Genomic DNA, 54550 nt, shown 5'->3' on the forward strand with positions numbered 1-54550 from the left:
GCGGCGCAGAACCCGTCGACGAGGCGGTCGGCGATCGGGATGCGCAGCGCAATGCCGAGCACGCCGAGCACGAGGAGCGGGCCCGTGACCAGTACGCCTGTCAAGGGCGACGGCGGGGGGCTGGGATGGAAGCTCCGGGTCACGCGCGTGACCCTAGTGGATCACCGCGCCCCCTCCGCCGCTATCCGGCCAGCCCGCTGCGCGGCGCAGCCGGGCCGCTGGTCAGCGGCGTATGACGCCGGCGTCCTCGCCGTATTCGCCCAGGACGATGACGCTCACCGCCGCCGCCGCGAAGACCTTCGCGGCGCGCAGGGCGTTGCCCACCACATGGCGGGGAGGGGAGTCGGAGGTGGCGGTGGCGCCGCTAGGGCGGCCGCCCCGGATCGAGGTGAAGGTTGCGGTGCTCATGTATCCATGGTGCGCTTCCGCCCCGGTTGTCACATCGCCCTGGGGGCGGAACCGCAGGCCCTCCCGCCTACTCCTCCGGGCTCATGCCACCCCCTAGTGGCCCTGCCCAAGGTCTGACACTCCCAGGTATGACACCCGTACGGACGTCCCGCCCCGGAGGGACGTCCGCTCCGGTATTCCGTTCGCGCCCCGCCTGCACGGTGACTACAATCTCCGCTCTTGCCGCCTCCCACCGCCGTTTCGGGGAGAGCCGCCCGCCGGCCGGAAACCGGCGGGCATCGTTCCGTACCCGATCAGCAGCTGGAGGCATTTCCGTGTCCGCGCACGCCCCCGAGACCGGCATCGACAACGACGGCGACAGCGACTCCGCCGCCCACCCCCTCGCCCACCCCCTCGCCCGCGAGCAGGCCCACCTCACCGCCTCCCGCGCCGCGCTCCGCGCCATGCGCGAGGACGTCGAGGCCCTCGACATCCGCGACGTCACAGCGAACTGGGTCAACGCGATCGTCCTCCAGGCCCAGATCGACGACCGGATCAAGGCCCTGGCCGACCTCGCCCACACCCCGCTCTTCTTCGGCCGCCTCAACTACCTGCACGCACCCGGCGCCGAGCTCGCCGAAGGCGCGGAGGGCGAGCAGTTCTACATCGGCCGCCGCCACGTCCACGACGCCGGCGGCGACCCCATGGTCATCGACTGGCGCGCGCCCGTCTCCCAGCCGTTCTACCGGGCCTCCAAGAACGACCCGCAGGACATCGCGCTGCGCCGCCGCTTCGGGTACACGGGCGGCGAGCTCACCGCGTACGAGGACGAGCACCTCTCCGACCCCGCCGAGGCGGCGGCCGTCAGCAAGCTGCTCCAGCAGGAGATCGAGCGCCCGCGCGTCGGCCCCATGCGGGACATCGTCGCGACGATCCAGCCCGAGCAGGACGAGATCGTCCGCTCCGGCCTGTCCGGCTCCGTCTGCGTGCAGGGCGGCCCCGGCACCGGCAAGACGGCGGTCGGCCTGCACCGCGTCGCGTACCTGCTGTACGCCCACCGCGAGCGGCTCGCCCGTACCGGCACGCTCGTCATCGGCCCGAACCGTTCCTTCCTGCACTACATCGAGCAGGTCCTCCCGGCCCTGGGCGAGCTCGAGGTCAAGCAGGCCACCGTCGAGGACCTGGTGGCCCGCGACGGCCTGGAGATCCGCGGCGCCGACGCCGCCGCGACCGCCGTCGTCAAGGGCGACGCCCGGATGGCGGAGGTGCTGCGCCGCGCCGTCCGCTCGCACGTCGCCGCGCCCGCCGAGCCGCTGATGGTGGTGCGCGGTTCGCGCCGCTGGCGGGTGCCGGCGTACGAGCTCAAGGAGATCGTGGCGGAGCTCCTCGACCGGGACATCCGCTACGGCGCCGCCCGCGACGCGCTGCCGCAGCGGATCGCGCACACCGTGCTCGTCCGGATGGAGCAGGCGGGCGAGGCGCCCGACGACCGCGTCCAGGACTCGGTGGCCCGGGGCGCCGCCGTGAAGGCGGCGGTCAAGGCGGTGTGGCCGGCGGTGGAACCGGCGAAGCTGGTGCTGCGGCTGCTGTCGGACCCGGAGTTCCTGGCGGAGCACGCGGCGGGCGTCCTCTCGGACGAAGAGCAGCAGCTCCTGCTGTGGCCCAAGCCGTTCCGGAGCGTGAAGTCGGCGAAGTGGTCGGCGGCGGACCTGGTCCTGATCGACGAGGCGGCGGACCTGGTGGAGCGCACGCACTCGCTGGGCCATGTCGTCCTCGACGAGGCGCAGGACCTGTCGCCGATGCAGTACCGGGCGGTGGGCCGGCGCTGCACGACGGGCTCGGCGACGGTCCTGGGCGACCTCGCGCAGGGCACGACCCCGTGGGCGACGCGCAGCTGGGACGAGGCCCTGGCGCACCTGGGCAAGCCGGGGGCGGCGCTGGAGGAGCTGACGGCGGGCTTCCGTGTGCCGCGCGAGGTGATCGCGTACGCCTCGCGGCTGCTGCCGTCGATCTCCCCGGGGCTGGCCGCGGTCTCCTCGGTCCGTGAGACGCCGGGCTCGCTGGTCGTCTCACGGGTGGTCTCGCCGGTGACGGAAAGGCCGGACGGGCAGGACGGGCTGACCGAGCAGGCCGGGCCGGACGGGCAGGCCGGGCCGACGGCTTCGGTGGTCGAGGCCTGCCGCGCTGCGCTGGCCCACGAGGGCTCGATCGGCCTGATCGCGGCCGACGCCCGGATCCCGGAGCTGGCCGAGGCGCTGCGCGCGGCGGAACTGCCGTATCTGGCACCGGGCGAGGAGACGACGGTGGAGGCCCGGCTGACGCTGGTGCCGGCGTCGCTGGCGAAGGGTCTCGAGTACGACTACGTGGTCCTCGACGAGCCCGCCGCGATCGTCTCCGGCGAACCCGACGAACGCACCGGCCTGCGCCGCCTCTACGTGTGCCTCACCCGTGCCGTCTCGGGTCTGCACGTCCTGCACGCCGCCGCGTTGCCGGCGGCCCTCGGACCTGCCCTTCCGTAGCTCCGGTGGACACGGCCGGTCGGCGGCAGGACGATGGACGTGTTCACACCTCCCCGGGCCCGGTTCTTCCATGTTCCATCCGAGGGAAGGACGAACGATGAAGCCCCGTATTCGACTGGCCGTGCTGGCGCCTGTGCTCGTGTCCTCGCTGGCACTCGGGTCGGCACCGCTCCTGGCGGCTTCCGCGCAGGCAGCAGCGGTGCCTTCCCTGACGTGCAGCGTGAAGCAGACCCCCAACGCCGCCGGGAAGTACGACGTCACGGCCACAGGAGCGCAGCCGGGAACGACCGTGACCTTCCGCGGCGGTACCGCGAACAAGTTCAGCGCCGAAGTCACCGTCAACGACGGCGGGACGGCCACCACCAGCGGATTCATCCCGGTCGGCAAGGTGACGGCCTCGAACCAGGACGAAAAGGTCAGCTGCGGCACCGTCAAGGAGGCCGAACAGCAGGACGCCCAGGCCCAGTACTCCAAGGGCTTCAGGAAGGGCCTCGCCGAAACGCAGGAAGGCTGCAAGAAGAAGCCCCAGAACCAGAACCTCGCGCAACTGGACCCGAACTACGAGAAGGGCTACAACGCGGGCGCGGCGGCCGCGCTCAACAGCAAGGCCTGCCAGGAAGGCTGAGCACCCGTCACCGAAGCGGCTGTGAAAGAGCCGTACGCCACTCGGCGACCGCCGACGCCGAGACCGGGGCGTCCCACCCCTCCGGCCGGGCCGCACCGCCGATGTGGAAGGCGTCGATGCCCGCGGCCCGCAGCCGCGGCACGTGCGCCAGGGTGAGGCCACCGCCGACCAGGATCCGCGCCGTGTACCCCGGCTCGCCCCGCCGCGCCGCCTCGGAGAGCAGCATGGGAAGGCCCGCGTCGACCCCGTCGGCGGAGCCCGCCGTCAGGTAGGCGTCGAGCCCCGGCAGGTCGGCGAGGGCCTTGCGCGCATGGTCGCGGTCCGCCGCCCGGTCCAGCGCCCGGTGGAAGGTCCAGCGGCAGCCCTCCAGCTCCGCCAGGACGGCCTCCACGGCGGCCAGGTCGGGGCTGCCGTCCGGGGTCAGGAACCCGAGGACGAACTCCTGCGCCCCCTCCGCCCGCAGCGCCCGCGCCTGCTCCACCAGCAGGTCGACCGGCCCGGCGGCGAACCCGTCCGTCCGGCGGATCATCACGCGCAGCGGGATGTCGACCGCCGCGCGGATCGCCGCGAAGGTCTCGCGCGGCGGGGTGAGCCCGTCGGCGGCCATGTCGGTGACCAGCTCCAGCCGGTCAGCCCCGCCGGCCTGGGCCGCGATCGCGTCTCGGGCATCGAGGGCGATCACCTCCAGCAGCGCTTGGTTGCTCATTCGATGCCATCCTTCGGATACGGAAAATAGGTCTAGTCCAATATGAAGGGTACGGGCCCGCGCCCGCGCATCACCAGCACAAACACGCCACCCCCACAATGTGCCCATGACCTCCGACCTCCGCGACCGCTGGCACGCCACCACCGCCGCCGCAGGCGCCGCCCCCGACCGCGACCCCGGCCCCTACGCCGACCGGCTCCTGGCCGCCTGGGCGGAGCCGCAGCGCCGGTACCACACCACCGCGCACCTGGCCGACGTACTCGCGCGGATCGACGTACTCGCCCCGCACGCCGCCGACCCCGCCGCCGTCGAGCTCGCCGCCTGGTTCCACGACGCCGTCTACCGCCCCGACCGCTCCGAGAACGAGGAGCGCAGCGCCGCCCTCGCCGAGCGCGCCCTGCCCGAGCTCGGCATCGGCGCCGCCCGCACCGCCGAGGTGGCCCGCCTGGTCCGGCTCACCGTCACCCACGACCCCGCCCCCGGTGACACCAACGGCGAGGCGCTCTGCGATGCGGACCTGGCCGTCCTGGCGGGCGGCCCGGACGCGTACGCCGCGTACGTAGCCGCCGTCCGCGCCGAGTACGGGTTCGTCCCCGAGGACGCCTTCCGCGCCGGCCGGGCCGCCGTACTGCGCCAGCTGCTCGCGCTGCCGCGCCTCTTCCGCACCCCGTACGGCAGCACGCACTGGGAGGCCCCGGCCCGCCGCAACCTGGCCGCCGAGCTCGCCGTCCTGAGCGCCGGGGAATGAGATCCGCGACGCGCAGGTTCGTACGGAACGTGCCCCCAGCCCCAGCCCCAGCCCGCATGCCCGTCGCCGTCTACGTACTCGGCCTCGCCGTCTTCGCGCTCGGGACCAGCGAGTTCATGCTCTCGGGGCTGCTGCCGCCCATCGCGGAGGACATGGACGTCACCATCCCGCAGGCGGGCCTGCTGATATCGGCCTTCGCGATCGGCATGGTCCTCGGGGCGCCGCTGCTGGCGGTGGCCACGCTGCGCCTCCCGCGCCGCACCACCCTCATCGCGCTCATCAGCCTCTTCGGCCTCGGGCAGGTGGCAGGTGCGCTGGCCCCCTCGTACGAGCTCCTCTTCGCCTCCCGCATCCTCGCCGCGCTCGCCTGCGCCGGCTTCTGGGCGGTCGGCGCGGCCGTCGCCATCGCGATGGTGGAGAAGGACCAGCGGGCCCGCGCCATGGCCGTCATGATCGGCGGCCTGTCCATCGCCAACGTCCTCGGCGTCCCCGCCGGCGCCTTCCTCGGGGAGCACCTGGGCTGGCGTTCCGCGTTCTGGTCGGTCGGCGCGGCCTCGGCGGTCGCCCTCGTCGGCATCCTGGCGCTGATTCCGGACATCCCGCTGCCCGCCGTACGGCCCACCCTGGCGCGGGAGCTGCGCATCTACCGCGACCGGCAGGTGTGGCTGTCCATCGGCGTCACAGCCCTGGCCGCGGGCGGGGTCTTCTGCGCGTTCAGCTACCTGTCGCCGCTGCTGACGGAGGTCGCCGGGCTGGATGCGGGCCGGGTGCCGTGGGTACTGGCGCTGTTCGGGGCCGGCGCGCTCGTCGGCACGACGATCGGCGGGCGGGTCGCGGATGCGCACCTGTTCGGGGTGATGCTGTGGGGCATCGCCGCGTCCACGGTCTTCCTCGTCGCACTGGCCCTGCTGGCGTCGGCCGCGGCGGCGGCGGTGGGGCTGTCGTTCCTGCTCGGCGTCTCGACGTTCTTCACGGCGCCGGCGCTCAACGCCCGCATGTTCAACGTCGCGGGCGCGGCCCCGACCCTGGCCGGAGCCACCACGACGGCGGCGTTCAACCTGGGCAACACGGGCGGCCCCTGGCTCGGCGGCACGGTGATCGACGCCGGCCACGGCTTCGCCGCCACCGCCTGGGCAGGCGCCGCGATGACCCTGACGGCGATGGCCCTGACCGCGATCGCCCTCCGCCTCCACCACCGCACCCCACCCGCCCCGACCCGGGTGATCGCCTCGTCGGCGGCGACCGCACCGACCGCACCGGCCGCAGCCGGACAACCCGCCGCGCACTGACCCCGGCCGACGCCGGCCCCGCCGGGCTCCGCTACGCCGGGCGGCCCTTCGGGCGGCGGAGGCCTGCGGACGTCAGGCGGCGGACCAGTTCCTTGCTGCCCACCTCCACCGCGCCCGCCCCCACCGCATCCGCGTAGCGGTGCGACGGTACGTCGTAGTGGTCGCGCTCGAAAGCCCTCAGCGGGCAGCCGATCGACGCCGCGAACGCGTGCAGCTCCTCGTACGAGACGTCGCTGACCAGGTGCGACCACATGCGGCCATGGCCCGGCCACGTCGGCGGGTCGATGTAGAGCGTCACCGGCGGCTCACCGGCCGGCGCCGAAGACGGGCGCGAGGCCGCCGACCGCGGCGACCTTCACTCCTGCCTTGGCGCACACCCAGTGCGGGTCGGGTCCCAACTCCGGCTCCACGTCCAGCGCGTGCGGATCGCCGTGCGAGCAGACCGGGCACAGCGGCCAGCGCCCGTACTTCTCGAGCAGCGCGTCCTGTACGTCCTGGGCGACGAGTCCGGGAAGGTAGTCGACCCCCTCCGGCCACTGCTCCACCCACCACCGGCGGTGCGTGACCGAGTCCTCGACGAGGGAGACGACATCGGCATCGGCGACCTCGCCCGCGGCGAGATCGGCGAGAACAAGTGCACGGGCGACGTGCAGCGCCTGTTCCATGGGGGTCGCGTGGTCCATGCGCCCATTGTGGACCCGTACGGCCCAGCTGACGAAGATCCATTCGTCACGGGGGCGAATGGCGCCTTGACGGCCCCCACGGCCGAAAATAGCTTTCAGGTGTGAGCGGAGACGCGAAGGAAACTTCCAGACCCCCGGCCCCGGCCGCTCCGGCCGGCCCGAAGGGCCGGGTCGCCCCAACCAGGTCCGGCACGAGCCCGCGCAGCAGCCCCGCCGAAGACCACGCGGCGGACCCTGCCGGTCCCGGCGCACCGGGTCCCGCCCGGGCCACGGGCCCGGCAGCCCCTGCGCCCGCCCCCGCCCCCGGCGCCCTGCAGGCGCGGATCCGGGCGCTCGGCCCCTCCATGACCCGCTCCGTCCAGGCCGTCGCCGAGACCGTCGCCGCCGACCCCGCCGGCTGCTCCCGCCTCACCGTCAGCGCGCTCGCCGCGCGCACCGGCACCAGCGAGGCCACCGTCGTCCGCACCGCCCGCCTCCTCGGCTACCCCGGCTACCGCGACCTGCGCCTCGCCCTCGCCGCGCTCGCCGCGCAGCAGGAGTCCGGGGCGGCCCCCGCCGTCACCGCCGGCATAGCCGTCGACGACCCGATCGCCGACGTCGTCGCCAAACTGGCCCACGAGGAGGCCCAGACCCTCGCCGACACCGCCGCCGGACTCGACCTCGCCGCGCTCGCCGCCGCCGTCACCGCGCTCGCGACCGCCCGCCGCATCGACATCTACGGCGTCGGCGCCTCCGCCCTCGTCGGCCAGGACCTGGCCCAGAAGCTGCTGCGCATCGGCCTCGTCGCCCACGCCCACAGCGACCCCCACCTGGCCGTCACGGGCGCCGTGCAGCTGCGCCCCGGCGACGCGGCCGTCGCGATCACCCACTCCGGCGCCACGGGCGACGTGATCGACCCCCTCCGTACGGCCTTCGAGCGCGGCGCCACCACCATCGCGCTCACCAGCCGCCCGAACGCCCCCGTCGCCCACTACGCCGACCTCGTACTGGCCACCTCCGCCGCCCGCGAGACCCGGCTGCGCCCGGCCGCCATGTCCAGCCGGACCAGCCAGCTCCTCGTCGTCGACTGCCTGTTCGTCGCCGTCGCGCAGCAGACGTACGAGACCGCCGCGCCCGCGCTCGCCGCCTCGTACGAGGCACTCGCCCCCCGCCGAACCGCCAGGAGCCCCCGCCCATGACCGCGTCGTACGCCGCACTGCGCGCCCAGCTCGACACGCTGACCACCGAGGCCTTCCGGCCCGAACTGGCCGGGATCGACCGGCTGTCCACCCTCGAGATCGCCCGCACCATGAACGCCGAGGACGCCGGCGTCGCGGCCGCCGTCGCCACGCAGCTGCCGCACATCGCCGCCGCGATCGACGCGATCGCGCTGCGGATGGCCCGGGGCGGGCGGCTGGTCTACGCGGGCGCCGGCACCGCCGGCCGGATGGGCGTCCTGGACGCCAGCGAGTGCCCGCCCACCTTCAACACCGATCCGGCCCAGGTGGTCGGCCTGATCGCGGGCGGCCCCTCCGCCATGGTCGAAGCCGTCGAAGGCGCCGAGGACTCCGCCGAACTGGCCGCCGCGGACCTGGCCGCCCTGGAGCTGACCGCCGACGACACCGTCATCGGCATCTCCGCCTCCGGCCGCACCCCGTACGCGATCGGCGCCGTCGCCTTCGCCCGTACGCGCGGCGCGCTCACCGTCGGCCTGTCCTGCAACGCCGGCTCGGCGCTCGCCGCGGCCGCCGAGCACGGCATCGAGGTCGTCGTCGGGCCCGAGCTGCTGACCGGGTCCACCCGGCTGAAGGCCGGTACCGCGCAGAAGCTCGTCCTGAACCTCGTCTCGACGATCACGATGATCCGGCTCGGGAAGACGTACGGGAACCTGATGGTCGACCTGCGCGCCTCCAACGAGAAGCTGCGCGCCCGCTCCCGCCGGATCCTGGCGCTGGCCACCGGCGCACCGGACGAGGAGATCGAGGCCGCGCTCGACGCCACCGGCGGCGAGGTCAAGCAGGCCGTACTCGTGCTCCTCGCGGGCGTGGACGGCCCGACCGCGGCGGGGCTGCTCACCGCCTCGGACGGCCACCTCCGCGAGGCCCTCGCCCGTACGGCAGCCGCCACCGAGTGATGCCACCGACCTGCTGACCTGCTGACTGCCCCGTTCCCCCGACGCAAGGCGATCACCACATGTCCACTGACAAGAACCGCGCCACAGCCGCCGCGATCCTCCCCCTGGTCGGCGGCCCGGACAACATCAGCTCGATCGCGCACTGCATGACCCGCCTGCGCATCGCGCTGCACGACCGCTCGCTGGTCGACGACGCGGCCCTCAGGGCGCTGCCCGCGGTGCTGGGCGTCGTCGAGGACGACGACACGTACCAGATCGTGCTGGGGCCGGGGACCGTCGCCCGGGTGACCCCGGAGTTCGAGGCGCTGGTCGAGCAGGGCCGCTCGGCCGGGCACCCACCGCGTACGGCCGTCACGCCGGCCTCAGCGGTCACCGCCGAGGAACTCGCAGCTCAGGGCGCCGCGTTGAAGCAGGCGCAGAAGGCCCGGAACAGCACCCCGGTGAAGCTGTTCCTGCGCCGGATCGCGAACATCTTCGTCCCGCTGATCCCGGCGCTCATCGGCTGCGGCATCATCGCCGGCCTGAACGGCGTACTGCTGAACACCGGTTGGCTGCCCGCCGTCGTCCCGGCGCTCGCCGCGATCGCCTCGGGGTTCATGTCGCTCATCGCGGTGTTCGTCGGCTACAACACGGCCAAGGAGTTCGGCGGCACCCCGATCCTCGGCGGCGCCGTCGCCGCGATCATCGTCTTCCCGGGCGTCGCGAAGATCGACGCTTTCGGCCAGCACCTGTCCCCCGGCCAGGGCGGCGTACTCGGGGCCCTGGCGGCCGCGTTCCTCGCCGTCCGGGTGGAGAAGCTGTGCCGCAGGTGGGTCCCCGAGTCGGTGGGCGCGCTGGTCACCCCCACCGTCACCGTCCTGGTCTCCGGGCTGGTGACGATTTTCGGCCTGATGTTCCTCGCCGGCGAGGTATCCACCGCCATCGGCTCCTTCGCCACCTGGCTGCTCGCCACCGGCGGTGCCTTCGCCGGGCTGGTCCTGGGCGGCCTGTTCCTGCCGCTCGTGATGCTGGGCCTGCACCAGGCCCTGATCCCGATCCACACCACCCTCATCGAGCAGACCGGCCACACCGCCCTCCTGCCGGTCCTCGCCATGGCGGGCGCGGGCCAGGTCGGCGCCGCGCTCGCGGTCTACTGCCGGCTGCCGCGCAACCGGTCCCTGCGGACGACCATCAGGTCCGCGCTCCCGGCGGGCTTCCTGGGCGTCGGCGAACCGCTGATCTACGGGGTCTCGCTCCCGCTGGGCCGCCCCTTCGTCACCGCCTGCGCGGGCGGCGCGGCGGGCGGAGCGTTCGTCGGCCTCTGCAACCAGCTGGGGGTCGCGTTCGGCGCGACGGCCATCGGCCCGTCGGGGTGGGCGCTGTTCCCGCTGCTGGACGGCCCGTCGGGGATGGGCCTGAACCTCGCGATCTACGCGGGCGGCCTGCTGGTCGGCTACCTGGTGGGCTTCGCCGCCACGTACTTCTTCGGATTCACGCGGCAGATGCTGACCGAGCTCAACGCCGACGAGGAGCCGATTCCGGCCACCGCCCCACCGGCCACGGAGCCCGCTATGGCGTAACTAGAGGTCGGCCGGGGAGACTGCGCAAATGCAGCTCCCCGCCGAAGCCGTTGCCGCCACCGCTGTCGTCGAGGTCGTACGCCTCTCCGCGCGCCCCGAGCGCTACGGCGACCCCATGACCGGCCCGGTCGTCTCCCGCTGGACGGGCCGAGAGGCCGCCGACTCGCTCGCGCTGATCTCGTCGATGGCGCCGGGTGAGCCGCGCATCTGCTTCGCGCCGGGCTGGGGCCTGCGGGCGTACGACGCCGTGGACGAGCCCCTGTTCGAGCTGATCTTCTGCTTCAGCTGTCACCACACCTGGCTGTGGGGGCAGGCCGTCCCGCCCGGCACGGGCTTCGACACCATCTCGGGCAGCACCGCCGACGCCGAGGCCCTGCTGGCCCACTTCCGGGACGCGGCATGACCCTCGCCCCGGTGGTCCCGCCGGGCCGGATGACAGCCCTCCCCCAGCCGGTGCTCGACCTCCCGGGCACGCTCCACCTGCGCCCGTGGACCCCGTACGACGCCCCCGCGCTGGTCGAGTCCTGCCACGACCCGGAGATCCGCCACTGGAACCGCCCGGCCCTGCTGTCCCCGGCGGAGGCCGTGGCCCGCATCGCCCGCTGGCAGGAGCGCTGGCACGCCGAGGAGGCCGCGATCTGGGCGGTGGCCCCCGTCTCCGGCGGCCTGCCCGTCGGCCTGATCGGCCTGGCCGACCTCGACCTGGCGGGCGGGAGCGGCGAGTTCCTGTACTGGCTGCTGCCCGCGGGCCGCGGCGGCGGTGTCATGGTCGAAGCCACGGCCCGGGTCAGCCGCTGGGCCTTCGAGGATCTCGGTCTGCACCGCCTGCGCATCACCCACTCCGTGGCCAACCCGGCCTCCTGCCGCATCGCGGAGAAGGCCGGTTTCCCCCTGGAGGGCACCATGCGCGGCGCCCTCCTCCACGCGGACGGCTGGCACGACGAACACCTCCACGCCCGCCTCCGCACCGACCGGGACTGACCCCGCCCGCCCCAGCCGGGCCGGTGGTCAAGGCCGCGGCCGCTGTGATCCGGCCGCCGCTCTCAGGAAGGCCACCAGGTCATCGGTGCCGCAGCCCAGCGGACTACGCGGCCTGACTCACCAGCCGATCGTCGGGGTCACGTCGAAGATCGGCGGGAGGCGGCCGTCGTCGTCGAGGTTGACGAACGTCCTGCCGTAGAGGGCGAACGACTCGCCCAGCGGAAGGCCTCGCAGGACCGTCGACTCGCCGCGCGGCTTCCCGGTGCCCGGGTCGAGGTGCCAGAGGTGGGTGTACCCGCCCTCCGTGACCACGGCGATCCGGCCGGTCCGGTCGGCGGCCAGGCCGCGGATCCGCCAGTCGTCTTCGAAGGCGCGGGTCCACAGGTGGCGGCCGTCCTTCAGCGAGAACGCCGCCAGGACCTCGCGCTTCTCCCGTTCCGGGACCGCCGCGTACAGCACGTCGCCGGCGACCAGCCACGCCGCGGCGCCCGTGGTCGGGACGTACGGTGCCTGCGACCCGGCGCGCGGGCGGCCGGCGTCGTCGAACGCCAGCAGGCGCCCGGCACCGACGGCGGCGGCCGGGGATGCCGACACGATGCGCGGGGACTCGGACCCGACCGGCATCGCGAACCGCCAGGCGACGGCGCCGGTGCGGGCGCCGAGCGCGTACAGCTCGACATCCTTGTCGGTCCGGGCCAGGAGCAGGACCCGGTCGGGGCCGGCGGCGACCTCCATGGCGACGGCGCCCGCGGGCAGCGGGGAGCGCCACAGCTCGGCACCGGTGACCAGGTCGTGTGCGAGTACGGCGTCCGCGGTCGCGGTCACGGCCAGGGAGCCTCCCGCGGACGGCTTGCCCACGAGTTTCGGAATGTCCTTGGTCCAGAGCTGCTTGCCGGACGTGACGTCCACCGCCACCAGGCGGTTGCCGCAGGTGCTCTCCGCGGTGGTCAAGGTGAGCAGGCCGGTGCCGGAGGGGGTGTCCCCGCTCATCGCGCACACCGCGCCGCCCGCCGGGGCGGGTAGGCCCCAGCCGTGGCGGCCCTCCCCGTTGTAGCCGGTCACGCCGTCCGCGCGGGCCCGGATCACGAACCCCGTGTCCGGGTGCCCCGCCCAGGAGCCGAGCGGTTTGTCCGCGCCCGGGCCGTCCGGGACCTGGTACGAGAAGAGGTCCATGTGCGGGCCGCGCAGCCACGAGAAGCCGAGCCAGCCGGGCCACAGGGCGACGAGCCCGACGGTGACGGCCACGAGCCAGCCGATGGCGGAGCGGTACCCGCGGCCCTTCACGGCCGACCACCACAGACCGCCCGCGAGTAGCCCGGCGACCAGCGCCCACAGCGCCAGCGGACCCAGCCCGCGCGGGCAGCCGCCGGAGCCGCACACGACGTCGGAGGACATGTCCACGTCGGTCAACTTCAAGCACAGGACGGTGTACAGCACCGCGACGGTGCTGAACGCGCAGGCCGCGGCCAGCCGTACGTGGTCCCGGAGCCGCTTCACGAGCGGCGGTGGCGTGTCCATGATCCCTCCGGCCCGCAGCCTATCCGGGACGGGCGACGCATGCCTCGGCCCGTGCGCGGTCCTCCGCGCACGGGCCGGTGCCGGGTTCGTCAGAGCCCTCGGCATCCTCCTCGACCGACTTCACCCCGAGGCTCACCCGGACGATCTGCAGCTGGAGCGGGGTCAGCGGGACCGCGAAGCCGTTCATCGCCGACGTGTAGACGAACGACGGCTTCAGGCCCAGCTTCATCAGGGAGCGCACGGCCGGTGCGCCCCCGGTGCCCCCGCCACCCCCGCGGACGTCGTTGACCTGCGGCGTTGTACGTGATGGCCTCGCCCCATGCGCACCCGTCTGAGCCGGGCCCTGCCCGCAGCCGTCGCCGCACTGGCCGTCTTCTCCGCCCTGCCCGTGTCGGCGGCCACGGCCGCCGTGCGCGAACCGGTGCCGTACGCGTCCCCCGTCGACCACCCCTCGTACATCGTCACCGTACGGCGGGACCTCGACCCGGCCGACGTGGCGCGGCTGGTCGGCGTCACCCCGGTCCACGTCTTCGACACCGCCCTGCACGGCTTCGCCGCCCGGCTCAACCCCGCCCAGGTCGCGGCCCTCGCCGCACTGCCGGGCGTCGAGACCATCGAGGAGGACGGCACCGCCTCGGCGGGCTGACGGGCGCCCGGCCGTTTCGCCTCCCTGCCCGCCACCTAGGGTGAAGCCGATCAACTCATCGGTTGATCGGGGGAGTCGGGGGGAGACCGATGAACAGCGCGACCGAGGTGTTCCAGCCCCTGCGGGAGGACGATCCGCAGACCGTTGCCGGCTACCGCCTCGCGGCCCGGCTCGGCGCGGGCGGCATGGGCCGGGTCTACCTGTCGCACACCCGGGGCGGCCGCCCTGTGGCGATCAAGGTGGTGCGGCCGGAACTGGCCGAGGACCCGGCGTTCCGGCGGCGGTTCCGCCGGGAGGTGGAGGCGGCCCGGCGGGTCCGGGGTGCGTACACCGCCGAGCTGATCGACGCCGACGTGGACGGAACGCCGCCCTGGCTGGCCACCGTGTACGTGCCGGGGCCCTCGCTGTCGGAGGCCGTGGCCCGGCGCGGACCGCTGCCGGTGCCCGCGGTGCTGTGGCTGATGGCCGGGGTGGCCGAGGCCCTGGAGGTCATCCACGGTGCGGGGATCGTGCACCGCGATCTGAAGCCGTCGAACGTACTGCTGGCCGCCGACGGGCCCCGGGTCATCGATTTCGGCATCTCGCTGGCGTCCGGTACCACCTCGCCCACCGCCACGGGCAGCGCCATCGGCACGCCCCAGTACATGGCCCCCGAGCAGGCACTGGCAGGCGAGACCACGGCGGCCACCGATGTCTTCGCACTGGGGCAGACGGCGGCGTTCGCCGCGCTGGGCGAGCCGTTGTACGGAGACGGCCCCTCCGTGAGCGTGCTGTTCCGGATCGTGCACTCCGACCCCGACCTGTCCCGGCTGCCGGAGTCGCTGCGCCCGCTGATCGCCCGGTGTCTGGCAGCCGATCCGGAGGATCGTGCCACCCCGGCGGAGATCGTGGCGTGGTGCAGGCAGCGGCTGGGCAAAGGCGCCGACGCGGGCGGTGGTCCGGCCGTCTGGCGGGAGGTGGCGGGGCCGGAGCCGGTGGTCCCGGCTCCGGTACCGCACCCCACCTCGGTCCACACACGGGCCCAGGATCCGCAGCCGCCGCTGCCGTCGCCGATGGCCTGGCAGCCGCCGATGACGACGCCCCTCACGCCGGACGAGCAGCGCAAGCGCAGGCGGCGTACCGCTCTGATCGTCACCGCGGCGGTGACGGCGTCGGCAGCCCTGCTGACCGGTCTGGCCTGGACGGTCATGGACGCGGCGGAGCGGGTACGCGAACGGAACGCGGCCGCGGCCATGTCCCCCGGCCCGGCGAGCGGCGGCAAGGCCACCGGAGCCGGTGGAGCCGGTGGATCGATCGGGTCCGGCGGGTCCGGCGGATCCGCGACGAGTACGCCCAAGGCCTCCAAGCCGCCCGCGCCCGTCCCCTTCCCCCAGGTACGGCTGGACGAGAGGAACTCGATCGGTATCAAGGACCCGGTCAGGCGGGAGGACCGTACGGGGGACATCCGTCTGGACTGCGAGAAGAACAGCTGTGCGCTGGCGAGCGACGCGAGCGTGCTCGTCCAGCTGTACGCCGATCCCGGCACCGGCAACCTCGACACGTGCGGCCTCCTCACGAAGGCCGCCACGCAGCACGAGCTGCCGCTGGCCGCATCGGCGCCCGGCACCGAGATCTGCGTCCGGCACCCCTCGGGAGACATCGCGCTGCTCGTGATCCAGACCAAGCCGGTCGTGCGGCTGCCGGACCTGCCCGGCTGGATCAGCGCGGACATGACGGTGTGGCGCGCTTCCTGACGGCGGCGCGGCGGGGTCAGCCGCGGGCGGCCTCGATGAAGGCCCGGATCAGGTCAGGGGACTTCACGCCGCGCGTGCTCTCCACCCCGCTGGAGACGTCCACGCCCCAGGCGCCGGTGGTCTCCACGGCCTCCCGGACGTTCCCCGGGGTCAGCCCGCCGGCCAGCAGCCAGTGGCCGCCGGGCGCGGTGAACTCCTCGGAGCCCCAGTTCCACGGCTTGCCGGAGCCGGGGTCGGGCGCATCGAGCAGCAGCAGGTCCTCCCCGTACTCCCCGCAGCGCTTCACGTGCTCGGCGGTGGCCCGCAGCAGGGTCCGGCCCTCGGCGCGCAGCGCCTCGTAGTACTCCGGGCCCTCGTCCCCGTGCAGTTGGACTCCCCGTACGCCGCTCTCCTCGGCCAGCCGCCGGACCTCCTCGACCGGCTGCCCGCGGAAGACCCCGACGGTCAGCACCCCGGCCGGCACCCGCGCCGCGAGCTCCCGCGCCGCGGCGGCGTCGATCGTGCGGGGACTCCCGGCGGCGAAGACGAACCCGACGGCATCGGCCCCGGCCGCCACGGCCACGTCGACGTCGGGCCCGGTCTTCAGCCCGCAGATCTTCACGAACAGCTCGCTCATACCCCCAGTGAACCAAAGCCCCCCGTCAACGGTGAAGGAGCGTCTCATCCGAAGGGGTCAGGTGCCCGCACGGCGCGACGAGCTGCGGCCCACGCTGGACGGTCACCTGCTTCCGGGACCCCTCCCCGCACGGATACCGCTCCCGTACGACGGTGTCCTTCGGGGAGCCCTTGCAGGTCCCGGAGCCGTTCGGCTTCGCGATCGACACCACCGGCTTCCAGGGCGGCCGGAAACGCCCGAGGGCGGCACCCCCGTACGGGAGTGCCGCCCTCGTTCGAGAACAGCCGATCAGCCAGGGGCCGATCAGAAGTCCATGTCACCGCCCGGCATGCCGCCGCCGGCCGGGGCGCCGGCCTTCTCGGGCTTGTCGGCGATGACGGCCTCGGTCGTCAGGAACAGCGCGGCGATGGACGCGGCGTTCTGCAGGGCAGAGCGCGTGACCTTCGCCGGGTCGATGATGCCCTCGGCGATCATGTCCACGTACTCGCCGGTCGCGGCGTTCAGGCCCCAGCCGACGGTCAGGTTGCGGACCTTCTCCACGACGACGCCACCCTCGAGACCACCGTTGACGGCGATCTGCTTGAGCGGGGCCTCCAGGGCGAGCTTCACGGCGTTGGCGCCGGTCGCCTCGTCACCCGACAGGTCGAGCTTCTCGAAGACCGCGGAGGCCTGGAGCAGGGCCACGCCACCACCGGCGACGATGCCCTCCTCGACGGCCGCCTTCGCGTTGCGAACGGCGTCCTCGATGCGGTGCTTGCGCTCCTTGAGCTCCACCTCGGTCGCGGCGCCGGCCTTGATGACGGCCACGCCGCCGGCCAGCTTCGCGAGGCGCTCCTGGAGCTTCTCGCGGTCGTAGTCCGAGTCGGAGTTCTCGATCTCGGCGCGGATCTGGTTGACGCGACCCTGGACCTGGTCGCTGTCACCGGAGCCGTCGACGATCGTGGTCTCGTCCTTGGAGATGACGACCTTGCGGGCGCGGCCGAGCAGGTCGAGGCCCGCGTTCTCGAGCTTGAGGCCGACCTCCTCGGAGATGACCGTGCCGCCCGTGAGGATGGCGATGTCGCCGAGCATGGCCTTGCGGCGGTCGCCGAAGCCCGGAGCCTTGACGGCGACGGACCGGAAGGTGCCGCGGATCTTGTTGACGACCAGGGTCGACAGGGCCTCGCCCTCGACGTCCTCGGCGATGATCAGCAGCGGCTTGCCGGACTGCATGACCTTCTCGAGCAGCGGAAGGAGGTCCTTCACGTTGCCGATCTTGGAGTTGACGATCAGGATGTACGGGTCGTCCAGGGACGCCTCCATACGCTCCATGTCGGTGGCGAAGTACGCCGAGATGTAGCCCTTGTCGAAGCGCATGCCCTCGGTGAGCTCGAGCTCCAGACCGAAGGTCTGGGACTCCTCGACCGTGATGACGCCTTCCTTGCCGACCTTGTCCATGGCCTCGGCGATGAGCTCGCCGATCTGGGTGTCGGCGGCGGAGATGGAGGCCGTGGAAGCGATCTGCTCCTTGGTCTCGACGTCCTTCGCCTGGTCGAGCAGGGCGGCGGAGACGGCCTCGACGGCCTTCTCGATGCCGCGCTTGAGGGCCATCGGGTTCGCACCGGCGGCCACGTTGCGCAGGCCCTCGCGGACGAGCGCCTGGGCGAGAACGGTGGCGGTGGTCGTACCGTCGCCGGCGACGTCGTCCGTCTTCTTGGCGACTTCCTTGACCAGCTCGGCGCCGATCTTCTCGTACGGGTCCTCGAGCTCGATCTCCTTGGCGATGGAGACACCATCGTTGGTGATCGTGGGGGCGCCCCACTTCTTCTCAAGGACGACGTTGCGACCCTTGGGGCCAAGGGTGACCTTGACGGCGTCGGCGAGCTGGTTCATCCCGCGCTCGAGACCGCGCCGGGCCTCCTCGTCGAACGCAATGATCTTGGCCATCTGAAGTGGTCCTCCAGGACTGGGGTTCCCCCTGCGCCGCCGGCGCGTGGGGAGGGTTGGATTGCTCCGGACCGCGCCCGCGCCCGCGACGGACGGCCTGCGTGCCCGGCGGTTCCTTCCCGCCGGACCCTGCGGGCCTCACCGACCCGGTCCTGTGTAGTAGCACTCTCGGCATGAGAGTGCTAACGCCAATGATTAGCACTCGACCCCCTCGAGTGCAAGCGGCTTGAGGGAACGCCGGGCCCCGGCACGAGGGCAGCACGAAGGGCCCGCATCCCTCCTCAAGGATGCGGGCCCTTCATGTGTATGCGTCGGTGGTCGATCGCGCCGGGGCTAGACGGCGAGCTTGACCATGTCCGCCTGCGGACCCTTCTGGCCCTGCGAGATCTCGAACTCGACCCGCTGACCCTCTTCAAGGGTGCGGTACCCGTCCATCTGGATGGCGCTGTAGTGGACGAACACATCCGCACCACCGTCGACCGCGATGAAGCCGTAGCCCTTCTCCGCGTTGAACCACTTGACGGTGCCCTGAGCCATGCCTAACTCCCCTATTACTGGCCCTTGCGCAGGACCGCACTTCGCGGTCCCGGGTCAGAACTTGCGCCGGAACGCCTCGACCGGGGCTGAATGTATCTGCACCGCTGCTGTCTGCAACAGGTCAATCCGACGAGAAATCTGGACACGGGGATACATTGAAATAGAGTGAAAATTTGGCATATTGCCGGGCAACTCGGACCCGGCATATCTCGCCAAAGCCCCATACCGCACTTGCATATTGACTCAATGTCAACCCTCGCTCGACCCGCTCATATGCGGCTGGCAAGAACAGCGGAGGGGACTTCCCCAACTCTACCGCGCCCAACCAAGCAGAATTGCCCCCTCCGCTTTTAGCGGAGGGGGCAATTCTGGGCTTTCGCTTGTCAGCAGCCGCCGGCGACGGCGGGAATGATCGAGACGCCCGCGCCGTCCGGCGTCACCGCGTCCAGGCCGCCCTCGAAGCGCACGTCGTCGTCGTTGACGTAGACGTTCACGAAGCGGCGCAGCTTGCCCTGGTCGTCCAGGACGCGCGCGGAGATGCCCGGGTGGTTCGCCTCCAGGGACGCGATGACCTCGGAGAGGTTCGCGCCCTCGGCGGTGACCTCGGCCTGGCCGCCGGTGTAGGTGCGCAGGATGGTGGGGATGCGGACGTTGACGCTCATGGGCGCTACTGCCTTTCCGGGTGTCAGGGGGAGATCAGGCGAGGTTGGCGGCGCGGAACGCGTCCAGGCTCGGGCGGATGGTGGCGGTCTGCCCGCTGTCCGCGGCCACCGCCTCCAGGGTCTTGAGGCCGTCACCGGTGTTCAGGACCACCGTGGTCAGCGCCGGGTCGAGCTGCCCGTTCTCGATGAGCTTCTTGGTCACGCCGACGGTCACGCCGCCCGCGGTCTCGGCGAAGATGCCCTCGGTCTGCGCGAGGATCTTGATCGCCTCGACGACCTGCTCGTCGGTCACATCCTCGACGTAGCCGCCGGTGCGGCGCGCGATGTCGAGGACGTACGGGCCGTCGGCCGGGTTGCCGATGGCCAGCGACTTGGCGATGGTGTTCGGCTTCTGCGGGCGGACCACGTCGTGGCCGGCCTTGAACGCGGTCGAGACCGGGGAGCAGCCCTCGGCCTGGGCGCCGAAGATCTTGTACGGCTTGTCCTCGACCAGGCCGAGCTTGATCAGCTCCTGCAGACCCTTGTCGATCTTCGTCAGCTGCGAGCCGGACGCGATCGGGATCACGATCTGGTCGGGCAGCTGCCAGCCGAGCTGCTCGCAGATCTCGTACGCGAGCGTCTTGGAACCCTCGCCGTAGTACGGGCGCAGGTTGACGTTGACGAAGCCCCAGCCCTCGCCCAGCGGGTCGCCGATGAGCTCGGAGCAGAAGCGGTTGACGTCGTCGTAGTTGCCCTCGATGCCGACCAGGTCGCCGCCGTAGACACCGGCCATGACGACCTTGCCCTGCTCGAGGTCGTGCGGGATGAACACGCAGGAGCGGAAGCCGGCCCGGGCGGCCGCGGCGCCGACGGCGCCGGCCAGGTTGCCGGTGGAGGAGCAGGACAGGGTGGTGAAGCCGAAGGCGCGGGCGGCCTCGACGGCGATGGCCACGACGCGGTCCTTGAAGGAGTGCGTCGGGTTGCCGGAGTCGTCCTTGACGTACAGCTTGCCGGTGACGCCGAGCTCCTTGGCCAGGTTGGCCGCGTCCACGAGCTTGGTGAAGCCCGGGTTCAGGCTGGGCTTGGAGGCCACATCCGCGGGGACGGGCAGCAACGGGGCGTAGCGCCAGATGTTGTTCGGGCCGGCCTCGATCGCGGCGCGCAGGGCTTCGGGGTCCCCGGTGGGAAGGTCGTAGGCGACTTCCAGAGGTCCGAAGCATTCGACGCAGGCGAAGATGGGTCCGAGCTCGAAGCGGGTACCGCACTCACGACACGAGAGGCCGGTGGCAGGTCCGAGATCGACAGAGGTGGCAACAGTCTGTGCAGCCATGATGGCGAGGCCCTTTCTCCTCATCTTCCCCATGGCGCACTTCGCCATGAGACGGAATTGGCACCTTCCCTAGCCGGGGACCTCGCTGCTACAAGCAAGCGCGAGAACCGACTGGAGGGTTGCCGGGGCTTCAACGGGCCGTGTCCCTCTGCCCCTCTGGATGAGCGGTATGGCACCGGGCCGCGCGCTCCATGGCGCGTCCGGGCGTTTGTACGCGGGGACCCCCGGCATGCGGTGGTCCTTCGCGTTGTTCAAGACTGTAACGGAAGGTCCGGGTGGTTGAGACAGCCGTCCGAACCGCGAGATGGATCACTTTTCGGCTGAAACCGCCGAGGACGAACGAGGAAACAGGGAGTGCCGAACGTGCTGGAAGAGGTGGAGCGCTGGTTTGCGGACCGCTCCTGGTCCGCGGCCGACCGACCGCTCGACCAGCTGCTTTCCGCCAAGCGGGCGGCAGGCACCACGGTCAGCGTCGTCCTGCCCGCGCTCGACGAGGAGGAGACGGTCGGCGCCATCGTCGAGGTGATCCGTCGCGATCTGATCGACGGGCTGCCGGTGCCGCTGGTCGACGAACTGGTCGTGGTCGACTCGGGCTCCACCGACCGGACGGCCGAGGTGGCCGCGAAGGCCGGCGCCCGCGTGATGCACCGCGACGACATCCTGCCGCGGATCCCGGCCGTGCACGGCAAGGGCGAGGTGCTGTGGCGCTCGCTGCTGGTGACCACCGGCGACATCGTCTGCTTCGTGGACGCCGACCTGCGGGACTTCTCCTCCGCCTTCGTGTCCGGGATCGTCGGCCCGCTGCTGACCGAGCCGGACGTGCAGTTCGTCAAGGCGATGTACGACCGCCCCCTGGGGGGATCCCCCGGCCAGGGGGGCCGGGTCACCGAGCTCGTCGCCCGGCCGCTCCTCAATCTCCACTGGCCGCAGCTGGCCGGCTTCGTCCAGCCGCTGGGCGGCGAGTACGCCGTGCGCCGCTCCCTGCTGGAACGTTTGCCCTTCCCCGTCGGGTACGGCGTCGAGCTGGGCCTGCTGGTGGACGCGCTGCACACCGTCGGGCTGGACGCGCTGGCCCAGGTGGACGTCGGCGTACGGCTCCACCGCCATCAGGACGGCCAGGCACTGGGCCGGATGGCCGCGGCGATCTACCGCACGGCGCAGCTGCGGCTCTCGCGCGGGCATCTCGTACGGCCGGAGCTGACGCAGTTCGAGCGCGGGCCGAACGGGTTCGTGCCGCGGACGTACGCCGTGGACGCCGAGGAGCGGCCGCCGATGGCCGAGGTCAAGGAGTACTCCGGCCGCAGGGTGGCGTGAGGGAACTGACGTTTGAGCGGGCAGGCCCCGGGCTAGGTTCGCGGCATGGCTTCCCAGGTACTCGTTGCAGCGAACCGCGGCCCGCTCTCCTACCTTCTCTCCGACGACGGCACCCTCACGGCCCGGCGCGGCGGGGGCGGTCTCGTCTCCGGCCTGTCCGCCGCCCTCGCCCGGCAGCCGGAGGCGCTGTGGATCTGCGCGGCGTTGTCGGAGGCGGACCGGGAGGCGGTCCGCCGCGGTGTCTCCGAACCCGGTGTCCGGATGCTGGACATCGATCCCACCACGTACGACGACGCGTACAACGGCATCGCGAACTCGGTGCTGTGGTTCACGCACCACCACCTGTACGACATCCCGCGCGAGCCGGTCTTCGACGCGGAGTTCCGGCGGCGGTGGGAGTCGTACGTCGCCTACAACCACGCCTTCGCAATGGCGCTGGCGCAGGAGGCCGGCGAGGGCGCGGCGGTGCTCGTGCAGGACTACCACCTGGCGCTGGTCCCGGGTGAGCTGCGGGAACTGCGCCCGGACCTGAAGATCAGCCACTTCACGCACACCCCGTGGGCCTCGCGCGAGTTCCTGGACATGCTCCCCGGCGACGTCCGGGCGCAGCTGATGTGGGGCATGCTCGGGGCGGACGTGGTGGGCTTCCACACGTGGGCGTGGGCGCACAGCTTCATGACCGCGGCGCAGCTGGACGACGAGCGGGGCATCGCGGAGCCGAAGACGGCGGCCGGGGTGGACCCGAGGGACGCGCCGTACATCGAGAAGATGACGAGGGGCCCGGTGCGGCACCGGCGGACGACCGTGGCCGTGTACCCGCTGGGCGTGGACGGCGACGAACTGCGGGCGCTGGCGCACCGGCCGGAGGTGAACGACAAGCTGGCGGCGCTGCGGGCGGAGACCGGGGACCGCAGGACGATCGTCCGGGTGGACCGGACGGAGCTGTCGAAGAACATCCTGCGGGGGCTGCTGGCCTACCGGGAGCTGCTGGCCGAGCACCCCGAATGGCGGGGCCGGGTGGTCCACCTGGCCTCGGCGTACCCGTCCCGGCAGGACCTGGCGGTGTACCGGTCGTACACGGAGGCGGTGCGGGAACTGGCGGAGCGGATCAACGAGGAGTTCGGCACGGAGGACTGGCAGCCGGTGCTGGTGTCGGTGAAGGACGACTTCGCGCGCTCCCTGGCGGCGTACCGGCTGGCGGACGTGGCGCTGGTGAACCCGGTGCGGGACGGGATGAACCTGGTGGCGAAGGAGATCCCGGTGGTCTCGGACGCGGGGTGCGTGCTGGTGCTGTCGACCGGGGCGGGGGCGTACGGGGAGCTCCGCGAGGACGCGCTGACCGTGAACCCGTACGACGTGTCGGAGACAGCCGATGCGCTGCACGCTGCCCTGGCCATGCCGGCCGAGGAGCGTGCCGAGCGCACGAAACGCCTGGCCCTGGCGGCCACGGCCCTCCCCCCGACGGCCTGGTTCACGGCCCAACTGGACGCCCTCCGCGAGGCGTGACGGCAACCGCTGCGCGGGGTCTTCTCCCCGCCCCGCGCAGCGGTTACGGCGTCGGGCTCGCAGAACGGATGGCTTCGGCCAGGGTGGCCAGGAAGGCGACGACCTCCTGCGGGCCGTTCAGGACGAGGTCGGCCCGGGAGGCGAGTTCGGGAACCTCGGCCGAGCCACTGGCCACCAGCAGCCCCGGCATGCCGTCGGTCCGCAGTTTCTCCACGGCGGCGTACGCGGCGAGGTCGCCCAGGTCGTCCCCCGCGTACAGCACGGCCTCGGCACCCGTCTCCGCCAGGTACTCGGTCAGGGCCACGCCCTTGTCCATCCCCGGCGGCCGCAACTCCAGCACCGCCCGCCCCGGCTCCACCATCAGCCCGTGCCGCGCCGCCAGCTCGGCCAGCGGTTCGCGCAGCGCGGCGAAGGCCGCTTCCGGGTCCTCGGCGCGCCGGGTGTGGACGGCCAGCGCCCGGCCCTTCTCCTCGATCCACGTGCCGCGCCAGGCTCCGATGGAGTCCAGGAACCCGGGCAGCTCCGCCCGTACGCCGGCGACTCCCGGGTGCTCGGCCGGGGTGTGCACGATGCCGCTCACCGCGTCCCAGCGCTCGGCCCCGTAGTGGCCGAGGACCACCAGGTGTTCCAGGCCGGCAGCCCCGGCGAAGCCCCCGTAGCGCACCGCGACCCCCGCCGGGCGGCCGGTGATCACGGCCACCGAAGACACCTCCGGGGCCAGCGCGGCCAGCGCCCCGACGGCTCCCGGGTGGGCCCGCGCCTGGTCCGGGTCCGGGACGATGTCGGCGAGGGTGCCGTCGAAGTCGAGCGCGACCACGGAACGGCGGGGTGCGCGGAGGAGGGCTTCGAGTCCCTCGCGTCCGGCGGTGGTGACGGGCATCGGCATGCTGTGCGGATGGCTCCCCATACGGACGACCCTAACGGCCCTGCCGGGCCACGGCTACGGCGCGCGGCGGGCCCGTGGGTGCCGATGCGTCAGCGCCGGGCCCGCTGGGCTTCGCGGATGCGGCGGAGCCGGTTGACGGTGCCGGGCGCGTGGGCCAGCGCCCGCGGGTCGTCCATCAGCACGTTGAGCAGCTGGTAGTAGCGGACCGGGGCCATCCCCAGCCCTTCCCGTATGGCCCGCTCCTTGGCCCCGGGCCCGGGCCAGGTGCGTCCCTCGTACGCGAGCACCGCGGCCTCGGCGGCCGTCAGCACCTCGTCCGGCCCCTCGTCCAGTCCCTCGTCCGGCCTCCCGTCCGGGCTCCCGTCGTCCGTCATACCGCCAGATTAACGCCGCCCTCCGACAGCCACCGGGCGCCCTCCGCCGAGCGGCGGGCGCCCGCGGCCGGCCGGCCCGCGGGTCAGTGGGCGTCGGCCTTGCGCGCCGCCTCAGCGATGTCCTCGAGGACCTTCGCGGGCTGCCCGCCCGGCTGCACGCTCCTGCCGATGTTCTGCTTGACGTCCTCGCTCACCCCGGCCCAGGACTTCTTGCCGACGGGGTAGAGCCGGGCGTTCGGCAGCGCCTGCAGGAACGTCTTCAGCTGCGGGGCCGCACCCCCCGTACCGGCGTCCGTCGCCCGGTAGCCGCTCGTCGTGACCGGCAGCAGGTCGTACTTGTTGGTGAAGGCCGTCACGTTCTTCGCCTGGTACAGGTAGTCCAGGAACTTCCCGGACTCCTTGCGGTGGCCGTTCTTGAAGGCCATCACCCAGTCCGCGACGCCCATCGTCGGGTGCTCGGTCCCGTCGGCGGTCGGCATGGCCACCATGCCGAACTTCACGCCCTTCTCCCCCGCCTGCTTGATCAGGGTGGGGTGGCCGTTGAGCATGCCGACCTCGCCCCGCGCAAAGGCGTCGAACGCGGCCCGGCGGTCCGTCTTCGCCGGTTCCGTCGGCCCCGTCAGCCCCTGGCCGACCATCTTGTCGCGCAGGAACTCGAAGGTCTTGACGTTCTCCGGGGAGTCGATCGAGTACGCCTCCTCGTTGTCGGTGTAGCCGCCACCGCCGGAGAGCATCCACATCATCGATTCGGCCTGCGCCTCCTCGCGGCCCAGCGGCAGCGCGAAGGGGGTCGCCACGCCCGCGGCCTTGAGCTTCTTCGCGGCGGCCTCCAGGTCGGCCCAGCTCTTCGGCTGCCAGCCGCCCTTGGCGTCCTTCGGGATGACCCCGGCGTCCGTCAGCAGCTTCTCGTTGTAGAAGAGCAGGCGGGTGCTGGCCACGAACGGCATGCCGTACTGGACGCGCCTGACCTTGCCCGCGTCCGCGAGCGGCGCCAGGAAGTCGGCCTCGGTGGTGACGGAGAGCAGCTCGTCCGCCGTGTACAGCTTGCCGGCGGCCGCGTAGTCGGCGTAGGCGCCGATCTGGGCGACGTCGGGGGCCTTGCCGGCCTTGACCATCGCCGCGACCTTGGCATCGACCTCGGACCAGGAGTAGACGCTGACCTCGACCTTGACGCCGGGGTGGTCCTTCTCGAAGCCGGCGGCGAGGTCCTTCCAGTACCCCGACGAGGAGTTCTGCGGATTGTCCCCGTAGTCGGCCGCCACGACCCGCAGGGTCACCTCGTTGTCCCCGGTGAGACTCCCCACGGCTCCACAGCCGGTCAGCGCCACGGCGGTCAGGCCCAGCGCGGCTCCGGTCGCGGCCAGGCTCAGGTAACGGCCCTTCACAGTTCTCCATCCACCCCTTGTTGTACGTACGATCCACGTAAGGTCTACACCACTTTGGCGTCTCGTCCACATCGGGAAACGCACCGTGCCCGGTTCGCATCCCGACCGAGGTCGCGAATTTGTATGGCAGCTCAACAATCCCCTCCAATGGACTAGACCTTTCCCCGCCGAGCACGCGAGACTGTCACCTGTGAAACCCGTGAAACACGCCGTGAAGCACGTCATCGCCCTCGATGTGGGCGGCACCGGGATGAAGGCCGCCCTCATCGCCGACGACGGCACCCTGCTCCACGAAGCACGCCGCGCCACCGGCCGCGACCGGGGCCCCGACGCCGTCGTCGAGACGATCCTGGAGTTCGCCGCCGAGCTGTCCGGGCTCGGCCGCGAGCGCTTCGGCGTGCCCGCTTCCGCGGCCGGCGTCGCCGTCCCCGGCATCGTCGACGCCGAGAACGGGATCGCCGTCTACGCGGCGAACCTGGGCTGGCGCGACGTACCGATGCGCGAGCTGCTCAGCAGACGGCTCGGCTCCCTCCCGGTGGCCCTGGGCCACGACGTCCGCACGGGCGGACTCGCCGAAGGCCGCATCGGCGCCGGCCGCGGCGCCGACCGCTTCCTGTTCGTCCCCCTCGGCACCGGCATCGCCGGCGCCATCGGCATCGCCGGCCGCATCGAGGCCGGCGCACACGGCTACGCCGGCGAGATCGGCCACATCGTGGTCCGTCCCGGCGGCCCCGCCTGCGGCTGCGGCCAGTACGGCTGCCTGGAGACCCTCGCCTCGGCGTCCGCCGTGAGCCGCGCCTGGGCGAGCGCCTCCGGCGACCCCGACGCGGACGCCGCCGACTGCGCCAAGGCCGTCGCGTCCGGCGACGCGCGCGCCCGCGAGGTGTGGCAGACCGCCGTCGGCGCCCTCGCCGACGGCCTGGTCACCGCGATCACCCTGCTGGACCCGCGCACCCTGATCATCGGTGGCGGGCTCGCCGAGGCAGGGGAAACCTTGTTCACACCACTACGGAAGGCCGTCGAGGAGCGCGTGACGTTCCAGCGGCTGCCCGACATCGTTCCGGCGGCCCTCGGGGACACCGCCGGATGCCTGGGCGCAGGGCTGCTCGCCTGGGACCTACTCGCCACGGAGGTACCTGCCTGATGTCCGGAAGCGCACACAGCACCGTTCTCTCCGGCGCCAGGGTGGTGCTGCCCACCGGGACCGTGGCGGGCGGCCGCGTCATCGTCGACGGCGAGCGCATCGCCGGCAGCGCCGGCGAGGGCGCGAGGACCGTCGACCTGTCCGGGCACTGGATCGTCCCCGGCTTCGTGGACATGCACAACCACGGCGGAGGCGGCGCCTCCTTCACCTCCGGCACCGCCGAGGAGGTCCTGAAGGGCGTACGGACCCACCGCGAGCACGGCACCACCACGCTCGTCGCCTCCACCGTCACCGGCGACCTCGACGAACTGGCCCGCCGCGCCGGGCTGCTCGCCGAGCTGACCCAGCAGGGCGAGATCGCGGGCATCCACTTCGAGGGCCCGTTCATCAACGCCTGCCGCAAGGGCGCGCACAAGGAGGAGCTGCTGCGCGACCCCGACCCGGCCGAGGTCCGCAAGCTGATCGACGCCGCGCACGGCGCCGCCCGCATGGTCACCCTCGCCACCGAACTCCCGGGCGGGCTGGAGTCCGTACGGCTGCTGGCCGAGCACGGGATCATCGCCGCGATCGGCCACACCGACTCCACGTACGACCAGACGCGCCAGGCCATCGACGCGGGCGCGACCGTGGCCACCCACCTGTACAACGCGATGCCCGGCATGGAGCACCGCGCCCCCGGCCCGATCGCCGCGCTGCTCGAGGACGAGCGGGTCACCGTCGAACTGATCAACGACGGCACCCACCTGCACCCGGCGATGCTGGAGCTGGCCTTCCACCACGCGGGCGCGCACCGCGTGGCGCTGATCACCGACGCGATGGACGCGGCGGGCTTCGGCGACGGGATCTACCACCTCGGGCCGCTGGAGGTCGAGGTCAAGGAGGGCGTGGCCCGCCTCGTCGAGGGCGGTTCGATCGCCGGCTCCACGCTGACCCTGGACACCGCGTTCAAGCGGTCGGTGACCCTGGACAGGCTGCCCGTCGAGTCCGTGGTCCAGGCGATCTCCGTGAACCCCGCCAAGCTGATCGGCCTGTACGACGAGGTCGGCTCGCTGGAGCCGGGCAAGTACGCCGACCTGGTCGTCCTGGACGCCGAGTTCGACGTCAAGGGCGTCATGCGGCGCGGCGAATGGATCGTGGATCCGCTGGTCTGAGCGGGTACGGGAGGCAGGAGGGCGGCCCGCGGGACTGGGCCGCCCGTACTGCTGTTTGGCATGATCCCGGCACACACCGAGACCGGGGCCTGCCATGATCCTGACCGTGACGCTCAACACCGCACTCGACGTCACCCACCACGTGCCGAAACTGATCGCGCACACCACGCACCGGGTCACCGCCGTGACCGAGAGACCCGGCGGCAAGGGCCTCAACGTCGCCCGCGTGCTGGCCGCCCTCGGCCACGAGGTCACCGCGACCGGCTTCGCGGGCGGCCGCACCGGCGCCGTCGTACGCGAACTGCTCGCCGATTCCCCGCAGGTGACGGACGCTCTGGTGCCCTGCGCGGGCACCACCCGGCGCACCCTGGCCGTCGTCGACGAAGCCTCGGGCGACACCACGCAGTTCAACGAGCCCGGCCCACTGATCTGTTCCGCGGAGTGGGCGGAGTTCCTCGCCCGCTACGAGGCCCTGCTGGCCGGCGCCGGCGCGGTCGCCCTGTGCGGCAGCCTCCCGCCGGGCGTGCCGGTGGGCGCGTACGCGGTGCTCGTACGGGCCGCCCGCGCGGCCGGGGTCCCGGTCCTCCTGGACACCAGCGGCGAGGCCCTGCGCCGCGGGGTCGCCGCCCGCCCGGAGATGATCAAGCCGAACGCCGCCGAGCTCGCCGAGCTGACCGGCTCCCGCGAGCCGCTGCAGGCCACCCGCGACGCCCGCCGCCGGGGCGCGCACGCCGTGGTCACCTCGCTCGGCCCGGGCGGGCTGCTGGCGGCCACCGCCCAGGGCACCTGGCAGGCGGCCCCGCCGCGCGCCCTGACGGGCAACCCGACCGGAGCCGGCGACTCCGCGGTAGCGGGCCTGCTGTCGGCGCTCACGGAGGGCCTGGACTGGCCGGCCCGCCTGACCCGCGCGGTAGCCCTCTCGGCGGCCACGGTCCACGCCCCGACGGCGGGGGACTTCGACCCCCATACCTACGAGGAGCTGCGGCACGCCGTCTCCGTCACCGGCGGCAACTGACGGTCCGACCACGGAACGCCCCGTCCGGGTCGCCGGGCCGGCGTCAACACATGTCGGGCTGCGTGCACTTGACGAGCCGACGGTCAGAGGCCACGGATCCGGCCGTTAAGATCACCACGCTAGTTGATCTTCGAAGATGCAAGGTTGAACCACATGAACCGAATCCTCCGCAGGGCGCTCGCCATCGGCACCGGCGTTGCGGCCGTCTCCGCACTGGCGGCGGTCCCCGCCGAGGCCCAGACGATCTCGGGCGGATCCTGCGGCGCGGGCTACTACCAGCAGGACGCCTACCCGCTGGGGGACAGCCAGGGCGCCACCGGCGCCGGCGTCATCTTCCTGTACTACAACAGCTCCACCGGCAAGAACTGCGCGATCCTGCGCCGTGACGCCGACTTCCTCGTCTCGGACGGCATGGGCATCACCCTGAAGTCCAGCACCGGCGGCGTCGACAGCGACGGCCAGCGGGCCTACACCCAGTACGCGGGCCCGGTCTACGTCAACGCCCGCGGCGCATGCGTCCAGATCACCGCCAACGTCACGGGCGTCTGGAAGGACTCCGCCTACCTGGCGAAGACGCACTCGGAGAACACCGGCTGGGTCCACTGCGGCTGACGCGCCGACGGGCACAACGGGATCCGGCCCCACCGCATGTGCGGTGGGGCCGGACTCGTTTCGGGCCGGCGGCGGGCCGGGGCCCGCGTGCCCGGTGGGCGGTCAGCGCTTGATGTGACCCTGGCCCAGGTCGAGCTGGTCGAAGACCGCCTCGCACTGATTTCCGGGCTCACACGAGATCTTCATCGTGTTGGTGCCCTTCTTGAGGGTGATGTACGCGTACGTGCGGGTCCAGCCCTTGTCCCAGGCTCCGGCTTCGGCCTTGGCGAAGTTCGCCAGGTTCAGGGACTGGTTCGGGCTCTGCCCGTTGACCGTGAGGGTCGCCTTCGCGTCCTTCCCGGGCACGCCGTAGTTCACGAAGAGCGTGTAGTCCCCGGCCGTCGGAACGTCCACCGTCCAGGTCAGCGCCGCACCGGGGGCGTTGAAGCCGCCCACGTACTGGCCGCCCGAGCTCTTCGCGCCCGGGACCGTGCCTTCGAGGTGTGCGCCGCCGGTCAGGGACATGCCTGCGCCCGAGGCGTCCGCCTTGGGCAGCGGGGCCTCCGGGGACGTCGAGGGGCTCGGCTGCGCGGAGGACGAGTTCTGCGGCTGCGCGGACTGCTGCCCGCCCGCCGTGTTGCCCTTGCCGTTCTTGTCCTTGTCCTTGTCGCCGAAGGTCACGGCCGCACCGATGCCGATCGCGACCGCGGCGACCACCGCGACCGCCGCGATGAGCATGCCCTTGCGGCTGGAACCGCCGCCTCCGCCGTGGCCTCCGTGGCCGCCCGGCGCGGGGATCGACGCCGTGGCCTGCCCCTGCTGCGCCGGAACCCCGTAGCCGCCCGCCTGGAGGGCTTCAGGGGCCTGGTACTGCGCCTGGTAGGCCGGCGGCTGCTGCTGCGGCGGAACCTGGGCGCCGCGCTGGCCGCCGTACGTCCGCTCACCGACCGTGCGCACCTGGTTGTACGAGGTACGGGGGACACCGGGCTGCGCGCCCGGCTGACCACCGACCGTCGGGCCGGGGTAGCCGTATCCACCGCCCTGTGCGGGCGGGGTGGCTCCGGCGGCCTGGCCGTCCGCGTAGAGGTAGCCGAACGGGTCGTCGTCCTCGGGCTGGTTCGCCCCACTGTTCGAGCCGTGGTTCGCGGGCGTCGTCATCGCAGGTCACTCCTTTCAACCCACGGGAGCCTACCCCGAACACGTGCACCCACGGGCGGCCGATCGCCTCATCCGGCCCGGCGGTGCGCCTTGGAACGGGACCTTTTCTCGATGTACATCCGCTGGTCGGCCGAGCGCAGCACCTCGTCCGCCGACATGCCGCAGCTGGCCCATCCGATGCCGAAACTCGCGCCCACACGGACCGCGCGGCCGTCCACGCGGATCGGCGGGATGATCGCGTTGCGCAGCCGGACGGCCAGGTCGGCGGCGTCGACGGCGCCCAGTCCGTCCGCGAGGACGACGAATTCGTCACCACCCAGCCGAGCGACGGTGTCACCGTCCCTGACGCCCGTCGTCAACCGCCGGGCCACCTCGATCAGGACCGCGTCACCCGTGTGGTGCCCGAACCGGTCGTTGATCGACTTGAACCCGTCGAGGTCGCAGAAGAGCACCGCGAGCCCCTTCGTCCCGTCGTCGATGTCCGTCGCGGGCGCCACCGTGTGCACGTGGTGGTCGTACGGGCCCGCCCCCGCGCCGGGGGTCCCTGGGGCTCCAGGGGCGCCGGGCACCGCGGGCGCGCCGGGGAACTCGAAGGGCTCGGGGAAGGCGTCGGGCTGAAAGCCGTGCTCACCGCCACCACCGCCTGCCGGGAGCCCCGTGGCGACACCGTGGCCCTCGTAGGCCGCGTCGAGCGCCTCCACGGCGGTGGCGCGGACCGACTGCGGCCTGCGGCACAGCCGCGCGCCGAGGCGGGCGCGCAGCTCGGCGCTGTTCGGGAGGCCCGTCAGCGAGTCGTGGCTGGCCCGGTGGGCGAGCTGGAGCTCGTGGCGCTTGCGCTCCTCGATGTCCTCGACGTGCGTGAGCAGGAAGCGCGGCCCGTCGGCGGCGTCCGCGACGACGGAGTTGCGCAGCGACACCCATACGTACGTGCCGTCGCGCCGCCCGAGCCGCAGCTCGGCCCGGCCGCCCTCGGCGGAGGTGCGCAGCAGGGTCCCGATGTCCTCGGGGTGGACCAGGTCGGAGAAGGAGTACCGGCGCAGTACGGAGGCGGGCCGGCCCAGCAGCCGGCACAGCGCGTCGTTGGTCCGCAGCAGCCGCCCGTGCTGGTCCCCGCCCATCTCGGCGATCGCCATGCCGCTGGGCGCGTATTCGAAGGCCTGCCGGAACGACTCCTCGCTCGCGCGCAGCGCCTGCTGTTCACGCTCCAGCCGGACCAGGGCCCGCTGCATGTTCGCGCGCAGCCGTGCGTTGCTGATCGCAATCGCGGCTTGGAAGGCGTACATCTGGAGCGCTTCGCGCCCCCACGCGCCGGGGCGCCGCCCATTGCGCGGTCTGTCCACCGAAATGACACCCAGAAGTTCCCCGCCGGACGCATACATGGGGGCGTAGAGCCGGTCCTCGGGGTGCCACTCGCCCTCGAAGCGCGGATCGGGGCCGTCCGTGTGCCACTGGGGCACGTCGTCCTCGAGGAGGACCCAGCCCTCGGTGTGCGGGATGAAGCGGAGCCCGTCCCAGCTCTCCCCCATCGTCAGACGGCGCTCCCAGGAGGCTCGGGAGCCGACGCGGCCGGTGATGAGGGCTTCTGCCGCGGGGTCGCCGGCGAACGCGGCGACGACGAGATCCCCGTCAGGGCGTACGAGGTTGACACAGGCGAGCTGGTAGCCGAGGCCCACGACAATGCCGTCCACGACGGTCTGCAGAGTGTCCGCCAGGCTCCTGGCCGTATTGAGCTCGGCCACCACCTGGTGAAGCTGCCGCAGGGTCGCAAGACGGACGTACGGCTCCGACTCGGTCTCCATTGCTCGCTCTCCCCGAGACCTCGACAGCAACTCCAGGTTTGTCATCGGCGTTTCGTTGCGGTGTCCCGTCCACTGAATCACAGTGAGCTGTGCGCCCGGTACACAGGGTCAACAAATCTTGGCCTCTGTGACTCAAGTCACATGAGATGAATAAAGGTGAGCGGTGGGGGTGCCGGCGCCTGGGAGCGCCCCCCTGCATTCCCGGGAGCAAACGATACGCCCGGGCCTAGGCCAAGGGGCGGGGACGCGGCTCGGACTCGGGCCCGATGTGCGGCGCGGGAGGGCGAGACTAGCGTTCCCAACGTGCCGAAGACGACCCCTGTACCCATGCCGATCGCCTCCACCCTTCATCCTGAGGGCGTGAGCAACGACGAGTTCCTGGCCGCGATGTCCCGCCTGGCGGCGGGCGTGTGCCTGATCACCGCACACGAGAACCCGCTGACGCCGGACGGTCCGGGCGGCGAGGACGTCGGCATGACGGCCACCGCCTTCATGTCCGTGTCCCTGGACCCGCCGCTGGTCCTGGTGAGCCTGCGCGAGGGCTCCCGGATGGACGACCTGCTGGCGGAGCAGCCCCTGTGGGCGGTCTCGGTCCTCGCCGACCACCAGGTGCAGGTGGCGGGCCGCTTCTCGATGAAGAACCGCATCAGCGACCGGCTGCTCTTCGCGGACCTGCCCTACGTACGCGGCGAGGTCTCGGGGGCCCCGCTGCTGACGGGCGCCCTGGCCACCCTCGAATGCCGTACGGAGAACCGCGTCGAGGCGGGCGACCACACCCTGGTCGTCGGCCGCGTCCTCACCTCGGCGCTCCCGTCCCCCGACTCCCCGCCGCTGACCTACTTCCGCGGCCGCTACCGCCACCTGGCGGGCTGAGCGCCTGCGCTGCTACCAGTCGCGGCCGGTGCGGCCGCGCTTGGTCTCCGCCCGGGCCTTCTTCTCCCGGAGGCGGCGTTCGTTGATCCCCCGCGGGATCTTCGTGGCGCGGCGCGCCTTGGGCGGCGGGGCGGTGGCCTCCGCGAGCACGGACGCCATCCGGACCAGCGCCATCTCCCGGTTGCGGAACTGCGACCGGTGCTCCGAGGCCCGTACGGTCAGCACCCCGTCCACCAGCCGTGCGGCGAGCCGCTCCAGCGCCCGCTCCTTCCACACGTCCGGCAGCGCCTTCGTCGCCGCCACGTCGAACAGCAGCTCCACGCGCGAGTCCGAGGTGTTCACGTGCTGCCCACCCGGCCCGGAGGATCGCGAAAAGCGCCAGGCGAGCTCCGCCTCGGGGAGCACGACCGAACCGCGAATGACATAGGGACCAGGCATGCCCCCTATGATCCCGCCCAGCGCGATGCCCGTCACCCGTATTTCCAGGGCTGAATGGTGGGGGAATCCGCGGAGAAATCCCGGAGTGGAACCTACTGCCCCCCTCCCCGCGTTATGAAGGTCAGCGGTACCTTGGCCACAATCTCGCGGCCATGCGACGAGGAAGGGACACCAGTCAAAATGGCAGTAAGCCTGTCCAAGGGCGGCAACGTCTCGCTCACGAAGGAGGCCCCCGGCCTCAGCGCCGTCACGGTCGGCCTCGGCTGGGACGTCCGTACGACGACCGGTGTCGACTTCGACCTGGACGCCTCCGCCATCGCGGTCAACGCAATGGGCAAGGTCGTCTCCGACGGTCACTTCGTCTTCTTCAACAACAAGTCCACCCCGGACCAGAGCATCGTCCACACCGGTGACAACCGCACCGGCGAGGGCTCCGGCGACGACGAGTCCATCAACGTCAACCTCGCCACGCTCGCGGCCGACGTGGACAAGATCGTCTTCCCGGTCTCGATCTACGACGCCGACGCCCGCAGCCAGAACTTCGGCCAGGTCCGCAACGCGTACATCCGCGTCGTGAACCAGGCCGGCGGCGCCGAGATCGCCCGCTACGACCTCTCCGAGGACGCGGCCACCGAGACCGCCATGGTCTTCGGCGAGCTCTACCGCAGCGGCGCCGAGTGGAAGTTCCGCGCGGTCGGCCAGGGTTACGCCTCCGGCCTGACCGGCATCGCCCAGGACTTCGGCGTCAACGTCTGAGCCGACACCGTCGCAGCCGAAGCCCCCTCCCGGCCGTCCGGGGAGGGGGCTTCGCTACGGTTCGGCGGGTGATCCTCCAACCGCTCGTCCCCGTGGACGGCGCACTGCCCGGCCCGGTCCTCACCGAGATCGCCGCGCTCTACGCGACCAACCGCGCCTTCTTCGAGCTCAGCGGTGATTTCCCCGACCCGGCCCGCATCACCGTCGAACAGGTGGCCGCGGCCCTCGCCGACGAACTCGCCCACGACGGCGCCGAGGTGATCCTGGCCCGCTCCGCCGGCCGGCTGGTCGGCCTGGCCGCCACCCTCGCCCACCACCCGGACCTCCCCCTGACTTCGTCGGGGGGACCCCCGGCCTCCGGCGACCCGGACCCGTGGATCGGCCTGCTGCTCGTCGACGCCACCGCGCACCGTCAGGGGTACGGGCGCACCATCGCCACCCTCGTCGAGGACCGGTTCCGCGCCGCGGGACGGACCGGCCTGCGGCTCGCCGTACTGGACAACAACCCCGCCGGCCTGGCGTTCTGGCAGTCCCGGGGCTACACCGCCCTGCGCCGCGCCAAGGACCGCGAGCAGGGCCGCGACTGCACGGTGCTGCGCAAGGCCCTGTAGGGCTGCGTGTCGCGCCGGGCGGCCTACTTCGGCCGGCCCTCCCCGTACAGCCAGACGTCCCAGACCTTCTTCAGGTCGTGCCCCGTCGTCCGCTCCGCGTACGCGGTGAACTCGGCCGTACTCGCGTTCCCGTACCGGTGCTCCTGGGCCCAGCCGCGCAGCAGGGCGAAGAACTTCTCGTCGCCCACCTCCTGGCGGATCCGCTGCAGGACCATCGCGCCCCGGTAGTACACCGGAGTCTCGGAGATGTCCTTGGCACTGGGCGGGTCCGCGGGCGGGAAGGCGTCCCAGTCGGAGTCGGCGTCCTTGTCCACCGCGGTGTCGCCCGTGAGGAACGCGTCGAAGTACTGCTGCGCGGTCGTCCCGCCGTGGTCCTCGGACCACAGCCACTCGGCGTAGGTCGCGAAGCCCTCGTTGAGCCACATGTCCTTCCAGGACTTCGGCGACACCGAGTCGCCGAACCACTGGTGGGCCGTCTCGTGCAGGACCAGCTTCTCGTCGGGTGCGCCGGAGAAGACGGGTTTGGTCTGCGTCTCCAGCGCATACGTGAGGGTCTCGGCCGGCAGCACGATCGCCCCCGCGGTGCCGAAGGGGTACGGGCCGAACCTGCGGCTCCCCCACTCCACGATCTCCGGCAGCCGGGCCAGCGCCGGTGCACTGGCGGCCGCCTCCGCGGGCGTGACGGCCTCGTAGAGGGCGACCCCGGACGGGGTCCGGCCGGTGGTCACCTTGAACTTGCCGATCGCGGCGGTGGCGAGGTAGCTCGCCACCGGCTCCGGGCTGTGCCACGCGAACTCGGTCTGCCCGTCGGCGGTGTCGGTGCGGGATTTCAACTCGCCGTTCGACACCGCCTCGTAGCCCTTGGGGACGGTGAGGGTGATGTCGTAGGTGGCCTTGTCGCTGGGGTGGTGGTTCCCGGGGAACCAGGCCATCGACCCGATCGGCTCGCCGACCCCGACGGCGCCGTCCGCGGTGGTGATCCAGCCTTCCTTGGCGCCGTCCGCATCCGTGATGGGCTTCGGCTTGCCGCGGTAGTCGATCTCCGTCCGGAAGACCTCGCCCTTCTTGAGGTCTTCGGCCGGACGCACCGTCAGCTCCCGCCCGGTCCGGTTGAACCGCGCGCCCTCGCCCTGCACCGTGACGCCCTCGACGTCCAGGCCGCTCAGGTCGAGGTTGAAGGAGCTGAGCCCCTGCTCCGCGCGGGCGGTGATGACGGCGGTGGCGTTCAACTCCCCGTCGGCGGGGTCGTAGTCGAGGTCCAGGTCGTAGTGCTCGACCTGGTAGCCGCCGTTGCCGGCCTTGGGGAAGTACGGGTCGCGCAGCCCGGACGCACCCGGCCGCCCCTGCACCGTGCCGGCCGTACACGCCGTGGTGAGGGCGAGCAGGGCGGCAGAGGCGGCTGCAGGGGCGGCGAAGCGGGAGAGCGCGCGGCGGTGTTCCACGCGCCCGATCCTATGTGGGCCCGATGTCGTACTTCGGGTCGTTTCCCGCGAGGGCCGGATTTCACAGGGGGCCGGATCGCGCGGGTCGCACCGAGGAGTACGTGCCGGGACTACTTGTCCAGCGAGTCGGCGCCGGCCTTGGCGTACTTCTCGTCCAGGTCGCCGCTCGGGGCGCCGGCCACGCCGATGCCCGCGACCGGGGCGCCCTTGGCCTGCACCGGGGTGCCGCCGCCGAGGAAGAGGGTGCCGGGGATGTCCTTCAGGTTCGGGGCCTGGGCAAGGCGGCCCGCGAGCACCGAGGTCGGGGCGTTCCAGGACACGGCGGTGTAGGCCTTGCGCTGCGCCGACTCGTAGGACTGCGGGCCCGCGCCGTCGCCGCGCAGGGTGACGATGGTGTTGCCGTTGCGGTCCACGACCGCGACCGTCACCTTCTGGTTCTCCTTCTGCGCGGCCTCGAGCGCGGCCTGGGCGGCGCGGGTGGCGGCGTCGATGGTGAGGTGGGTCGTGGTGGTGAAGTTCTTCTCGTTCGGCTGGCCGTCCTTCTTGGCGGCGGCGACGGCCGGGGCGGTCTCGGGCTGCGCGGCGCTGGCGCTGACCGCGCCGAAGGTCCCGGCGCCGAGCGCGACGGCGAGGGCGGTACCGGTGAGAACGCGGGTGCGGGTCTTCATGTCTGCTGCTCCTGAGTGCATCGGCTGGGCGCATCGGCTGGGTGCGTCGGCTCGTTCTGCTGCTCCAAGCCTGGGCCCGCACCCGGCGCCCACCGGTCCCCGTACCGGCTCGCGACGGCTGCCGCACCGGTTGACCCCGGGGTCAACCGATCGGCCGATGCGGAGCGGGTACGGGTACGGATTGGCTGGTCGGCGCCATCGCGTACGACCAGGCACGATGGAGGAGCCAGACACCGACCCGGGAGCCCGCTGTGAGCCACGTGAGCCGCACCCCGCCACAGGCGCCGGGTGCGCCGGGGAAGGCCGACACGCGCGCCCTGGCGACCGTCATGCACACGGCGTTCTTCCTGCTCCTCGGCGCCTCGGTGGCCCGCTTCCTGCTGCGCCACCCCGGCTCGCCCAGCACCCCGTGGATCATCGCCCTCAGCATCGTGCTGGCCCTGCTGTACGTGCTCGGCCCCGCGCTCGGGGCCGCGCCCACCGTGCGGCGGATGCTCTGGCTGGGGCTGGTGGTGGCGACCTGGGTGGTCCTGGTCGTCCTCGCGCCCAGCTTCGCCTGGTGCGCCGTCCCCCTCTTCTTCACCGCCCTGCGCACCCTGCCGCCCCGCGCGGCGATCGTCCTCGTGGCCCTGCTGACCGTGTTCGTGGTGGCGGCCCAGCTGAAGCTCTCGAAGGAGTTCGACCCGAACCTCCTGCTGGCCCCGCCCGCGATCGCCGCCCTCGCCACCGCCGTCTTCGTCCACATGGAGCGCCAGGCCGAGTCCCAGCGCGCGCTGATCGACGACCTGATCCGCACCCGCCGCGAGCTGGCCGCCACCGAGCGCCGCGAGGGCACCCTCGCCGAGCGGCAGCGGCTGTCGATGGAGATCCACGACACGCTCGCCCAGCACCTGTCCAGCCAGCAGATGCTGCTCCAGGCCGCGGACCGCACCTGGGACAGTGACCCGGCCACCGCCCGCGCGCACGTCCGTACCGCCACCGGCATCGCGGCGCGCGGGCTGGCGGAGGCTCGGCGGCTGGTCCACGACCTGGCCCCGCCGGAGCTCGAAGGGGGCGGCGGCCTCGCGGACGCGCTGCGCGCGCTCGACGCGGGCCCGGAGATCGAGGTCCGCTTCCACCTGGAGGGCACCCCGGCCCCGCTCCCGGACCGGGTCCAGTCGGCACTGCTGAGGATCGCGCAGGGCGCGCTGGCCAACGTACGGGAGCACGCGCACGCCCGGACCGCGGCCCTGACCCTGAGCTTCCTGGGCGACCAGGTGGTCCTCGACGTCGCCGACGACGGCGAGGGCTTCACCGAGCCACGGGCGGGTACGCGCGGGGCGGCCGGTGACCGCGGGCACGGGCTCCCGGCGATGCGCGCCCGCGTCCGCCAGCTCGGCGGCACCCTGACCCTCGAATCCGCCCCCGGCGAGGGCACGGTCCTCTCCGCGGCCATCCCCCTGGAGCCCACCGGATGACGACTGGAACCGGCCCGATGACGACGATCCTCCTCTGCGACGACCACGCGGTGGTCCGCGCCGGCCTGCTGGCGCTGCTGGGCAGCGCGCCGGACATCGAGGTCCTGGGCGAGGCCGGCAGCGGCGAGGAGGCGGTGGCCCTGGCGGCGAAGCTCCGCCCGGACGTGGTGCTGATGGACCTCCAGCTGGGCGAGGGCATGGACGGGGTCGAAGCCACCCGCCGCATCACGGCGGTGACCGACCCCCCGCACGTCCTGGTCCTCACGACGTACGACACGGACGCGGACGTCACCCGCGCCATCGCGGCGGGCGCCACGGGCTACCTGCTGAAGGCGGAGCGCCCGGAGGAGCTGTTCTCCGCGATCCACTCGGCGGCAGCGGGCCGTACGACGCTCTCGCCGCCGGTGGCCAGCCGCGTGATGGCCCACATGCGGGGCTCGCGCCCGACGCTGACGGACCGCGAGCTGGACATCCTGGGCCAGCTGGCGCGGGGGCTGGGCAACCGGGACATCGCCCGGGCGCTGTTCATCAGCGAGGCCACGGTGAAGACCCACCTGGGCCGCATCTACGACAAGCTCGGCGTGGACACCCGCGCGGGAGCGGTCTCGGTGGCCAAGGAACAGCGCCTGCTGCCCTGACGGGGCGCGTGCCCTGACGGCAGCGTCGGGTTCCGGACACCGAGCGGGGGCTGTTCGGACAACCCTGCCGGGATCCCCGAATTACTTGTCGCAGACCTGCCAAAACCAGGGGCCGCCCTGTCACGCTCACTCGCGCCGCCACCCCGGCCACCGCGAAGGAGCCCGAGTGACCCGCCCGACGTCCTCTCCCCGCACCCGCCTCGCCGTCCTCCTCGGCACCGTCGCCGTCATGACGGTCACCGCCGCCACGGCCACGGCTGCGACTGCGGCCCCCCGCAGCACCGGTACCGGCCACAGCCAGCACGCCGGCACCGTCCCCCTCACCACCTACTTCACCGGCAGCGCGTACCAGCTCCGCGACACCACCCGCGGCAACCAGCGCACCCTCGACGCCATGAACCAGACCGGCGGCGGCACCCTCTTCACCGACCCCGACAACGACTGGGGCGGCACCGGCACCCCCGCCAACCGCCAGTCCGCCGGCGTCGACGCCCACTACGCCACCGCCGTCACCTGGGACTTCTACAAGGGCGTCCTCGGCCGCAACGGCATCCGCGGCGACGGCACCGGCGTCACCTCCCGCGTGCACTACGGCAGCAACTACCCCAACGCCTTCTGGGACCCGTCCTGCTTCTGCGCCAACTACGGCGACGACCCCGCCACCGGCCGGACGCTCGCCACCCTCGACATCGTCGGCCACGAGCTCACGCACGGCGTGGTCGCCGCCACCGCCGGACTCGGGTACTCCGGCGAACCCGGCGCCCTCAACGAGGGCACCGCCGACATCCTCGGCACCTCGATCGAGTTCTTCGCCGACAACGCCATCGATGTCGGCGACTACTTCATCGGCGAACGCGTCTTCGCCGACGGCTCCGTGCGCCGCATGGACCACCCCAGCCTCGACGGCCACTCCCGCGACTACTGGTCACGCGACATCGGCACCCTCGACCCGTACGCCGCCTCCGGCCCCGCCCGGCATTTCTTCTACCTCCTCGCCGAAGGCAGCGGCCCCAAGGAGATCAACAAGATCTCCTACGACTCCCCCACCTACGACGGCTCCAAGCTGCTCGGCATCGGCCGGGACAAGGCCGTCCGCATCTGGTACCGGGCTCTGAGCACCTATATGACCTCCACCACCACCTACGCCCGCGCCCGCACCGCCACCCTCATGGCCGCCGCCGACCTCTACGGCCCGGGCAGCGTCGAGTACGGGCGCGTCGCCGCCGCCTGGACCGCCGTCAACGTCCGCTGACGGCGGCTGACGGCGCCGCCGCCGACCGCCGGGGTGGGGACGGCCGCGCACCCGTGACACCATCGGGTACGTGCTCGACATCGGCTACTCCCTCTCCCGGCGCTTCCCGGACTCCCCGCAGACCGACTACCGCTCGGCGGACGTCCACTCCCTGCGCCACGACCTGTTCTGCGGGGACGTCTACCTCGCCGACACCGCCAAGGACCGGGAAGTGTCCACAGCCTGGGGATGGGTGCCCGTACTGGACTTCGCCTGGGCGCTCTGCGACATCGTCGAGCAGCTCGACCAGGACCCCCGCGGCAGCCGCTCATCCCACCGCCAGTACGCCGAGCTCGACTTCACCGAGTCCAGCGACCGGATGCTGTTCGAGCGCCGCTTCGGCTGGGTCGACATCGAGGCCGACTGGATGCCGCCGGAGGAGGAACCGCTGACCTTCAGCCACCGCCTGCTGCGCCGCGAAGCCCGCGACTTCCTGCACGACCTGATCGCGGACCTGACCGACATGCACGACACCCTGGCCGACAACCCCACCATCTGGACCCTCCAGTCCCGCTTCCCCCGCGTCCCGGCGTAGCGCCGGCGGGGCGCGGCCCCCGCGGGGGCTACGACAGGACTCGGAGGCCCAGCTGCGCCGCCAGGGTCGGGGCCAGGTCGAAAAGCTGGGACGGGCTGATCACCGCCCCGGACAGCGCGTCCACCCCCCGCGCGATGTCCAGCTCCGCGGCCCCCCGCAGATCCACGTCCGTCATCCGCGCCCCCGTGAAATCCGCCCCCCGCAGCGCGCACCCGCGGAACTCCACCCGCTCCAGCACCGCGCCCGCGAAGTCCGCCTCCACCAGCACGCACCCGTCGAACACCACGTCCTTGAGCCGCGCCTTCCGCAGGTTCAGGTAGTCGATCTTGCCCCCGCGGACCACCACCCGCTCCAGCACCGCCCCGTGCAGCTGCACCCCGCCCAGGCGCGCCTCCACCAGCTCCACATCCCGCAGCGACGCCCCCGACAGGTCCGTCCCCACCCCCCGGACCCCCTCCAGCACCGAGTCCAGGATCCGCGCCTTCGCCAGCCCCGTCTCGTCCAGCGCGCACCGCCGCAGCGCGCAGTCCATGAACCGGGCCCCGATGCCTTCCTGCCCCACCAGGTCCAGGTCCGCGAACTCCAGCCCGTCGTAGTCCCCGTCCGGCTCCAGCTCACCGCCCTCCCACGCACTCAGCTCCGGCAGCCGCACCTCCGGTTGCCGCGCCGCCTTCACCGTCTCCTGCTGCCCCTTGCGCGCCATGCCCCCATCGTCCCCCGCCCCACTGACAACGGCAGCCGGCAGTCGGCGGAGCCTTGACCTCAACCGCGCTTCAGGTCCGAGCCTGTCCGCATGGACACCCTGCACACCATGCGCGCCATCCGCCTCCACGCCTTCGGCCCCGCCGAGAACCTCGTGCACGAGCGCACCGAAACCCCCGTACCCGCCCCCGGCCAGGTCCGCATCGCCGTCGCCGCCGCCGGAGTCCACCTCCTCGACACCGCCCTCGGCCTCCTCGCCCCCGGGGCCCGTCACCTCGTCTTCGGCTGGTCCGCCGGCCCCATCCCCCTCACCGACACCGACCGCGCCGACCTCACCGCCCGCGCCGTCACCACCCACAACGTCCTCGGCCCCGCCATGCTCCGGCGCGTCGGCGGCGACGACCCCCTGCGCCTCCTGGAAACCCGCGCCCTCGCCGAAGCCGCCGCCGGCCGGCTCCGGCCCGCCCTCCAGCGCTACCCGCTCGCCGAAGCGGCCGCCGCCCACCACGCCCTGGAAACCCGCGCCACCACCGGCAAGGTCGTCCTCGAGCCCTGAGGGGAGCCCCCACGCCGCCGGTAATATCGGATGACAGCAGCCCGTACCCCCACGTACCGTCCCCCGACGTGGACCCGCTCACCGAAAAACAGATCCGTTCGTCCTTCGTGAACTGCACGAAGGGCGAGGCGGCACGCCTCAAGCTCCCGCTGGACTTCGGCGAACTCCCCTGGGAAGACCTCGACTTCCTCGGCTGGGTGGACCCCGGCGCCCCGCTCCGCGCCCACCTCGTACGCCAGGACGCCGACGGCACCCCGGTCGGCATCACCCTGCGCGTCCCCGGCACCAGCCGCACGAGCGCCCTCAAATCCAGCGTCTGCCAGATCTGCCTCACCGGCCACGCCGCCTCCGGCGTCTCCCTCCTCGTCGCCCCCCTCGCCGGGGCCCGCGGCCGCGAGGGCAACACCGTCGGCATCTACGTCTGCGCCGACCTCGCCTGCTCCCTCTACATCCGGGGCAAGCGACAGCCCAAGCTGCGCGCCGGCCGCTACGAGGAGACCCTCACCCTCCCCGAGAAGATCGACCGCGCCCGCACCAACCTCGCCGCCTTCACCGGCAAGATCACCGGCTGACGGCGCACCACGGGCCCGGCGCAGCGGCCTCAGCCCTGCGCCGAGCCCAGCTTCCTCAGCGGCTCGTCCGTCAGCCGGTACACCGACCACTCGTCCTGCGGCCGCGCGCCCAAGGCCTCGTAGAACGCGATCGTCGGCTCGTTCCACTTCAACACCGCCCACTCGAGCCGCTCGTAGCCGCGCTCCACACAGATCCGCGCCAGCTCCGCCAGCAGCGCCTTCCCGTGCCCGCCGCCGCGCACGCCCGGCCGCACGTACAGGTCCTCCAGGTAGATCCCGTGCACCCCGCGCCACGTCGAGAAGTTCAGGAACCACACCGCGAACCCGACGGCCTCCCCGTCCTCCGCCTCCGCGATGTGCGCGAACGCCGCGGGCCGCGCCCCGAACAGCGCCTCCCGCAACTGCTCCTGCGTGGCCCGCGCCTCGTGCGGCACCTTCTCGTACTCCGCCAGCTCGCGGATCATGGCGTGGATGACGGGGACGTCTTCGACAACAGCGCTACGGATCATCCCGGCAGCCTAGAACGCCACCGGGAACGCAGCCGCGCGTCACCGCTCCAGCAGTACCTCCGCGACCGCCAGCTGCTCCTCCTCCAACTCCACCCCGCTGCCCGCGGCTTCCCCGCCCTCGGAGTCCTCCACGTCCCACAGGCAGTTCTGCAGGACCCGCCCCAGCGTCCACGCCCGGGCCCGCTCCCGGTCCAGCCCCAGCGCCTCCGTCAGCAGATCGAACCGCCACCGCACCTCCCCCACCGCGAAGTTGTTCCGGATCGCCGGCAGCAGCTCGAACCCCGGATCACCCCCTCAGACGCAAACCTCCCAGAATCGGGACAAATCCCCCAGCTGTCACCCTAAGGACCTCACCGCCCCCGCCGCATCAGCCAAAAGGCCACCCGTCCCGCCCCGAAACCCGGCACCCGGTACCTGGACACCCATCCGGAACCCCGTGTACCAACTCCCCCATGACGATCAACGGCGGCATCTCCTTCTGGTACGCGACGGACACGGCCCGTCCGCAGCCCGGCGCAGCCCAGCCACCCCGCGCCCCCCTCACCGGCCACGCCACGGCCGACGTCGTCATCGTCGGCGGCGGCTACACCGGCCTGTGGACCGCCTACTACCTCAAGACCGCCGCCCCCGACCTCCGCGTCACCGTCCTCGAGCAGAAGTTCTGCGGCTACGGAGCCTCCGGCCGCAACGGCGGCTGGCTCTACAACGGCATCGCCGGCCGCGACCGCTACGCCGAACTCCACGGCCACCAGGCCGCGCTCCGCCTCCAGCAGGCCATGAACGACACCGTCACCGAAGTCATCGGCGTCGCGGCCAAGGAGGACATCGACGCCGACATCCACCGCGGCGGCGTCCTCGAAGTCGCCCGCACCCCCGCCCAGCTCAGCCGCCTCAAGGCCTTCCACACCGCCGAACTCGCCTTCGGCGAGAGCGACCGCGAGCTCTACGACGCCACCGACACCCGCGCCCGCATCGACATCGCGGACGCCGTCGGCTCCAGCTGGACCCCGCACGGCGCCCGCATCCACCCCCTCAAGCTCGTCAAGGGCCTGGCGGCCGCCTGCGAACGCCTCGGCGTGGTCATCCACGAATCCACCCCCGTCACCGAGATCGCCCCCCGCCGGGCCGTCACCCCGTACGGAACGGTCCGCGCCCCCTTCGTCCTGCGCTGCACGGAGGGCTTCACCGCGGCCCTCAAGGGCCAGAAGCGCTCCTGGCTCCCGATGAACTCGTCGATGATCGCGACGGCCCCGCTGCCGCCCGAGGTCTGGTCCCGCATCGGCTGGTCGGACGCCTGCACCCTCGGCGACATGGCCCACGCCTACATGTACGCCCAGCGCACCGCCGACGACCGCATCGCGATCGGCGGCCGCGGCGTCCCGTACCGCTTCGGCTCCCGCACGGACACCGACGGCACTACGCAGCAGTCGACGATCACGTCACTCACGCAGCTCCTGACGTCCTTCTTCCCGATCCTCAGTGGAGATCACCCACGCCTGGTCGGGCGTCCTCGGCGTCCCCCGCGACTGGTGCGCCACGGTGACCCTGGACCGCACGACGGGCCTCGGCTGGGCCGGCGGCTACGTCGGCTCCGGAGTCGCGACCTCCAACCTGGCTGCCCGCACCCTGCGCGACCTGGTCCTGGGGGACTCCACGGACCTGACCACCCTCCCGTGGGTCAACCACCGCGTCCGCCGCTGGGAGCCGGAACCCTTCCGCTGGCTCGGCGTCCAGGCCCTCTACGCGGCCTACCGCGAGGCGGACCGCCACGAATCCGCGACCCACGCCCCGACCACAACCCCCTTGGCCCGCCTGGCGAACCGCATCTCGGGCCGCCACTGACGCCCGCCGCACACGCAGAAGACCCCGGACCACAAGGGCCCGGGGCCTTCCACCTCCGTACGAGTCCCCTCGGCCGACAACCCTTTGACCTGGGACGGAGCCCCCTGTCGGATTCGAACCGACGACCTACGCATTACAAGTGCGTTGCTCTGGCCGGACTGAGCTAAGGGGGCGTAACCGCCCTCACTTTACACAGCGGCCCATCCCCCGGGCCATCACATTGCCCCGCCCCCGGGGCACCCGAAGCCGCCCTCCAGGTTGCCGCAGACGGCTCCGGCAGAGGCGGAAGTCACCCAGGGCCGGGTACTGACAGGAGGCGCGCCAGCCGGTAGCGTCGGACGGAGTCCTGCTTACTGGACTAGACCTTCCACTCGGATCGTCCGGCACGTTCCTGCCGGTAGAAGGGATTCATCACCATGGCTTCTGTCACCTTCGACAAGGCAACCCGGCTGTACCCCGGCGGCGACAAGCCCGCCGTCGACGAGCTCGAGCTGCACATCGAGGACGGCGAGTTCCTCGTCCTCGTCGGCCCCTCGGGCTGCGGCAAGTCCACCTCGCTGCGCATGCTGGCCGGCCTGGAGGACGTCAACGGCGGCGCCATCCGCATCGGCGACCGCGACGTCACGCACCTGCCGCCCAAGGACCGGGACATCGCGATGGTGTTCCAGAACTACGCGCTGTACCCGCACATGACCGTCGCCGACAACATGGGCTTCGCGCTCAAGATCGCCGGCGAGGACAAGGCGACCATCCGCAGGAAGGTCGAGGACGCGGCGAAGATGCTCGACCTCACCCAGTACCTCGACCGCAAGCCGAAGGCGCTCTCCGGCGGCCAGCGCCAGCGTGTCGCCATGGGCCGTGCCATCGTGCGCAAGCCGCAGGTGTTCCTCATGGACGAGCCGCTGTCGAACCTCGACGCCAAGCTGCGCGTGTCCACCCGTACCCAGATCGCCGCGCTCCAGCGCGACCTCGGGATCACCACCGTCTACGTCACCCACGACCAGGTCGAGGCCATGACGATGGGCGACCGCGTGGCGGTCCTCAAGGACGGCCTGCTGCAGCAGGTCGACACCCCGCGCAACATGTACGACCGTCCGGCGAACCTGTTCGTCGCCGGCTTCATCGGTTCCCCGGCCATGAACCTGGTCGAGGTCCCGATCGCCGACGGCGGCGTGAAGTTCGGCGAGACCGTGGTCCCGGTGTCGCGCGAGGCGCTGTCCGCCGCCGCGGACGCGGGCGACCGTACCGTCACGGTCGGCGTGCGCCCGGAGCACTTCGACGTCGGCAGCGAGGGCGGTCTGACGATCACCGTCAACGTCGTCGAGGAGCTCGGCGCCGACGGCTACGTCTACGGCCGCACCACCGAGGCCGAGGGCGGTCAGGACATCGTGGTGCGCGTGGGCGGCCGCCAGGTGCCGGAGAAGGGCTCGACGCTGCAGGTGGTGCCGCGGGCCGACGAGATCCACGTGTTCTCGACGTCTTCGGGTGAGCGGCTCTCCGACTGACCCCGAGCACGGGCAGGACGAAACAGGGGCGCTCCCGGTCGGGGGCGTCCCTGTTCGCCATCCCGGGCAGACCGGGCCATTCAGCCCCACTCGTCAACCCATAATTCGAAAAGCCACGTCGAACCATCCCCCGACCGGGTGACTAAATGTCGCCAAATCTTCACCGAGCGCTACTCTCGCCCTCGTGACCCACACTGCCCGCCGTATCGGCCGTTCCCTCGCCCTGGTCCTGCCCGTCGTCCTGGTCCTGTCCGGGACCCTCGCGGTCACCATGGTCCCCTGGGCGGACAACACCCCTTCCCAGATCCTGACCGCCTCCGCCGAGGACGTGTCCGTCCCCGCGAAGCCGCGCGCCGCACAGGACGTGCTGCGCGACAAGCTGCTGGGCGAGCTCCAGCAGGGCGAGGCGCCAGGTGACGTCCTGACGCACCTCCAGCGGGAGGTGGACCGGCGGCCGTCGCTGGCCGAGCACTGCGTGGGGATCGCGCGGGCGCTCGGGCGGGCTGCGGTCGATGCGTACGGCCCGACGAAGGCGCAGTCCTTCGCGCGTCCCGTGTGCGACACCTCGTACGCGACCGGCGTTGCCTCGATGGGCTGACGGGCGTCGCCGTACTCCTCCGGGTCGGGGCCTCTACGCTGACGGCCATGACCGATGCACCTCCCGTGTCCCGCTCCTCCGTTTCCGCGGCCGCGTACCCGGCCTCCCTCGCTCAGGCGCCTGCTCAGGCAGTCGTGTTGGCGGGTGGCCAGGGTTCGCGGCTGCGTCCGTATACGGACGACCGGCCGAAGCCGATGGTGGAGATCCCGGGGACCGGGGTGCCGATCATCGGGCACCAGCTGGCGTGGCTGGCAGCGGAGGGGGTGACGGATGCCGTGGTGTCGTGCGGGCATCTCGCGGAGGTGCTCCAGGACTGGCTGGCCAAGGCGGACCTGCCGTTGCGGGTGACGACGGTGGTGGAGGACGAGCCGCTGGGGCGGGGCGGTGGGCTGAAGTACGCGGCCCGGCACCTGCCGCATCCGGACCGGGCCTGGTACGCGACGAACGGGGACATCTGGACGCGGTTCTCGCTGCGCGAGATGGCGGCGTTCCACGCGGAGCGGGGGGCGACGGCGACACTGGCGCTGGCGCGGCCGCGGATTCCGTGGGGGGCGGTGGAGACCAATGAGTTCGGGCAGGTGCTGGACTTCATCGAGTCGCCGCCGTCGCCGTATCTGATCAATGCGGGCGTGTACGTCTTCGGTCCCGAATTCGCGGCGCTGCTGCCGGACTTGGGTGATCACGAGCGTACGACGTTCCCGCGGCTGGCGCGCGAGCGGCGGCTGGCGGGCTTTCCGCTGCCGCAGGGGGCCTACTGGCGGGCGATCGACACGGCGAAGGACCTGACCGAGGCGGCACGGGAGTTGGCCGCGCAGAGCGGCTCCTGAGGCCCTGCGTGCACCGTACGAAGCCGGGGCCGGCGCGCTGTGTGCGCGCCGGCCCCGGCTTCGTTTCGTCCCGCTGCGTCGTCAGCCGAGGAGGCCGCCGACGAGGCCGGGCTTCTTGGACGGCGCGTCGCCGCCGGTGCCGCCACCGCTGCCCGAGCTGGAGGACGGCGGCTTCGGGGTGGACTGCTTGGGTGTGCTGCCCGAGTTCTGGCCGCTGCCGGAGCCGCGGGTCGCGGTGGGCGACTGCGAGCCGGTGCCGGCGGTCTCCTTGGTGGTGGAACCGGTGCCGCCCCGCCCGGACTTGGCGGCGGGCGCCGAGGCGCTGGCGGTGGGTTCGGCCGGCTTGGAGGGCTGCTGGGCGGTGGGCTTCTGCTGCTGTTGCTGCTGCTTGGCGGGGGCCTGCGGGAGCGGGGAGCCGGGCAGGTAGTTGCTGGGGGCCTGGCCGGGTCCGGGCACGGTGACCACGGTGGTGGAGCGGACGGCGCCGCCGAGGAGCGAGCCGGTGAGCAGGGTGAGTCCGCAGACGACGGTGGCCATGATGGTTCCGCGGCGCAGGACGCGCCGGCGCAGCCGCCAGATCTCGGAGCGGGGTCCGAGGGTGCGCCAGGCCTCGCCGGCGAGGCGGCCGTCGAGGGAGTAGACCGGGGCGCCGGCGATGATCAGCGGGCTCCAGGCGGCGAGGTAGATGATGTCGGGGGCGTCGTAGGCGGGGACGGTCTTCCAGCTCACCGTCATGAGGAGTGCGGCGGACAGCAGGGCGCCGATGCAGGCGGCGAACCGCTGCCACAGGCCGAGGACGGTCAGGACGCCGACGATGACCTGGAGGAAGGCAACGCTGAGCCCGGCCCCGACGGGGTGGGCGAGGGCGAAGTCGCGCAGGGGTTCGGCGAGTGCCCAGGGCTGGAGGGTGCGGAGCCAGGTGACCATGGAGCCGCGTTCGCCGCCGTCGAAGTAGACGGGGTCGCACAGCTTGCCCATGCCGGCGTAGATGCAGATGAAGCCGAGGAAGACCCGCAGCGGGAGGAGCACGACGCCGAGGTTCATGCGGCGGCCGGGGTAGTACGAGGCCTGCCCGCGGGTGTCGGAGGAGGCCCGGCGGGAGTCGGTGCCGCGTCCGCCGTCGGGGCTGCCGTAACTGTCGTAGCTGTCGTAGGGGCCGCCGCCCGCGTACCGGGCGTCGTACGGGAGGTCGCGGGCGGGGGCCGGCGGCCGGATCCCGTCCGGGTCCCCGTAGGTGCGCTGGCCGATGACGGTCGGCGTGGCGAGGGTGTCCTCGGCCAGGTCGCGGGCGAGGTCGACGCGGGGAATGGTCTGGGTGGTGCCCCCGTCGCCGTCGTCGTAGCCGCCGTGGCCGCGCCCGTGTTCGCGTACGGCCTGGATGAGTCCGCCCATTGCGGCGGTGTCGCCGGGGGCGGACCTGCCGCTCCAGACGACGGGGGCCCGGCGGCGGCCGGCACCGGCGGCGGCGACCACGGCGCCGCCGAGGACGGGCACGCGGCCGGGGGCGTTCGCGGGCTTGGAACGCGCGCTCGGGCTCGGTGCGAGCCGCACGCGGAAGCTGGCGTGGTTGACGATGACCTGTGCGGGATCGCACGGCACCTTGACCATGCTCAGCGCGGGCTGGTCGTCGAACCCTGACGTTCTGGTGTCCACACTCATCTAACCGAGTGATCAGTGTTTAGGACACTGCCTTGACAGGAGGGATGTGTCCGAGACCCGTCAAGATCAAGCCACCCCGCCCGAAAGGGGCGGGGTGACACGCTCACGGGTCACTTTCCGTGAGCCAAGTGGATCAAGGCGGCGGGGCCGCCCGGGGGTCAGGCGCGGCCGCGGGTGGCCCGGCGGCGGGCCGCCTCGTAGAGCACGACGCCCGCGGCGACACCGGCGTTCAGCGACTCGGCGCCACCCGGCATCGGGATGCGGACGAGGTAGTCGCAGTTCTCGCCGACGAGGCGGCCGAGGCCCTTGCCCTCGGAGCCGACGACGATGACGACGGGACCGCCGAGCGCCTCCAGGTCCTGCACCTCGTGCGTGCCCTCGGCGGCGAGGCCGACGATGGCGATGCCGGCCTTCTTGAAGTCCTGGAGGGCACGGGTCAGGTTGGTGACGCGGGAGACCGGGGTGCGGGCGGCGGTGCCGGCCGAGCTCTTCCAGGCACCGGCGGTCATACCGGCCGCGCGGCGCTCGGGGATGACCACGCCGTGACCGCCGAAGGCGGAGACGGAGCGGACGATCGCGCCGAGGTTGCGGGGGTCGGTGACCCCGTCGAGGGCGACGATCAGCGGGTCGTCGCCCTCGTCGTACGCGGCGGCGGTGAGGTCCTCCGGGTGCGCGTACTCGTAGGGCGGGACCTGGAGGACCAGGCCCTGGTGGTTGAGCCCGTTGGTCATGCGGTCGAGCTCGGGGCGCGGGGCTTCCATCAGGTTGATGTTGCCGCGCTCGCCGGCGAGCTGGAGGGCCTCGCGGACGCGCTCGTCGTTGTCGATGAACTGCTGGACGTAGAGGGTGGTGGCGGGGACGCCGTCGCGCAGCGCCTCGAAGACCGGGTTGCGGCCGACGACCATCTCGCTGGTGCCCTTGGGGCCGCCGCGGCGCGGGGCCGGACGGCGCTTGGCGGCCTGCCGGGCCATGGCGTTGCTGATGCGGTTCGCTTTGTGCTTCTTGCGGTCCTCGGCCTTGGGCGTGGGGCCCTTGCCTTCCAGGCCCTTGCGCCGCTGGCCACCGCTGCCGACCGTCGCGCCCTTCTTGTTGGACGTGCGGCGGTTCCTGCGCTGGCTGTTCCCGGCCATGACCTCTACCTGTTTTCGTTGATGCTGCGATATGTACGTATGAAGAGTGTGCCGCCCGGAACGCCGGGCGGCCACCAAACTCGGCTGCCCGGGCTCAGCGCGGGCCGAGCACTCAGCGCGGGCCGAGCGTCCAGCGCGGACCTGCCGGGCTGTCCTCGATGACGAGGCCGGACTGCTGGAGCTGGTCGCGGATGGCGTCGGCGGTCGCCCAGTCCTTGCGGGCCCGGGCGGACTCGCGCTGTTCCAGGACGAGGCGTACGAGGGTGTCGACCGCGCCGTGGAGGTCCTCGCCGCGGTCGCTCTCCTCGGCCCAGTGCGGGTCGAGCGGGTCGAGGCCGAGGACGCCGAGCATGGCCCGTACCTCGGACAGCCGGGCGATCGCGGCGTCCTTGTCGTCGGCGGCGAGGGCGCTGTTGCCCTGACGGACCGTGGTGTGGACGATGGCGAGCGCCTGCGGGACGCCCAGGTCGTCGTCCATGGCCTCGGCGAAGGCGGGCGGGACCTCGGGGGCGGGGTCGACGGTCTTGCCGGCCTTCTCGATGACGCGCTGGTAGAAGCCCTCGATGCGCGCGAACGCGGACTCGGCCTCGCGCAGCGCCTCCTCGCTGTACTCGATCATCGAGCGGTAGTGCGGGGTGCCGAGGTAGTAGCGCAGGACGATCGGGCGCCAGTTCTTGACCATCTCGGAGACGAGCACCGAGTTGCCGAGGGACTTGGACATCTTCTCGCCGGACATGGTGACCCAGGCGTTGTGGACCCAGTACTTCGCGAACTCGTCGCCGAAGGCCTTGGCCTGGGCGATCTCGTTCTCGTGGTGCGGGAAGATCAGGTCCAGGCCGCCGCCGTGGATGTCGAAGGCCTCGCCGAGGTACTTGTGCGCCATGGCGGAGCACTCGAGGTGCCAGCCGGGGCGGCCGCGGCCCCACGGGGTCTCCCAGTCGGGCTCGCCGGGCTTGCTGGCCTTCCACATGGCGAAGTCGCGGGGGTCGCGCTTGCCGGTGATGCCTTCCTCGGAGGGCTGGCGCAGGTCGTCGATGCTCTGGTTCGACAGCTCCAGGTAGCCGGGGAAGGAGCGCACGTCGAAGTAGACGCTGCCGTCCGCCTCGTAGGCGTGGCCGCGCTCGATGAGCGTGCGCATCATCTCGATCATCTCGGGCACGTGGCCGGTCGCGCGCGGCTCGTACGTGGGCGGGAGGCAGCCCAGCGCGTTGTAGCCGTCGTTGAAGGCGCGCTCGTTCTCGTAGCCGATGGACCACCACGGGCGGCCCTGCGCCTCCCCCTTCGAGATGATCTTGTCGTCGATGTCGGTGACGTTGCGGATGAAGGTGACGTCGAGGCCGCGGTAGGTGAACCAGCGGCGCATGACGTCGAAGTTGAGGTACGACCGGATGTGCCCGATGTGCGGGGCCGCCTGGACGGTGGCGCCACAGAGGTAGATCGAGACGCAGCCCGGGACGAGCGGGGTGAAGTCACGGATCTGCCGGGCGCTGGTGTCGTACAGGCGAATAGTCACGGCATCCAGGGTAGTGCGCCTGCGGCAGTGCCCCGCGACCCTTTAAGGGCGCGGGGGCGCTTTGTTGCCGAAGCGGTGTCGTCGGGGACCCGTCCGGACCGGCCTACGCGGGGTTCGTCCGGTACACCAGTGCGGTGGCGATGGCGGCGAGGCCCTCGGCGCGGCCGGTGAGGCCGAGGCCGTCGGTGGTGGTGCCGGAGACGGAGACGGGGGCGTCGGCGGCCGCCGCGAGCGCCTTCTGCGCTTCTTCGCGCCGTTTGCCGATCTTCGGGCGTACGCCGATCACCTGGATGGCGATGTTGCCGATCTCGAAGCCCTCGGCGCGGACGATGCGGGCGGCTTCCGCCAGGAGGGTGACGCCGGCGGCGCCGGACCATTCGGGGCGCGAGGTGCCGAAGTGCGCGCCGAGGTCGCCGACGCCGGCCGCGGAGAAAAGGGCGTCGCAGGCGGCGTGCGCGGCGACGTCGCCGTCGGAGTGGCCGGCGAGACCGTCCTCGCCCTCCCAGAGCAGGCCGGCGCACCACAGCTCGCGCCCGGCCTCGAAGGCGTGCACGTCGGTGCCGATTCCCACGAGCGGGATGACGGGGCCGGCGGCGCCCGCCGCGGCGGACTCCTCGGAACCTGCGGGGCTAGTACGCATCGGTGGCCCTCCTGCGGGCGAGTACGGCCTCGGCGAGGACCAGGTCGAGCGGACGGGTGACCTTGAAGGCCTCTTCGTGGCCGGGGACCACCATGACGGTGATGCCGAGCTGTTCCACCATTCCGGCGTCGTCGGTGGCGCCCTCGCCGTTGACGGCGATGGTCTCGTGCGCGCGGACGAGGGTGTCGAGGTCGAAGCCCTGCGGGGTCTGCACGGCGCGCAGCCGGGCCCGCTCGGGGGTGGCGACGACCGGCTCGGGCTCGCCGGGCTTGCCGGGCTCGACCTCCTTGACGGTGTCGGCCAGCGGCAGGGCCGGCACCACGGCGGGCGAGCCGTCGCGTACGGCCTCGACGACGGAGTCGACGGTGTCCACGGGGACGAGCGGGCGGGCCGCGTCGTGGATGAGGACGGAGGTGATGTCCGCGGGGAGCGCGGCGAGGCCGGCGCGTACGGATTCCTGGCGGGTTTCGCCGCCGGGGACGACCAGGATCTCGGTCCGGTCGGGCAGGGCGTGCTCGTCGACGAGCCGGCGTACCTCGGCGGCGCCGTCGGGCGGGGCGACGACGACCACGAGGGAGACGGCCCGGGAGCGGGCCATCGCGCGGACGGCGTGGATGAGCATGGGGGTGCCGCCGAGGGCCCGCAGGGCCTTGGGGGCGCCGGGACCGAGGCGTACCCCGCGGCCGGCGGCCGGGATCACCGCGGCGGTGCGGTGGGGGCGCGTTTCGTCAGACATCAGTAGCTCCGAGCCAGGTTTGTGACTTCGGCCGACATGGGTATGGCCTGAAGGGTGCCGGGTGCGACGCCCTCGCCCCTTCCGTGACGACCGGTCGAGCAGGCTGTCCGGACCCGGCACGCCGGTGGAAAAAAGACCGGTGGAAAAAAGATGTGGGTGCAGACATGCCGCA

At 72.4% G+C, this 54550-nt stretch carries 57 protein-coding genes, 1 tRNA gene, 1 pseudogene and 1 riboswitch (1 of these 60 cut by a window edge); of the genes and pseudogenes, 30 read left to right on the plus strand and 29 right to left on the minus strand.

What is annotated here, in order from left to right; all coding sequences use genetic code 11:
* Positions 1-104: the beginning of a glycosyltransferase family 87 protein gene (locus AB0M76_RS13860; protein WP_365953072.1), read on the minus strand. It extends 727 nt beyond the left edge of the window; the window shows 104 of its 831 coding nt (coding positions 1-104); the start codon lies at positions 102-104; the stop codon falls past the left edge of the window.
* Between the two features lie 118 nt (positions 105-222).
* Positions 223-408, minus strand: coding sequence for a hypothetical protein (locus AB0M76_RS13865; protein ID WP_365953073.1), 186 nt, complete (start codon positions 406-408; stop codon positions 223-225).
* A gap of 443 nt (positions 409-851) precedes the next feature.
* Between AB0M76_RS13865 and AB0M76_RS13870 the strand changes: the two genes are divergently transcribed.
* A complete protein-coding gene (locus tag AB0M76_RS13870) occupies positions 852-2906 on the plus strand; it encodes an AAA family ATPase (protein ID WP_365953200.1) in 2055 nt (684 codons plus the stop codon).
* Positions 2907-3003: 97 nt separating this feature from the next.
* Entirely contained in the window at positions 3004-3531 is a 528-nt protein-coding gene (locus AB0M76_RS13875; protein ID WP_365953074.1) for a hypothetical protein, read from the plus strand.
* Between the two features lie 7 nt (positions 3532-3538).
* On the opposite strand, the gene AB0M76_RS13880 is transcribed toward AB0M76_RS13875, so the two are convergent.
* Entirely contained in the window at positions 3539-4237 is a 699-nt protein-coding gene (locus tag AB0M76_RS13880) for a copper homeostasis protein CutC (RefSeq protein WP_365953075.1), read from the minus strand.
* A 106-nt stretch (positions 4238-4343) separates the two neighbouring features.
* On the opposite strand from AB0M76_RS13880, the gene AB0M76_RS13885 reads away from it, so the two are divergent.
* Together AB0M76_RS13885 and AB0M76_RS13890 are read left to right on the plus strand one after the other, a co-directional pair.
* A complete protein-coding gene (locus AB0M76_RS13885; protein ID WP_365953076.1) occupies positions 4344-4985 on the plus strand; it encodes a hypothetical protein in 642 nt (213 codons plus the stop codon).
* Positions 4986-5041: 56 nt separating this feature from the next.
* Entirely contained in the window at positions 5042-6274 is a 1233-nt protein-coding gene (locus AB0M76_RS13890) for a Cmx/CmrA family chloramphenicol efflux MFS transporter (protein ID WP_365953077.1), read from the plus strand.
* A gap of 31 nt (positions 6275-6305) precedes the next feature.
* Here the strand turns inward: AB0M76_RS13890 and AB0M76_RS13895 are convergent, their stop codons facing one another.
* Entirely contained in the window at positions 6306-6572 is a 267-nt protein-coding gene (locus AB0M76_RS13895) for a DUF4031 domain-containing protein (protein WP_365953078.1), read from the minus strand.
* A gap of 7 nt (positions 6573-6579) precedes the next feature.
* Positions 6580-6957 carry a hypothetical protein gene (locus tag AB0M76_RS13900; protein ID WP_365953079.1) on the minus strand — a complete coding sequence of 126 codons (378 nt, stop codon included), beginning with the start codon at positions 6955-6957 and terminating at the stop codon, positions 6580-6582.
* 311 nt (positions 6958-7268) lie between these two features.
* On the opposite strand from AB0M76_RS13900, the gene AB0M76_RS13905 reads away from it, so the two are divergent.
* Genes AB0M76_RS13905 through AB0M76_RS13925 form a run of 5 tightly spaced genes read left to right on the plus strand, consistent with a single transcriptional unit; the run spans position 7269 to position 11610 of the window.
* Positions 7269-8135, plus strand: coding sequence for a MurR/RpiR family transcriptional regulator (locus AB0M76_RS13905; RefSeq protein ID WP_365953201.1), 867 nt, complete (start codon positions 7269-7271; stop codon positions 8133-8135).
* Complete coding sequence (gene murQ / locus AB0M76_RS13910) at positions 8132-9070, plus strand: N-acetylmuramic acid 6-phosphate etherase (protein WP_365953080.1); 939 nt, start codon at positions 8132-8134, stop codon at positions 9068-9070. Before AB0M76_RS13905 ends, murQ begins: the two co-directional genes overlap by 4 nt.
* 59 nt (positions 9071-9129) lie before the next feature.
* Positions 9130-10629 carry a PTS transporter subunit EIIC gene (locus AB0M76_RS13915; protein ID WP_365953081.1) on the plus strand — a complete coding sequence of 500 codons (1500 nt, stop codon included), beginning with the start codon at positions 9130-9132 and terminating at the stop codon, positions 10627-10629.
* Between the two features lie 28 nt (positions 10630-10657).
* On the plus strand, positions 10658-11032 hold the full coding sequence (locus AB0M76_RS13920) for a hypothetical protein (protein ID WP_266666044.1): 375 nt from the start codon (positions 10658-10660) through the stop codon (positions 11030-11032).
* The gene (locus AB0M76_RS13925; protein ID WP_365953082.1) at positions 11029-11610 is read left to right on the plus strand and encodes a GNAT family N-acetyltransferase; all 582 of its coding nucleotides are present in this window, start codon (positions 11029-11031) and stop codon (positions 11608-11610) included. Before AB0M76_RS13920 ends, AB0M76_RS13925 begins: the two co-directional genes overlap by 4 nt.
* A 117-nt stretch (positions 11611-11727) precedes the next feature.
* Here AB0M76_RS13925 and AB0M76_RS13930 read toward each other — a convergent pair whose 3' ends face one another.
* Both AB0M76_RS13930 and AB0M76_RS13935 read right to left on the minus strand, forming a co-directional pair.
* The gene (locus AB0M76_RS13930; RefSeq protein WP_365953083.1) at positions 11728-13128 is read right to left on the minus strand and encodes a PQQ-binding-like beta-propeller repeat protein; all 1401 of its coding nucleotides are present in this window, start codon (positions 13126-13128) and stop codon (positions 11728-11730) included.
* A gap of 19 nt (positions 13129-13147) precedes the next feature.
* Positions 13148-13369 carry a protease inhibitor I9 family protein gene (locus tag AB0M76_RS13935; RefSeq protein ID WP_365953084.1) on the minus strand — a complete coding sequence of 74 codons (222 nt, stop codon included), beginning with the start codon at positions 13367-13369 and terminating at the stop codon, positions 13148-13150.
* 78 nt (positions 13370-13447) lie between these two features.
* Here AB0M76_RS13935 and AB0M76_RS13940 point away from each other — a divergent pair, with 78 nt between their 5' ends.
* Both AB0M76_RS13940 and AB0M76_RS13945 read left to right on the plus strand, forming a co-directional pair.
* Positions 13448-13774 (plus strand): protease inhibitor I9 family protein, encoded by a 327-nt coding sequence (locus tag AB0M76_RS13940; protein WP_365953086.1) that lies wholly within the window; start codon positions 13448-13450, stop codon positions 13772-13774.
* Between the two features lie 89 nt (positions 13775-13863).
* Positions 13864-15507 (plus strand): serine/threonine-protein kinase, encoded by a 1644-nt coding sequence (locus AB0M76_RS13945; protein WP_365953087.1) that lies wholly within the window; start codon positions 13864-13866, stop codon positions 15505-15507.
* Positions 15508-15523: 16 nt separating this feature from the next.
* On the opposite strand, the gene AB0M76_RS13950 is transcribed toward AB0M76_RS13945, so the two are convergent.
* The 5 genes from AB0M76_RS13950 to thrC all read right to left on the minus strand — a co-directional run bounded on the left by AB0M76_RS13950 (position 15524) and on the right by thrC (position 20557).
* Complete coding sequence (locus AB0M76_RS13950) at positions 15524-16123, minus strand: phosphoribosylanthranilate isomerase (RefSeq protein ID WP_365953088.1); 600 nt, start codon at positions 16121-16123, stop codon at positions 15524-15526.
* A gap of 303 nt (positions 16124-16426) precedes the next feature.
* Positions 16427-18049 carry a chaperonin GroEL gene (groL, locus tag AB0M76_RS13955; protein ID WP_266628122.1) on the minus strand — a complete coding sequence of 541 codons (1623 nt, stop codon included), beginning with the start codon at positions 18047-18049 and terminating at the stop codon, positions 16427-16429.
* A 333-nt stretch (positions 18050-18382) separates the two neighbouring features.
* A complete protein-coding gene (locus tag AB0M76_RS13960) occupies positions 18383-18586 on the minus strand; it encodes a cold-shock protein (protein WP_005315736.1) in 204 nt (67 codons plus the stop codon).
* A gap of 383 nt (positions 18587-18969) precedes the next feature.
* Positions 18970-19248: a MoaD/ThiS family protein gene (locus AB0M76_RS13965; RefSeq protein ID WP_266666029.1), complete on the minus strand. Its 279-nt coding sequence runs from the start codon at positions 19246-19248 to the stop codon at positions 18970-18972.
* 34 nt (positions 19249-19282) lie between these two features.
* The gene (gene thrC / locus AB0M76_RS13970; protein ID WP_266666028.1) at positions 19283-20557 is read right to left on the minus strand and encodes a threonine synthase; all 1275 of its coding nucleotides are present in this window, start codon (positions 20555-20557) and stop codon (positions 19283-19285) included.
* 17 nt (positions 20558-20574) lie between these two features.
* Positions 20575-20724, minus strand: a riboswitch (SAM riboswitch).
* A 196-nt stretch (positions 20725-20920) separates the two neighbouring features.
* On the opposite strand from thrC, the gene AB0M76_RS13975 reads away from it, so the two are divergent.
* A complete protein-coding gene (locus AB0M76_RS13975; RefSeq protein ID WP_365953202.1) occupies positions 20921-21871 on the plus strand; it encodes a glucosyl-3-phosphoglycerate synthase in 951 nt (316 codons plus the stop codon).
* Between the two features lie 45 nt (positions 21872-21916).
* Positions 21917-23377 carry a trehalose-6-phosphate synthase gene (locus AB0M76_RS13980; protein ID WP_365953089.1) on the plus strand — a complete coding sequence of 487 codons (1461 nt, stop codon included), beginning with the start codon at positions 21917-21919 and terminating at the stop codon, positions 23375-23377.
* A gap of 43 nt (positions 23378-23420) precedes the next feature.
* Here the strand turns inward: AB0M76_RS13980 and otsB are convergent, their stop codons facing one another.
* The 3 genes from otsB to AB0M76_RS13995 all read right to left on the minus strand — a co-directional run bounded on the left by otsB (position 23421) and on the right by AB0M76_RS13995 (position 26022).
* Entirely contained in the window at positions 23421-24284 is an 864-nt protein-coding gene (otsB, locus tag AB0M76_RS13985) for a trehalose-phosphatase (RefSeq protein ID WP_365953090.1), read from the minus strand.
* Positions 24285-24352: 68 nt separating this feature from the next.
* Positions 24353-24637, minus strand: a complete 285-nt coding sequence (locus tag AB0M76_RS13990) for a DUF3263 domain-containing protein (RefSeq protein WP_365953091.1) — start codon at positions 24635-24637, stop codon at positions 24353-24355.
* A gap of 83 nt (positions 24638-24720) precedes the next feature.
* Positions 24721-26022: an extracellular solute-binding protein gene (locus AB0M76_RS13995; RefSeq protein ID WP_365953092.1), complete on the minus strand. Its 1302-nt coding sequence runs from the start codon at positions 26020-26022 to the stop codon at positions 24721-24723.
* 211 nt (positions 26023-26233) lie between these two features.
* On the opposite strand from AB0M76_RS13995, the gene AB0M76_RS14000 reads away from it, so the two are divergent.
* The 4 genes from AB0M76_RS14000 to AB0M76_RS14015 all read left to right on the plus strand — a co-directional run bounded on the left by AB0M76_RS14000 (position 26234) and on the right by AB0M76_RS14015 (position 29944).
* Positions 26234-27166 carry an ROK family protein gene (locus AB0M76_RS14000; protein WP_365953203.1) on the plus strand — a complete coding sequence of 311 codons (933 nt, stop codon included), beginning with the start codon at positions 26234-26236 and terminating at the stop codon, positions 27164-27166.
* Positions 27166-28317, plus strand: coding sequence for an N-acetylglucosamine-6-phosphate deacetylase (gene nagA / locus AB0M76_RS14005; protein ID WP_365953093.1), 1152 nt, complete (start codon positions 27166-27168; stop codon positions 28315-28317). The genes AB0M76_RS14000 and nagA overlap by 1 nt, the downstream gene beginning before the upstream one ends.
* A gap of 94 nt (positions 28318-28411) precedes the next feature.
* Entirely contained in the window at positions 28412-29332 is a 921-nt protein-coding gene (locus AB0M76_RS14010; RefSeq protein WP_365953094.1) for a 1-phosphofructokinase family hexose kinase, read from the plus strand.
* Positions 29333-29485: 153 nt separating this feature from the next.
* On the plus strand, positions 29486-29944 hold the full coding sequence (locus AB0M76_RS14015; protein ID WP_365953095.1) for a hypothetical protein: 459 nt from the start codon (positions 29486-29488) through the stop codon (positions 29942-29944).
* A 102-nt stretch (positions 29945-30046) separates the two neighbouring features.
* Here the strand turns inward: AB0M76_RS14015 and AB0M76_RS14020 are convergent, their stop codons facing one another.
* Both AB0M76_RS14020 and cdgB read right to left on the minus strand, forming a co-directional pair.
* A complete protein-coding gene (locus tag AB0M76_RS14020; protein ID WP_365953096.1) occupies positions 30047-31081 on the minus strand; it encodes a CBM35 domain-containing protein in 1035 nt (344 codons plus the stop codon).
* Positions 31082-31149: 68 nt separating this feature from the next.
* Complete coding sequence (cdgB, locus tag AB0M76_RS14025) at positions 31150-32880, minus strand: diguanylate cyclase CdgB (protein ID WP_365953097.1); 1731 nt, start codon at positions 32878-32880, stop codon at positions 31150-31152.
* A gap of 327 nt (positions 32881-33207) precedes the next feature.
* Here cdgB and AB0M76_RS14030 point away from each other — a divergent pair, with 327 nt between their 5' ends.
* On the plus strand, positions 33208-33753 hold the full coding sequence (locus AB0M76_RS14030) for a flavin reductase family protein (RefSeq protein WP_365953204.1): 546 nt from the start codon (positions 33208-33210) through the stop codon (positions 33751-33753).
* Positions 33754-33765: 12 nt separating this feature from the next.
* On the opposite strand, the gene arfB is transcribed toward AB0M76_RS14030, so the two are convergent.
* Positions 33766-34191 (minus strand): alternative ribosome rescue aminoacyl-tRNA hydrolase ArfB, encoded by a 426-nt coding sequence (gene arfB / locus AB0M76_RS14035; protein ID WP_053786579.1) that lies wholly within the window; start codon positions 34189-34191, stop codon positions 33766-33768.
* Positions 34192-34371: 180 nt separating this feature from the next.
* On the opposite strand from arfB, the gene AB0M76_RS14040 reads away from it, so the two are divergent.
* A complete protein-coding gene (locus tag AB0M76_RS14040) occupies positions 34372-34947 on the plus strand; it encodes a TerD family protein (protein ID WP_266666019.1) in 576 nt (191 codons plus the stop codon).
* A gap of 68 nt (positions 34948-35015) precedes the next feature.
* Positions 35016-35558, plus strand: a complete 543-nt coding sequence (locus AB0M76_RS14045; protein ID WP_365953098.1) for a GNAT family N-acetyltransferase — start codon at positions 35016-35018, stop codon at positions 35556-35558.
* Between the two features lie 23 nt (positions 35559-35581).
* Here the strand turns inward: AB0M76_RS14045 and AB0M76_RS14050 are convergent, their stop codons facing one another.
* The gene (locus tag AB0M76_RS14050) at positions 35582-37000 is read right to left on the minus strand and encodes a M1 family metallopeptidase (protein ID WP_365953099.1); all 1419 of its coding nucleotides are present in this window, start codon (positions 36998-37000) and stop codon (positions 35582-35584) included.
* A 110-nt stretch (positions 37001-37110) separates the two neighbouring features.
* Complete coding sequence (locus tag AB0M76_RS14055) at positions 37111-37668, minus strand: heme-binding protein (protein ID WP_365953101.1); 558 nt, start codon at positions 37666-37668, stop codon at positions 37111-37113.
* A gap of 329 nt (positions 37669-37997) precedes the next feature.
* Here AB0M76_RS14055 and AB0M76_RS14060 point away from each other — a divergent pair, with 329 nt between their 5' ends.
* The 4 genes from AB0M76_RS14060 (at position 37998) to AB0M76_RS14075 (ending at position 41589) form a co-directional block, all read left to right on the plus strand.
* On the plus strand, positions 37998-39125 hold the full coding sequence (locus AB0M76_RS14060) for a sensor histidine kinase (protein ID WP_266999470.1): 1128 nt from the start codon (positions 37998-38000) through the stop codon (positions 39123-39125).
* Positions 39122-39763, plus strand: a complete 642-nt coding sequence (locus tag AB0M76_RS14065) for a response regulator transcription factor (RefSeq protein WP_365953102.1) — start codon at positions 39122-39124, stop codon at positions 39761-39763. The genes AB0M76_RS14060 and AB0M76_RS14065 overlap by 4 nt, the downstream gene beginning before the upstream one ends.
* A 166-nt stretch (positions 39764-39929) precedes the next feature.
* Positions 39930-41015, plus strand: a complete 1086-nt coding sequence (locus AB0M76_RS14070; protein ID WP_365953103.1) for a M4 family metallopeptidase — start codon at positions 39930-39932, stop codon at positions 41013-41015.
* A gap of 70 nt (positions 41016-41085) precedes the next feature.
* A complete protein-coding gene (locus tag AB0M76_RS14075) occupies positions 41086-41589 on the plus strand; it encodes a hypothetical protein (RefSeq protein ID WP_365953104.1) in 504 nt (167 codons plus the stop codon).
* A 28-nt stretch (positions 41590-41617) separates the two neighbouring features.
* Here AB0M76_RS14075 and AB0M76_RS14080 read toward each other — a convergent pair whose 3' ends face one another.
* On the minus strand, positions 41618-42292 hold the full coding sequence (locus AB0M76_RS14080; RefSeq protein ID WP_365953105.1) for a pentapeptide repeat-containing protein: 675 nt from the start codon (positions 42290-42292) through the stop codon (positions 41618-41620).
* A gap of 108 nt (positions 42293-42400) precedes the next feature.
* Between AB0M76_RS14080 and AB0M76_RS14085 the strand changes: the two genes are divergently transcribed.
* Both AB0M76_RS14085 and AB0M76_RS14090 read left to right on the plus strand, forming a co-directional pair.
* Entirely contained in the window at positions 42401-42847 is a 447-nt protein-coding gene (locus AB0M76_RS14085) for a zinc-binding dehydrogenase (RefSeq protein ID WP_365953205.1), read from the plus strand.
* 68 nt (positions 42848-42915) lie between these two features.
* Positions 42916-43419 carry an FBP domain-containing protein gene (locus AB0M76_RS14090; RefSeq protein WP_266666014.1) on the plus strand — a complete coding sequence of 168 codons (504 nt, stop codon included), beginning with the start codon at positions 42916-42918 and terminating at the stop codon, positions 43417-43419.
* Positions 43420-43448: 29 nt separating this feature from the next.
* Here AB0M76_RS14090 and AB0M76_RS14095 read toward each other — a convergent pair whose 3' ends face one another.
* Both AB0M76_RS14095 and AB0M76_RS14100 read right to left on the minus strand, forming a co-directional pair.
* The gene (locus AB0M76_RS14095; RefSeq protein WP_365953106.1) at positions 43449-43928 is read right to left on the minus strand and encodes a GNAT family N-acetyltransferase; all 480 of its coding nucleotides are present in this window, start codon (positions 43926-43928) and stop codon (positions 43449-43451) included.
* Between the two features lie 39 nt (positions 43929-43967).
* Complete coding sequence (locus tag AB0M76_RS14100; protein ID WP_365953107.1) at positions 43968-44171, minus strand: hypothetical protein; 204 nt, start codon at positions 44169-44171, stop codon at positions 43968-43970.
* Positions 44172-44380: 209 nt separating this feature from the next.
* On the opposite strand from AB0M76_RS14100, the pseudogene AB0M76_RS14105 reads away from it, so the two are divergent.
* Positions 44381-45770: pseudogene (locus tag AB0M76_RS14105) on the plus strand (FAD-dependent oxidoreductase).
* Positions 45771-45868: 98 nt separating this feature from the next.
* On the opposite strand, the gene AB0M76_RS14110 reads toward AB0M76_RS14105, so the two are convergent.
* A tRNA-Thr gene (locus tag AB0M76_RS14110) sits at positions 45869-45943 on the minus strand.
* A gap of 243 nt (positions 45944-46186) precedes the next feature.
* On the opposite strand from AB0M76_RS14110, the gene ugpC reads away from it, so the two are divergent.
* The 3 genes from ugpC to AB0M76_RS14125 all read left to right on the plus strand — a co-directional run bounded on the left by ugpC (position 46187) and on the right by AB0M76_RS14125 (position 48700).
* A complete protein-coding gene (gene ugpC, locus AB0M76_RS14115) occupies positions 46187-47275 on the plus strand; it encodes a sn-glycerol-3-phosphate ABC transporter ATP-binding protein UgpC (protein ID WP_365953108.1) in 1089 nt (362 codons plus the stop codon).
* A gap of 184 nt (positions 47276-47459) precedes the next feature.
* Positions 47460-47873 (plus strand): hypothetical protein, encoded by a 414-nt coding sequence (locus tag AB0M76_RS14120; protein WP_266666008.1) that lies wholly within the window; start codon positions 47460-47462, stop codon positions 47871-47873.
* Positions 47874-47920: 47 nt separating this feature from the next.
* Positions 47921-48700 carry a nucleotidyltransferase family protein gene (locus AB0M76_RS14125; RefSeq protein WP_365953109.1) on the plus strand — a complete coding sequence of 260 codons (780 nt, stop codon included), beginning with the start codon at positions 47921-47923 and terminating at the stop codon, positions 48698-48700.
* An 81-nt stretch (positions 48701-48781) separates the two neighbouring features.
* Here the strand turns inward: AB0M76_RS14125 and AB0M76_RS14130 are convergent, their stop codons facing one another.
* The 5 genes from AB0M76_RS14130 to ispD form a co-directional block, all read right to left on the minus strand.
* Positions 48782-50359: a DoxX family protein gene (locus AB0M76_RS14130; protein WP_365953110.1), complete on the minus strand. Its 1578-nt coding sequence runs from the start codon at positions 50357-50359 to the stop codon at positions 48782-48784.
* A gap of 158 nt (positions 50360-50517) precedes the next feature.
* On the minus strand, positions 50518-51489 hold the full coding sequence (rlmB, locus tag AB0M76_RS14135) for a 23S rRNA (guanosine(2251)-2'-O)-methyltransferase RlmB (RefSeq protein WP_365953112.1): 972 nt from the start codon (positions 51487-51489) through the stop codon (positions 50518-50520).
* A gap of 112 nt (positions 51490-51601) precedes the next feature.
* Entirely contained in the window at positions 51602-53002 is a 1401-nt protein-coding gene (cysS, locus tag AB0M76_RS14140) for a cysteine--tRNA ligase (RefSeq protein ID WP_365953113.1), read from the minus strand.
* 103 nt (positions 53003-53105) lie between these two features.
* Complete coding sequence (gene ispF / locus AB0M76_RS14145; RefSeq protein WP_365953114.1) at positions 53106-53642, minus strand: 2-C-methyl-D-erythritol 2,4-cyclodiphosphate synthase; 537 nt, start codon at positions 53640-53642, stop codon at positions 53106-53108.
* Positions 53632-54378 (minus strand): 2-C-methyl-D-erythritol 4-phosphate cytidylyltransferase, encoded by a 747-nt coding sequence (gene ispD, locus AB0M76_RS14150; protein ID WP_365953115.1) that lies wholly within the window; start codon positions 54376-54378, stop codon positions 53632-53634. The genes ispF and ispD overlap by 11 nt, the downstream gene beginning before the upstream one ends.
* Positions 54379-54550 lie beyond the last annotated feature (172 nt).

Source organism: Streptomyces sp. NPDC051364 (genome assembly GCF_040682115.1).
Lineage (GTDB): Bacteria > Actinomycetota > Actinomycetes > Streptomycetales > Streptomycetaceae > Streptomyces.

What these genes read in the sequence shown, in the direction of transcription:
- AB0M76_RS13865 (WP_365953073.1), bottom strand. Translation starts at nt 408, where the DNA reads ATGAGCACCGCAACCTTCACCTCGATCCGGGGCGGCCGCCCTAGCGGC.
- AB0M76_RS13870 (WP_365953200.1), top strand. Translation starts at nt 852, where the DNA reads ATGCGCGAGGACGTCGAGGCCCTCGACATCCGCGACGTCACAGCGAAC.
- AB0M76_RS13875 (WP_365953074.1), top strand. Translation starts at nt 3,004, where the DNA reads ATGAAGCCCCGTATTCGACTGGCCGTGCTGGCGCCTGTGCTCGTGTCC.
- AB0M76_RS13880 (WP_365953075.1), bottom strand. Translation starts at nt 4,237, where the DNA reads ATGAGCAACCAAGCGCTGCTGGAGGTGATCGCCCTCGATGCCCGAGAC.
- AB0M76_RS13885 (WP_365953076.1), top strand. Translation starts at nt 4,344, where the DNA reads ATGACCTCCGACCTCCGCGACCGCTGGCACGCCACCACCGCCGCCGCA.
- AB0M76_RS13890 (WP_365953077.1), top strand. Translation starts at nt 5,042, where the DNA reads ATGCCCGTCGCCGTCTACGTACTCGGCCTCGCCGTCTTCGCGCTCGGG.
- AB0M76_RS13900 (WP_365953079.1), bottom strand. Translation starts at nt 6,957, where the DNA reads ATGGACCACGCGACCCCCATGGAACAGGCGCTGCACGTCGCCCGTGCA.
- murQ (WP_365953080.1), top strand. Translation starts at nt 8,132, where the DNA reads ATGACCGCGTCGTACGCCGCACTGCGCGCCCAGCTCGACACGCTGACC.
- AB0M76_RS13915 (WP_365953081.1), top strand. Translation starts at nt 9,130, where the DNA reads ATGTCCACTGACAAGAACCGCGCCACAGCCGCCGCGATCCTCCCCCTG.
- AB0M76_RS13920 (WP_266666044.1), top strand. Translation starts at nt 10,658, where the DNA reads ATGCAGCTCCCCGCCGAAGCCGTTGCCGCCACCGCTGTCGTCGAGGTC.
- AB0M76_RS13925 (WP_365953082.1), top strand. Translation starts at nt 11,029, where the DNA reads ATGACCCTCGCCCCGGTGGTCCCGCCGGGCCGGATGACAGCCCTCCCC.
- AB0M76_RS13930 (WP_365953083.1), bottom strand. Translation starts at nt 13,128, where the DNA reads ATGGACACGCCACCGCCGCTCGTGAAGCGGCTCCGGGACCACGTACGG.
- AB0M76_RS13940 (WP_365953086.1), top strand. Translation starts at nt 13,448, where the DNA reads ATGCGCACCCGTCTGAGCCGGGCCCTGCCCGCAGCCGTCGCCGCACTG.
- AB0M76_RS13945 (WP_365953087.1), top strand. Translation starts at nt 13,864, where the DNA reads ATGAACAGCGCGACCGAGGTGTTCCAGCCCCTGCGGGAGGACGATCCG.
- AB0M76_RS13950 (WP_365953088.1), bottom strand. Translation starts at nt 16,123, where the DNA reads ATGAGCGAGCTGTTCGTGAAGATCTGCGGGCTGAAGACCGGGCCCGAC.
- groL (WP_266628122.1), bottom strand. Translation starts at nt 18,049, where the DNA reads ATGGCCAAGATCATTGCGTTCGACGAGGAGGCCCGGCGCGGTCTCGAG.
- AB0M76_RS13960 (WP_005315736.1), bottom strand. Translation starts at nt 18,586, where the DNA reads ATGGCTCAGGGCACCGTCAAGTGGTTCAACGCGGAGAAGGGCTACGGC.
- AB0M76_RS13965 (WP_266666029.1), bottom strand. Translation starts at nt 19,248, where the DNA reads ATGAGCGTCAACGTCCGCATCCCCACCATCCTGCGCACCTACACCGGC.
- thrC (WP_266666028.1), bottom strand. Translation starts at nt 20,557, where the DNA reads ATGGCTGCACAGACTGTTGCCACCTCTGTCGATCTCGGACCTGCCACC.
- AB0M76_RS13980 (WP_365953089.1), top strand. Translation starts at nt 21,917, where the DNA reads ATGGCTTCCCAGGTACTCGTTGCAGCGAACCGCGGCCCGCTCTCCTAC.
- otsB (WP_365953090.1), bottom strand. Translation starts at nt 24,284, where the DNA reads ATGGGGAGCCATCCGCACAGCATGCCGATGCCCGTCACCACCGCCGGA.
- AB0M76_RS13990 (WP_365953091.1), bottom strand. Translation starts at nt 24,637, where the DNA reads ATGACGGACGACGGGAGCCCGGACGGGAGGCCGGACGAGGGACTGGAC.
- nagA (WP_365953093.1), top strand. Translation starts at nt 27,166, where the DNA reads ATGTCCGGAAGCGCACACAGCACCGTTCTCTCCGGCGCCAGGGTGGTG.
- AB0M76_RS14010 (WP_365953094.1), top strand. Translation starts at nt 28,412, where the DNA reads ATGATCCTGACCGTGACGCTCAACACCGCACTCGACGTCACCCACCAC.
- AB0M76_RS14015 (WP_365953095.1), top strand. Translation starts at nt 29,486, where the DNA reads ATGAACCGAATCCTCCGCAGGGCGCTCGCCATCGGCACCGGCGTTGCG.
- AB0M76_RS14020 (WP_365953096.1), bottom strand. Translation starts at nt 31,081, where the DNA reads ATGACGACGCCCGCGAACCACGGCTCGAACAGTGGGGCGAACCAGCCC.
- cdgB (WP_365953097.1), bottom strand. Translation starts at nt 32,880, where the DNA reads ATGGAGACCGAGTCGGAGCCGTACGTCCGTCTTGCGACCCTGCGGCAG.
- AB0M76_RS14030 (WP_365953204.1), top strand. Translation starts at nt 33,208, where the DNA reads ATGCCGATCGCCTCCACCCTTCATCCTGAGGGCGTGAGCAACGACGAG.
- arfB (WP_053786579.1), bottom strand. Translation starts at nt 34,191, where the DNA reads ATGCCTGGTCCCTATGTCATTCGCGGTTCGGTCGTGCTCCCCGAGGCG.
- AB0M76_RS14040 (WP_266666019.1), top strand. Translation starts at nt 34,372, where the DNA reads ATGGCAGTAAGCCTGTCCAAGGGCGGCAACGTCTCGCTCACGAAGGAG.
- AB0M76_RS14055 (WP_365953101.1), bottom strand. Translation starts at nt 37,668, where the DNA reads ATGAAGACCCGCACCCGCGTTCTCACCGGTACCGCCCTCGCCGTCGCG.
- AB0M76_RS14060 (WP_266999470.1), top strand. Translation starts at nt 37,998, where the DNA reads ATGCACACGGCGTTCTTCCTGCTCCTCGGCGCCTCGGTGGCCCGCTTC.
- AB0M76_RS14065 (WP_365953102.1), top strand. Translation starts at nt 39,122, where the DNA reads ATGACGACTGGAACCGGCCCGATGACGACGATCCTCCTCTGCGACGAC.
- AB0M76_RS14080 (WP_365953105.1), bottom strand. Translation starts at nt 42,292, where the DNA reads ATGGCGCGCAAGGGGCAGCAGGAGACGGTGAAGGCGGCGCGGCAACCG.
- AB0M76_RS14085 (WP_365953205.1), top strand. Translation starts at nt 42,401, where the DNA reads ATGCGCGCCATCCGCCTCCACGCCTTCGGCCCCGCCGAGAACCTCGTG.
- AB0M76_RS14095 (WP_365953106.1), bottom strand. Translation starts at nt 43,928, where the DNA reads ATGATCCGTAGCGCTGTTGTCGAAGACGTCCCCGTCATCCACGCCATG.
- ugpC (WP_365953108.1), top strand. Translation starts at nt 46,187, where the DNA reads ATGGCTTCTGTCACCTTCGACAAGGCAACCCGGCTGTACCCCGGCGGC.
- AB0M76_RS14125 (WP_365953109.1), top strand. Translation starts at nt 47,921, where the DNA reads ATGACCGATGCACCTCCCGTGTCCCGCTCCTCCGTTTCCGCGGCCGCG.
- AB0M76_RS14130 (WP_365953110.1), bottom strand. Translation starts at nt 50,359, where the DNA reads ATGAGTGTGGACACCAGAACGTCAGGGTTCGACGACCAGCCCGCGCTG.
- rlmB (WP_365953112.1), bottom strand. Translation starts at nt 51,489, where the DNA reads ATGGCCGGGAACAGCCAGCGCAGGAACCGCCGCACGTCCAACAAGAAG.
- ispF (WP_365953114.1), bottom strand. Translation starts at nt 53,642, where the DNA reads ATGCGTACTAGCCCCGCAGGTTCCGAGGAGTCCGCCGCGGCGGGCGCC.
- ispD (WP_365953115.1), bottom strand. Translation starts at nt 54,378, where the DNA reads ATGTCTGACGAAACGCGCCCCCACCGCACCGCCGCGGTGATCCCGGCC.